This is a genomic window from Aeromicrobium jepli, assembly GCF_047246605.1.
In the GTDB taxonomy this organism is placed as follows: Bacteria; Actinomycetota; Actinomycetes; order Propionibacteriales; family Nocardioidaceae; genus Aeromicrobium.
The window spans coordinates 55,905-110,876 of the sequence record NZ_JBFOKO010000010.1; the positions used below are offsets into that span (position 1 = coordinate 55,905).

60 protein-coding genes, 1 tRNA gene and 1 pseudogene (2 of these 62 running past the window's edge) are annotated in these 54,972 nt (G+C 71.4%); 22 read left to right on the forward strand and 40 right to left on the reverse strand.

The window, feature by feature from the left end; translation table 11 throughout:
- From AB3M81_RS16170 to AB3M81_RS16245, 16 genes are all read right to left on the reverse strand, one after another.
- Positions 1 to 356 carry the start of a protein meaA gene (locus AB3M81_RS16170; protein ID WP_412904956.1) on the reverse strand. 1,639 nt of this gene lie to the left of the window's left edge, so 356 of the gene's 1,995 nt are visible here — the first part of the coding sequence; it begins with the start codon at positions 354 to 356; the stop codon falls past the left edge of the window.
- A gap of 67 nt (positions 357 to 423) precedes the next feature.
- On the reverse strand, positions 424 to 1,005 hold the full coding sequence (locus AB3M81_RS16175; RefSeq protein ID WP_412904957.1) for a cob(I)yrinic acid a,c-diamide adenosyltransferase: 582 nt from the start codon (positions 1,003 to 1,005) through the stop codon (positions 424 to 426).
- 36 nt (positions 1,006 to 1,041) lie between these two features.
- Complete coding sequence (locus AB3M81_RS16180) at positions 1,042 to 1,167, reverse strand: hypothetical protein (RefSeq protein WP_412904958.1); 126 nt, start codon at positions 1,165 to 1,167, stop codon at positions 1,042 to 1,044.
- A gap of 88 nt (positions 1,168 to 1,255) precedes the next feature.
- Positions 1,256 to 1,702 carry a DUF2550 domain-containing protein gene (locus tag AB3M81_RS16185; protein ID WP_412904959.1) on the reverse strand — a complete coding sequence of 149 codons (447 nt, stop codon included), beginning with the start codon at positions 1,700 to 1,702 and terminating at the stop codon, positions 1,256 to 1,258.
- Positions 1,703 to 1,724: 22 nt separating this feature from the next.
- Positions 1,725 to 2,096 carry a F0F1 ATP synthase subunit epsilon gene (locus AB3M81_RS16190; protein WP_412904960.1) on the reverse strand — a complete coding sequence of 124 codons (372 nt, stop codon included), beginning with the start codon at positions 2,094 to 2,096 and terminating at the stop codon, positions 1,725 to 1,727.
- An 11-nt stretch (positions 2,097 to 2,107) separates the two neighbouring features.
- Positions 2,108 to 3,562 (reverse strand): F0F1 ATP synthase subunit beta, encoded by a 1,455-nt coding sequence (gene atpD / locus AB3M81_RS16195; RefSeq protein WP_489671982.1) that lies wholly within the window; start codon positions 3,560 to 3,562, stop codon positions 2,108 to 2,110.
- Positions 3,563 to 3,572: 10 nt separating this feature from the next.
- Entirely contained in the window at positions 3,573 to 4,502 is a 930-nt protein-coding gene (locus tag AB3M81_RS16200) for a F0F1 ATP synthase subunit gamma (RefSeq protein WP_412904961.1), read from the reverse strand.
- 2 nt (positions 4,503 to 4,504) lie between these two features.
- Complete coding sequence (gene atpA, locus AB3M81_RS16205; RefSeq protein ID WP_412904962.1) at positions 4,505 to 6,148, reverse strand: F0F1 ATP synthase subunit alpha; 1,644 nt, start codon at positions 6,146 to 6,148, stop codon at positions 4,505 to 4,507.
- Positions 6,149 to 6,187: 39 nt separating this feature from the next.
- Positions 6,188 to 6,991: a F0F1 ATP synthase subunit delta gene (locus AB3M81_RS16210; RefSeq protein ID WP_412904963.1), complete on the reverse strand. Its 804-nt coding sequence runs from the start codon at positions 6,989 to 6,991 to the stop codon at positions 6,188 to 6,190.
- A complete protein-coding gene (locus AB3M81_RS16215) occupies positions 6,991 to 7,533 on the reverse strand; it encodes a F0F1 ATP synthase subunit B (protein ID WP_412904964.1) in 543 nt (180 codons plus the stop codon). Before AB3M81_RS16215 ends, AB3M81_RS16210 begins: the two co-directional genes overlap by 1 nt.
- Before the next feature lie 19 nt (positions 7,534 to 7,552).
- Positions 7,553 to 7,744, reverse strand: a complete 192-nt coding sequence (gene atpE / locus AB3M81_RS16220; protein WP_412905017.1) for an ATP synthase F0 subunit C — start codon at positions 7,742 to 7,744, stop codon at positions 7,553 to 7,555.
- 97 nt (positions 7,745 to 7,841) lie between these two features.
- The gene (atpB, locus tag AB3M81_RS16225; protein ID WP_412905018.1) at positions 7,842 to 8,648 is read right to left on the reverse strand and encodes a F0F1 ATP synthase subunit A; all 807 of its coding nucleotides are present in this window, start codon (positions 8,646 to 8,648) and stop codon (positions 7,842 to 7,844) included.
- 69 nt (positions 8,649 to 8,717) lie between these two features.
- Complete coding sequence (locus AB3M81_RS16230; protein ID WP_412904965.1) at positions 8,718 to 8,849, reverse strand: hypothetical protein; 132 nt, start codon at positions 8,847 to 8,849, stop codon at positions 8,718 to 8,720.
- A gap of 171 nt (positions 8,850 to 9,020) precedes the next feature.
- The gene (locus AB3M81_RS16235; protein ID WP_412904966.1) at positions 9,021 to 9,446 is read right to left on the reverse strand and encodes a Cg1360 family ATP-synthase-associated protein; all 426 of its coding nucleotides are present in this window, start codon (positions 9,444 to 9,446) and stop codon (positions 9,021 to 9,023) included.
- A complete protein-coding gene (locus AB3M81_RS16240) occupies positions 9,443 to 10,567 on the reverse strand; it encodes an MraY family glycosyltransferase (RefSeq protein ID WP_412904967.1) in 1,125 nt (374 codons plus the stop codon). The genes AB3M81_RS16235 and AB3M81_RS16240 overlap by 4 nt, the downstream gene beginning before the upstream one ends.
- Entirely contained in the window at positions 10,560 to 11,213 is a 654-nt protein-coding gene (locus tag AB3M81_RS16245; RefSeq protein ID WP_412904968.1) for an L-threonylcarbamoyladenylate synthase, read from the reverse strand. Before AB3M81_RS16245 ends, AB3M81_RS16240 begins: the two co-directional genes overlap by 8 nt.
- A gap of 121 nt (positions 11,214 to 11,334) precedes the next feature.
- On the opposite strand from AB3M81_RS16245, the gene AB3M81_RS16250 reads away from it, so the two are divergent.
- Entirely contained in the window at positions 11,335 to 12,201 is an 867-nt protein-coding gene (locus AB3M81_RS16250; RefSeq protein ID WP_412904969.1) for a DMT family transporter, read from the forward strand.
- Positions 12,202 to 12,357: 156 nt separating this feature from the next.
- The gene (locus AB3M81_RS16255) at positions 12,358 to 13,326 is read left to right on the forward strand and encodes a hypothetical protein (protein ID WP_412904970.1); all 969 of its coding nucleotides are present in this window, start codon (positions 12,358 to 12,360) and stop codon (positions 13,324 to 13,326) included.
- A 107-nt stretch (positions 13,327 to 13,433) separates the two neighbouring features.
- Here the strand turns inward: AB3M81_RS16255 and prmC are convergent, their stop codons facing one another.
- From prmC to rpmE, 3 genes are all read right to left on the reverse strand, one after another.
- Positions 13,434 to 14,276: a peptide chain release factor N(5)-glutamine methyltransferase gene (prmC, locus tag AB3M81_RS16260; protein ID WP_412904971.1), complete on the reverse strand. Its 843-nt coding sequence runs from the start codon at positions 14,274 to 14,276 to the stop codon at positions 13,434 to 13,436.
- Positions 14,273 to 15,337, reverse strand: a complete 1,065-nt coding sequence (prfA, locus tag AB3M81_RS16265; RefSeq protein ID WP_412904972.1) for a peptide chain release factor 1 — start codon at positions 15,335 to 15,337, stop codon at positions 14,273 to 14,275. Before prfA ends, prmC begins: the two co-directional genes overlap by 4 nt.
- An 81-nt stretch (positions 15,338 to 15,418) precedes the next feature.
- Positions 15,419 to 15,625 (reverse strand): 50S ribosomal protein L31, encoded by a 207-nt coding sequence (gene rpmE, locus AB3M81_RS16270; protein ID WP_412904973.1) that lies wholly within the window; start codon positions 15,623 to 15,625, stop codon positions 15,419 to 15,421.
- A 156-nt stretch (positions 15,626 to 15,781) separates the two neighbouring features.
- Here rpmE and AB3M81_RS16275 point away from each other — a divergent pair, with 156 nt between their 5' ends.
- Positions 15,782 to 16,102 (forward strand): hypothetical protein, encoded by a 321-nt coding sequence (locus tag AB3M81_RS16275; RefSeq protein WP_412904974.1) that lies wholly within the window; start codon positions 15,782 to 15,784, stop codon positions 16,100 to 16,102.
- Between the two features lie 10 nt (positions 16,103 to 16,112).
- Here the strand turns inward: AB3M81_RS16275 and AB3M81_RS16280 are convergent, their stop codons facing one another.
- The 9 genes from AB3M81_RS16280 to AB3M81_RS16320 all read right to left on the reverse strand — a co-directional run bounded on the left by AB3M81_RS16280 (position 16,113) and on the right by AB3M81_RS16320 (position 27,042).
- The gene (locus tag AB3M81_RS16280) at positions 16,113 to 16,595 is read right to left on the reverse strand and encodes a glutathione peroxidase (protein WP_412904975.1); all 483 of its coding nucleotides are present in this window, start codon (positions 16,593 to 16,595) and stop codon (positions 16,113 to 16,115) included.
- A 74-nt stretch (positions 16,596 to 16,669) separates the two neighbouring features.
- Positions 16,670 to 18,613 (reverse strand): transcription termination factor Rho, encoded by a 1,944-nt coding sequence (gene rho, locus AB3M81_RS16285; protein WP_412904976.1) that lies wholly within the window; start codon positions 18,611 to 18,613, stop codon positions 16,670 to 16,672.
- Positions 18,614 to 18,767: 154 nt separating this feature from the next.
- Entirely contained in the window at positions 18,768 to 19,646 is an 879-nt protein-coding gene (thrB, locus tag AB3M81_RS16290; RefSeq protein WP_412904977.1) for a homoserine kinase, read from the reverse strand.
- The gene (thrC, locus tag AB3M81_RS16295; protein WP_412904978.1) at positions 19,646 to 20,707 is read right to left on the reverse strand and encodes a threonine synthase; all 1,062 of its coding nucleotides are present in this window, start codon (positions 20,705 to 20,707) and stop codon (positions 19,646 to 19,648) included. Before thrC ends, thrB begins: the two co-directional genes overlap by 1 nt.
- The gene (locus AB3M81_RS16300; protein ID WP_412904979.1) at positions 20,707 to 22,029 is read right to left on the reverse strand and encodes a homoserine dehydrogenase; all 1,323 of its coding nucleotides are present in this window, start codon (positions 22,027 to 22,029) and stop codon (positions 20,707 to 20,709) included. Before AB3M81_RS16300 ends, thrC begins: the two co-directional genes overlap by 1 nt.
- An 89-nt stretch (positions 22,030 to 22,118) precedes the next feature.
- Positions 22,119 to 23,462 carry an MFS transporter gene (locus tag AB3M81_RS16305; protein WP_412904980.1) on the reverse strand — a complete coding sequence of 448 codons (1,344 nt, stop codon included), beginning with the start codon at positions 23,460 to 23,462 and terminating at the stop codon, positions 22,119 to 22,121.
- 115 nt (positions 23,463 to 23,577) lie between these two features.
- Positions 23,578 to 24,972: a diaminopimelate decarboxylase gene (gene lysA, locus AB3M81_RS16310; RefSeq protein WP_412904981.1), complete on the reverse strand. Its 1,395-nt coding sequence runs from the start codon at positions 24,970 to 24,972 to the stop codon at positions 23,578 to 23,580.
- A 2-nt stretch (positions 24,973 to 24,974) separates the two neighbouring features.
- Positions 24,975 to 26,639 (reverse strand): arginine--tRNA ligase, encoded by a 1,665-nt coding sequence (argS, locus tag AB3M81_RS16315; protein WP_412904982.1) that lies wholly within the window; start codon positions 26,637 to 26,639, stop codon positions 24,975 to 24,977.
- 22 nt (positions 26,640 to 26,661) lie between these two features.
- Entirely contained in the window at positions 26,662 to 27,042 is a 381-nt protein-coding gene (locus AB3M81_RS16320) for a response regulator (RefSeq protein ID WP_412904983.1), read from the reverse strand.
- 59 nt (positions 27,043 to 27,101) lie between these two features.
- On the opposite strand from AB3M81_RS16320, the gene AB3M81_RS16325 reads away from it, so the two are divergent.
- A tRNA-Arg gene (locus tag AB3M81_RS16325) sits at positions 27,102 to 27,173 on the forward strand.
- A gap of 82 nt (positions 27,174 to 27,255) precedes the next feature.
- The gene (locus AB3M81_RS16330) at positions 27,256 to 27,723 is read left to right on the forward strand and encodes a PPOX class F420-dependent oxidoreductase (RefSeq protein WP_412904984.1); all 468 of its coding nucleotides are present in this window, start codon (positions 27,256 to 27,258) and stop codon (positions 27,721 to 27,723) included.
- Position 27,724: 1 nt separating this feature from the next.
- On the opposite strand, the gene AB3M81_RS16335 is transcribed toward AB3M81_RS16330, so the two are convergent.
- Both AB3M81_RS16335 and AB3M81_RS16340 read right to left on the reverse strand, forming a co-directional pair.
- Positions 27,725 to 28,252, reverse strand: coding sequence for a Clp protease N-terminal domain-containing protein (locus AB3M81_RS16335; RefSeq protein ID WP_412904985.1), 528 nt, complete (start codon positions 28,250 to 28,252; stop codon positions 27,725 to 27,727).
- Positions 28,252 to 28,461, reverse strand: a complete 210-nt coding sequence (locus AB3M81_RS16340) for a helix-turn-helix domain-containing protein (RefSeq protein WP_412904986.1) — start codon at positions 28,459 to 28,461, stop codon at positions 28,252 to 28,254. Before AB3M81_RS16340 ends, AB3M81_RS16335 begins: the two co-directional genes overlap by 1 nt.
- A gap of 205 nt (positions 28,462 to 28,666) precedes the next feature.
- On the opposite strand from AB3M81_RS16340, the gene AB3M81_RS16345 reads away from it, so the two are divergent.
- Entirely contained in the window at positions 28,667 to 29,242 is a 576-nt protein-coding gene (locus AB3M81_RS16345; RefSeq protein WP_412904987.1) for a dihydrofolate reductase family protein, read from the forward strand.
- A 55-nt stretch (positions 29,243 to 29,297) separates the two neighbouring features.
- Positions 29,298 to 30,335 carry a GNAT family N-acetyltransferase gene (locus AB3M81_RS16350; RefSeq protein WP_412904988.1) on the forward strand — a complete coding sequence of 346 codons (1,038 nt, stop codon included), beginning with the start codon at positions 29,298 to 29,300 and terminating at the stop codon, positions 30,333 to 30,335.
- Between the two features lie 74 nt (positions 30,336 to 30,409).
- On the opposite strand, the gene AB3M81_RS16355 is transcribed toward AB3M81_RS16350, so the two are convergent.
- A complete protein-coding gene (locus AB3M81_RS16355; RefSeq protein WP_412904989.1) occupies positions 30,410 to 32,515 on the reverse strand; it encodes a thiamine pyrophosphate-dependent enzyme in 2,106 nt (701 codons plus the stop codon).
- A gap of 106 nt (positions 32,516 to 32,621) precedes the next feature.
- Here AB3M81_RS16355 and AB3M81_RS16360 point away from each other — a divergent pair, with 106 nt between their 5' ends.
- From AB3M81_RS16360 to AB3M81_RS16375, 4 genes are all read left to right on the forward strand, one after another.
- The gene (locus AB3M81_RS16360) at positions 32,622 to 33,068 is read left to right on the forward strand and encodes an OsmC family peroxiredoxin (RefSeq protein WP_412904990.1); all 447 of its coding nucleotides are present in this window, start codon (positions 32,622 to 32,624) and stop codon (positions 33,066 to 33,068) included.
- A gap of 144 nt (positions 33,069 to 33,212) precedes the next feature.
- On the forward strand, positions 33,213 to 37,016 hold the full coding sequence (locus AB3M81_RS16365) for a multifunctional oxoglutarate decarboxylase/oxoglutarate dehydrogenase thiamine pyrophosphate-binding subunit/dihydrolipoyllysine-residue succinyltransferase subunit (protein ID WP_412904991.1): 3,804 nt from the start codon (positions 33,213 to 33,215) through the stop codon (positions 37,014 to 37,016).
- Positions 37,016 to 37,192, forward strand: coding sequence for a DUF6104 family protein (locus AB3M81_RS16370; RefSeq protein ID WP_412904992.1), 177 nt, complete (start codon positions 37,016 to 37,018; stop codon positions 37,190 to 37,192). Before AB3M81_RS16365 ends, AB3M81_RS16370 begins: the two co-directional genes overlap by 1 nt.
- A 182-nt stretch (positions 37,193 to 37,374) precedes the next feature.
- Positions 37,375 to 38,304 (forward strand): type IV toxin-antitoxin system AbiEi family antitoxin domain-containing protein, encoded by a 930-nt coding sequence (locus AB3M81_RS16375; protein ID WP_412904993.1) that lies wholly within the window; start codon positions 37,375 to 37,377, stop codon positions 38,302 to 38,304.
- A 111-nt stretch (positions 38,305 to 38,415) separates the two neighbouring features.
- Here the strand turns inward: AB3M81_RS16375 and AB3M81_RS16380 are convergent, their stop codons facing one another.
- The 3 genes from AB3M81_RS16380 to AB3M81_RS16390 form a co-directional block, all read right to left on the reverse strand.
- Positions 38,416 to 39,384, reverse strand: a complete 969-nt coding sequence (locus AB3M81_RS16380; RefSeq protein ID WP_412904994.1) for a zinc-binding dehydrogenase — start codon at positions 39,382 to 39,384, stop codon at positions 38,416 to 38,418.
- Positions 39,385 to 39,416: 32 nt separating this feature from the next.
- Positions 39,417 to 40,631 carry an NAD(P)-dependent malic enzyme gene (locus AB3M81_RS16385; RefSeq protein ID WP_412904995.1) on the reverse strand — a complete coding sequence of 405 codons (1,215 nt, stop codon included), beginning with the start codon at positions 40,629 to 40,631 and terminating at the stop codon, positions 39,417 to 39,419.
- A gap of 116 nt (positions 40,632 to 40,747) precedes the next feature.
- The gene (locus tag AB3M81_RS16390; protein WP_412904996.1) at positions 40,748 to 41,143 is read right to left on the reverse strand and encodes a hypothetical protein; all 396 of its coding nucleotides are present in this window, start codon (positions 41,141 to 41,143) and stop codon (positions 40,748 to 40,750) included.
- Positions 41,144 to 41,325: 182 nt separating this feature from the next.
- Between AB3M81_RS16390 and AB3M81_RS16395 the strand changes: the two genes are divergently transcribed.
- Positions 41,326 to 41,577 (forward strand): WhiB family transcriptional regulator, encoded by a 252-nt coding sequence (locus AB3M81_RS16395; RefSeq protein ID WP_412904997.1) that lies wholly within the window; start codon positions 41,326 to 41,328, stop codon positions 41,575 to 41,577.
- A 9-nt stretch (positions 41,578 to 41,586) separates the two neighbouring features.
- On the opposite strand, the gene AB3M81_RS16400 is transcribed toward AB3M81_RS16395, so the two are convergent.
- Positions 41,587 to 42,984: a sensor histidine kinase gene (locus AB3M81_RS16400; RefSeq protein WP_412904998.1), complete on the reverse strand. Its 1,398-nt coding sequence runs from the start codon at positions 42,982 to 42,984 to the stop codon at positions 41,587 to 41,589.
- 52 nt (positions 42,985 to 43,036) lie between these two features.
- Here AB3M81_RS16400 and AB3M81_RS16405 point away from each other — a divergent pair, with 52 nt between their 5' ends.
- From AB3M81_RS16405 to AB3M81_RS16415, 3 genes are read left to right on the forward strand one after another with little or no spacing between them, the layout of a single operon-like run.
- Complete coding sequence (locus tag AB3M81_RS16405) at positions 43,037 to 44,713, forward strand: acetolactate synthase (protein WP_412904999.1); 1,677 nt, start codon at positions 43,037 to 43,039, stop codon at positions 44,711 to 44,713.
- Positions 44,713 to 45,075 (forward strand): thioesterase family protein, encoded by a 363-nt coding sequence (locus tag AB3M81_RS16410; protein WP_412905000.1) that lies wholly within the window; start codon positions 44,713 to 44,715, stop codon positions 45,073 to 45,075. The genes AB3M81_RS16405 and AB3M81_RS16410 overlap by 1 nt, the downstream gene beginning before the upstream one ends.
- A gap of 40 nt (positions 45,076 to 45,115) precedes the next feature.
- Entirely contained in the window at positions 45,116 to 45,190 is a 75-nt protein-coding gene (locus tag AB3M81_RS16415) for a 50S ribosomal protein bL37 (protein WP_369797015.1), read from the forward strand.
- Positions 45,191 to 45,251: 61 nt separating this feature from the next.
- Here the strand turns inward: AB3M81_RS16415 and rsrA are convergent, their stop codons facing one another.
- From rsrA to AB3M81_RS16435, 4 genes are all read right to left on the reverse strand, one after another.
- Entirely contained in the window at positions 45,252 to 45,515 is a 264-nt protein-coding gene (gene rsrA / locus AB3M81_RS16420) for a mycothiol system anti-sigma-R factor (RefSeq protein ID WP_412905001.1), read from the reverse strand.
- Complete coding sequence (locus AB3M81_RS16425) at positions 45,512 to 46,126, reverse strand: sigma-70 family RNA polymerase sigma factor (protein WP_412905002.1); 615 nt, start codon at positions 46,124 to 46,126, stop codon at positions 45,512 to 45,514. Before AB3M81_RS16425 ends, rsrA begins: the two co-directional genes overlap by 4 nt.
- Before the next feature lie 88 nt (positions 46,127 to 46,214).
- On the reverse strand, positions 46,215 to 46,922 hold the full coding sequence (locus tag AB3M81_RS16430; protein WP_412905003.1) for an SOS response-associated peptidase: 708 nt from the start codon (positions 46,920 to 46,922) through the stop codon (positions 46,215 to 46,217).
- Positions 46,923 to 46,997: 75 nt separating this feature from the next.
- Positions 46,998 to 47,645, reverse strand: a complete 648-nt coding sequence (locus tag AB3M81_RS16435) for a hypothetical protein (protein WP_412905004.1) — start codon at positions 47,643 to 47,645, stop codon at positions 46,998 to 47,000.
- A gap of 310 nt (positions 47,646 to 47,955) precedes the next feature.
- On the opposite strand from AB3M81_RS16435, the pseudogene AB3M81_RS16440 reads away from it, so the two are divergent.
- A pseudogene (locus AB3M81_RS16440) lies at positions 47,956 to 48,633 on the forward strand (RNA polymerase sigma factor); the annotation flags it as partial.
- 461 nt (positions 48,634 to 49,094) lie between these two features.
- Here the strand turns inward: AB3M81_RS16440 and AB3M81_RS16445 are convergent.
- Positions 49,095 to 50,138 (reverse strand): glycine zipper domain-containing protein, encoded by a 1,044-nt coding sequence (locus AB3M81_RS16445; RefSeq protein ID WP_412905019.1) that lies wholly within the window; start codon positions 50,136 to 50,138, stop codon positions 49,095 to 49,097.
- 53 nt (positions 50,139 to 50,191) lie between these two features.
- On the opposite strand from AB3M81_RS16445, the gene AB3M81_RS16450 reads away from it, so the two are divergent.
- From AB3M81_RS16450 to AB3M81_RS16475, 6 genes are all read left to right on the forward strand, one after another.
- On the forward strand, positions 50,192 to 50,677 hold the full coding sequence (locus AB3M81_RS16450) for a DoxX family protein (RefSeq protein WP_412905005.1): 486 nt from the start codon (positions 50,192 to 50,194) through the stop codon (positions 50,675 to 50,677).
- Entirely contained in the window at positions 50,674 to 51,933 is a 1,260-nt protein-coding gene (gene aroA / locus AB3M81_RS16455) for a 3-phosphoshikimate 1-carboxyvinyltransferase (RefSeq protein WP_412905006.1), read from the forward strand. The genes AB3M81_RS16450 and aroA overlap by 4 nt, the downstream gene beginning before the upstream one ends.
- On the forward strand, positions 51,930 to 52,907 hold the full coding sequence (rsgA, locus tag AB3M81_RS16460; RefSeq protein WP_412905007.1) for a ribosome small subunit-dependent GTPase A: 978 nt from the start codon (positions 51,930 to 51,932) through the stop codon (positions 52,905 to 52,907). Before aroA ends, rsgA begins: the two co-directional genes overlap by 4 nt.
- A 35-nt stretch (positions 52,908 to 52,942) precedes the next feature.
- A complete protein-coding gene (gene hisN / locus AB3M81_RS16465) occupies positions 52,943 to 53,836 on the forward strand; it encodes a histidinol-phosphatase (protein ID WP_412905008.1) in 894 nt (297 codons plus the stop codon).
- Positions 53,837 to 53,902: 66 nt separating this feature from the next.
- Positions 53,903 to 54,331, forward strand: a complete 429-nt coding sequence (locus tag AB3M81_RS16470; protein ID WP_412905009.1) for a CBS domain-containing protein — start codon at positions 53,903 to 53,905, stop codon at positions 54,329 to 54,331.
- A 110-nt stretch (positions 54,332 to 54,441) separates the two neighbouring features.
- Positions 54,442 to 54,972, forward strand: the 5' portion of a protein-coding gene (locus tag AB3M81_RS16475) for a PadR family transcriptional regulator (RefSeq protein WP_412905010.1). It continues 63 nt past the right edge of the window; 531 of the gene's 594 nt are visible here — the first part of the coding sequence; its start codon is at positions 54,442 to 54,444; the stop codon falls past the right edge of the window.

Sequence of the window (54,972 nt, forward strand, 5' to 3'; positions counted from 1 at the left end):
CCGGCCAGCGAGGACGCGTCGGCGCCCTGCTCCTCGGCGGCGACCTGGTACATCGCCAGCAGCCACATCGCGGTCGCGTTGATGGTCATCGAGGTGTTCATCTCCGACAGCGGGATGTCCTCGAAGAGGCGGCGCATCGCGCCCAGGTGCGGGATCGGGACGCCGACCTTGCCGACCTCGCCCCGGGAGAGCTCGTGGTCGGGGTCGTACCCCGTCTGGGTGGGCAGGTCGAACGCGACCGACAGGCCGGTCTGGCCCTTGGCCAGGTTGCGGCGGTAGAGCGCGTTGGACTCGGCTGCGGAGCTGTGGCCGGCGTAGGTGCGCATCACCCACGGGCGATCAGGCTGCACTGACATGCGAGTACAGTACCGCCCGCCGCGGACGCCGCGCGGGCACCCATCCAGCGGGCGAAACGGGGGTTACTCAGGCGCCGGCGCGCTCGCCGCCCGGCACCCACAGCACGTCGCCGCGCTCGCGGTTCGCGTAGCGGCCCAGGATGAACAGCAGGTCGCTCAGGCGGTTGAGGTACTTCGCCACAAGGACGTTCACGGTCTCGCCGTGCTCCTCGATCGCCGCCCACGCGGCACGCTCGGCCCGGCGCACGACCGTCCGGGCGACGTGCAGCTGGGCCGCGGCGGGCGTGCCGCCGGGCAGGATGAACGAGTCCAGCTTCGGCACGGACTCGTTGAAACGATCACACCACTGCTCGAGGCGCTCGACGTAGTCAGGCTCCACGCGCAGTGGTGTGTACTCGGGCTCGGGGACGACGGGGTTGCCGACGTCCGATCCGAGGTCGAACAGGTCGTTCTGGACGTGCATCAACACGGACCGGACGTCGTCGTCCAGCTCGCCGGTCGCCAGCGCGACGCCGATGTGGCTGTTGGCCTCGTCGACGTCGGCGTACACGACCAGACGCGAGTCGTTCTTCGACGTACGGGAGAAGTCGACCAGGTTGGTCGTCCCGTCGTCGCCGGTACGCGTGTAGATCCTCGTCAGGTGAACCATGCGTTCACCCTACGGGGTGAGGTCGGTGACCTCGCATCACATCCAGTCGATGCGGGTGATCTTGAAGGTCGCACCCGAGGTGTCGTCAGCCTGCGCAGGCGAGGCAGCGACGCCGGCAGCGACGGCGAGGGCGAGCAGGGACGCAGCGATGATCTTCTTCATGGAACAAGTGTGAGCGTCCCGCGAAGGATGAGCAAGCGGATCGCCTGTGAAGAAAGTGAAAGATTCGTCTCAGTGGACGACAGTGACCTCACAGGACGTTGTTGACGCCGCGCCCCGGCGGCGAGGACTCGAGCCAGGACAGCAGTCCCGTCAGCGAGTTCGGGGTGAGGGCCAGCTGGCGCACCCCAGCGACGTTCTCGACCCGGACGACGACGTGGCCGTCGTGCAGGGCGTAGGCCTCGGCGCCCTCGGGATCGCGCCGGCCCTCGATCAGGACAGCGCCCCGCTCGAACCGGTGCCGCGGCCGCGGCGAGAAGGAGAACGTGCGGTACCACTCGATCGAGGTGTCGCCGTACACGGCGACGCCGAGCATCCAGCCCTTGGCTGAATGCTCGGCGCCGTGGTTGACGCTCAGCTCGAACGTGACCCCCTTGCGGGCGATCCAGCGTCGACGCGCGACGAGGCCACCCACCAGGAGGATGCCGAGAATGACGATGATCGCGAGGGAGTCGACCAGCCACAGCCACAGCGGCACGGTCAGGACCTCGCGATCACCATCAGGACGCCTTGCCGATCAGGCGCAGCTTCGCCTCGGCACGACGGACGGCCAGCTCGTCGTCCGACGAGCGAGCGTCCTCCAGCTCCGCGTTCGTGGCGGCCTCGTCGACCTCGTCGCGCAGGGCGATGTCCTCGGACAGGATCGACACGCGGTCGGCGGCCACCGAGATGAATCCCTCGCTGACGGCCGCGCGCACGACATCACCCTCGGACGGGTGGATCTCGACGACGCCGGGCACCAGCAGCGACAGCAGCGGCGCGTGGCCGGTGAGGACGCCGATGTCGCCCTCGGCGGTGCGCGCGATGACCTCGCGCGCCTCGCCCGACCACACGACGCGGTCCGCCGCGACGAGCTCGATCTGCAGTGTCATGTCAGCGGACCTCAGGAGTTCTTCTGGATCTCGGCCCACTTCGCGTCGACGTCGTCCAGACCGCCGCACATGAAGAACGCCTGCTCGGCCACGTGGTCGTACTCGCCGTCGCAGATCTTGGTGAACGCGTCGATCGTCTCGTCGAGCGGGACGGTCGAGCCCTCGATGCCGGTGAACTGCTTGGCCACGTACGTGTTCTGCGACAGGAAGCGCTGGATGCGACGCGCGCGGGCGACGATCGTCTTGTCCTCCTCGCTGAGCTCGTCGACACCGAGGATCGCGATGATGTCCTGGAGCTCCTGGTTGCGCTGCAGGATGCCCTTGACGCGGTTCGCGGTGTTGTAGTGGTCCGCCGAGATGTAGCGCGGGTCGAGGATGCGCGACGTGGAGGTCAGCGGATCCACGGCCGGGTAGATGCCCAGCGACGCGATCTCACGGCTCAGCTCGGTCGTGGCGTCCAGGTGCGCGAACGTCGTGGCCGGGGCCGGGTCCGTGTAGTCGTCGGCGGGCACGTAGATCGCCTGCATCGAGGTGATCGAGTGACCGCGCGTCGACGTGATGCGCTCCTGCAGGACGCCCATCTCGTCGGCCAGCGTGGGCTGGTAGCCCACGGCCGAGGGGACGCGACCCAGCAGGGTCGAGACCTCCGAGCCGGCCTGCGTGAACCGGAAGATGTTGTCGATGAACAGCAGCACGTCCTGGTTCTGGACGTCGCGGAAGTACTCGGCCATCGTCAGGGCCGACAGGGCGACGCGCAGGCGCGCTCCCGGCGGCTCGTCCATCTGGCCGAAGACCAGCGCGACCTTGTCGAGGACGCCGGACTCCTCCATCTCGACGATGAGGTCGTTGCCCTCACGCGTGCGCTCGCCGACACCGGCGAACACGGACACGCCGTCGTGGTCCTTCGCGACACGCGCGATCATCTCCTGGATGAGCACGGTCTTGCCGACGCCGGCGCCGCCGAACAGGCCGATCTTGCCGCCGAGCACGTAGGGCGTCAGCAGGTCGATGACCTTGATGCCGGTCTGGAACATCTCGGTCTTGGACTCGAGCTGGTCGAAGGCGGGGGCCTTGCGGTGGATGCCCCAGCGCTCGTTGACCTCCCACGTCTCGCCCTCGGCCAGGTTCATGACCTGACCGGTGGTGTTGAAGACCTTGCCGAGCGTCTGGTCGCCGACGGGCACCGAGATGGGCTCGCCGGTGTCGGTGACCGTGGAGCCGCGGACGACGCCGTCGGTCGGACGCAGGCTGATCGCGCGGACCATGCCGTCACCGATGTGCTGCGCGACCTCGAGGGTCAGCGTCTCCTTGGTGCCGGCCACCTCGGTGTCGACCAGCAGGGCGTTGTAGATGTCCGGCATCTGGTCGGCCGGGAACTCGATGTCGAGCACCGGGCCGATGACCCGGGCGACGCGGCCGGTCACGGCGGCCGAGCCGGTGGTGGTCTCTTCGACGGTTGCAGTCATGGTGTCTTCCTCAATCGGACTGAGCGGCATCGGCGAGGGCGTTCGCGCCACCCACGATCTCGCTGATTTCCTGGGTGATGCCGGCCTGGCGGGCCTGGTTCGCCAGACGGGTGTACTTCTGGATGAGGTCCTCGGCGTTGTCCGTCGCGGACTTCATGGCCTTCTGGCGCGCGGCGAGCTCGGAGGCGGACGCTTGCAGCAGGCAGGAGTAGATGCGGCTGTAGAGGTACTTGGGCAGCACGGCCTCGAGCACCTCGGTCGCGCTCGGCTCGAACTCGTAGAGCGGCAGGACCTCGGACTCCTCGGGAGCCGACTCACCCTCGACGATCTCGAGCGGGAACAGGCGGATCACCGACGGCTCCTGCACGAGCATCGACCGGAAGCGCGTGAAGACGACGTACAGCTCGTCGACGGCGTGCTCCGGATCGATGGCCTCCTCGGCCGTCTCGTGCTGGGCGCCGCGCTTGATCAGCTCGTCGCCGATCGCCCGGGCGTCGTCGTAGCTGGGCTTGTCGGAGAACCCGGTCCAGGACTTCACGTACGGACGCTGGCGGAAGTTGAAGTACGACTCCGCCTTGCGGCCGCTGATGAAGTACGAGACCTCCTTGCCCTCGCCACGCAGGCGCTCGGCGAGCTGCTCGGTCTCCTTCAGCACGCTCGAGGCGTACGCACCGGCGAGGCCGCGGTCGCTGGCGATGACCAGGATCGCCGCACGCTTCGCGTTCGGGTTCTCCGTGGTCAGCACGTGCTCGACGTTCGAGTACGTGGCCAGGGCCGACACCGCACGCGTCAGCTCACGCGCGTACGGTGCGGCCGCGGCGGCCGCCTGCTGGGCCTTGATGATGCGCGACGCGGCGATCAACTCCATCGCACGCGTGATCTTCTTGGTCGACTGCGTCGACCTGATCTTCGCGCGGTACTCGCGGAGTGAGACGGCCATCGTCAGCCTCGCTTCTGCTTGACGATCTGCTCCTGCTCGACCTCGTCGTCAGCGAGCGCGTCGAACTCCTCGTGTCCGGCCTTGATGGACTCGCCATCGCTGGTCTCGAACTGGTCGAGGAAGGAGTCGTACGCACCCTCGAGAGCCTGCGCGCTGGAGTCCTCGAACTTGCCGCTCTCGCGGATCGCGTCCAGGACACCGGCGTGCGAGCGCTTGACGTAGTCCAGGAACTCGCTCTCGAAGCGGTGCACGTCGGAGACGGGGACCGCGTCGAGCTTGCCCGAGGTGGCGGCCCAGATCGAGACGACCTGCTGCTCCATCGGGAACGGGTTGTACTGCGTCTGCTTGAACAGCTCCATGAGGCGCTGGCCACGCGCGAGCTGGGCCTTGGACGCGGCATCGAGGTCGGACGCGAACATCGCGAACGCCTCCATGGCGCGGTACTGGGCCAGCTCGACCTTCAGCGAGCCGGTGACGGCCTTCATCGCCTTGGTCATGGCGGCACCACCGACGCGCGACACCGAGATGCCGACGTCGACGGCGGGGCGCTGGTTGGCGTTGAACAGGTCCGACTGCAGGAAGATCTGGCCGTCGGTGATCGAGATGACGTTGGTCGGGATGTAGGCCGACACGTCGTTGGCCTTCGTCTCGATGATCGGCAGGCCCGTCATCGAGCCGGCGCCGAGGTCGTCGCTGAGCTTGGCGCAGCGCTCGAGCAGCCGCGAGTGCAGGTAGAACACGTCGCCGGGGTACGCCTCGCGGCCCGGCGGGCGGCGCAGCAGCAGCGACACGGCGCGGTAGGCCTCGGCCTGCTTCGACAGGTCGTCGAAGATGATCAGGACGTGCTTACCGGCGTACATCCAGTGCTGGCCGATGGCCGAGCCGGTGTACGGCGCCAGGTACTTGAAGCCCGCCGAGTCCGACGCGGGAGCCGCGACGATCGTCGTGTACTCCAGGGCGCCGGCGGCCTCGAGCGCACCGCGCACGGAGGCGATGGTCGAGCCCTTCTGGCCGATGCCGACGTAGATGCAGCGGACCTGCTTGGACGGATCGCCCGACTCCCAGAACGGCTTCTGGTTGATGATCGTGTCGATCGCGATGGCCGTCTTGCCGGTCTGGCGGTCGCCGATGATCAGCTGGCGCTGGCCGCGGCCGATCGGGGTCAGCGAGTCGATCGCCTTGAGGCCGGTCATGAGGGGCTCGTGGACGCTCTTGCGCTGCATGACGGTGGGCGCCTGCAGCTCGAGGGCGCGACGGCCCTCGATGCCCGTGATCTCGCCCAGGCCGTCGATCGGGTTGCCCAGCGGGTCGATGACGCGACCGAGGTAGCCCTCGCCCACGGGGACCGAGAGGACCTCGCCCGTGCGCTTGACCTTCTGGCCCTCCTCGATGCCCTCGAAGTCACCGAGGACGACGACACCGATCTGGCGGACGTCGAGGTTCAGCGCCAGGCCGAGGGTGCCGTCCTCGAACTCGAGCAGTTCGTTGGCCATGGCCGAGGGAAGACCCTCGACCTGCGCGATGCCGTCAGCCGCCGACGCAACCACGCCGACCTCTTCGGTCTCGCCCTGCGTCGGGGTGTAGTCCGACACGAACTTCTGCAACGCGTCGCGGATCTCCTCCGGACGAATCGAGAGTTCAGTCATGCTGTGTGCCTGCCTTCTTGTGCGAACGATGCGTTCTGGTCAGCCTGCGATGCGCCGGCGGGCGGCCTCGAGGCGGGTGGACATGGTGGCGTCGACGACCTCGTCGCCCACGGAGACGGCGATGCCGCCGATGACGGACGGATCGACCACGGTGTTGAGCTGGATCGACCGGCCGTAGCGCGCCGAGAGCGCCGAGGTGAGGCGCTCGCGCTCGGTCTCGTCGAGCTCGTAGGCGACCCGGGCGACCGCGATGAGGCGGTCCTCGCGCGACGCGACCTGACGGCTGAACGCGTCGAGGACCTTCTCGAACGAGCCGGTCCGCGCCACCGACGCCTGCGTGAGCAGCGCCAGCGTGGCCTCGGAGACCTTGCCGCCGAAGACGTCCCTGATCAGCGTGGCCTTCGCCGCCGCCGGGACCGTGCGGTCCGCGACGACCTGGCGCAGCTCGGCCGACTCGTGGATGACCCGGCCGGCCTCGAAGAGCTCGTTCTCGAGCACGTCGCCCTGGCCGGCGGCGTCGGCGGACCGCGTGAACGCGGCCACACCGGCGATCTCCAGACCGTCCGTCAGGTCACGACCGGCCGCCCAGCGGCCGCTGACCGCGGCGTCGATGACCGACGTCGTGGCCGCGCTGACCTTCCCGCCGAAGATGCCGGCGACGAGCGAGCGCTTGCCACCGGCCTCGATCGACGGGTCGGTGAGCAGGCGCCGTGCCGCGACAGCGGTGTCGAGGGCCTCGACGACGCCGAACAGCTCGGCACCGACCTCGGCCGCCGACGGACCCGGAACAGCGGAGACCGCGTCCAGGGTCGCGTCGAGTGACTTGGCAGACGATCCACGCATCAGTTGGCCGACCCCTCGAGCTCGTCGATGAAGCGCTGGACGCTCCGTCGCTGGGCGTCGGTGTCGGCGAGGGACTCGCCCACGATCCGGCTGGCCAGATCCGTGGCCATGCCGCCGACCTCGGTCTTGAGCTGGGCGATCGCCTGCTGACGCTCAGCGGCGATCTGCGCCTGCGCCGCGGAGATGATGCGGGCGGACTCGGCCTGAGCCTGCTCGCGCATCTCGACGACGATCTGCGCACCCTGCTCGCGGGCCTCCTCGCGGATGGCCGCAGCCTCGTGACGAGCCTCGGCCAGCTGCGCCGTGTACTGCTCGAGCGCGGCCTGGGCCTCCTTCTGGGCCGACTGCGCTTCCTCGATGCCGCCCTCGATGGCAGCCGTCCGCTCGGCGTAGGCCTTCTCGAAGTTCGGAACGATGAACTTGCGCACCAGCCAGTAGAGGATCGCGAAGACAACCAGCGACAGCACGACCTCGGAGAGGATCGGCACCAGCGGGTTGTGCTCCTCGCCCTCGGCAGCCGAGGCGAGAATCGTGGAGTACATCAGTCAGTTCCTGACGTGGTCAGAGGACGAAGGCGAGCGCGATGCCGATGATGGCCAGGGCCTCGGCAAGGGCGAAGCCGAGGATCGCGATCGACTGGAGGCGGCTCTGAGCCTCGGGCTGACGCGCCACGCCGTTGATGTAGGCGGCGAAGATCAGACCGATGCCGATGCCCGGGCCGATGGCGGCCAGGCCGTAGCCGATCATGTTCATGGAGCCGGAGAGGTCCACGGTTTTTCCTTTCGTTGGCGACGCGGGACGCGCCGTCGGTGTGCGAAAACTGAGGGCTATGCAGTTGTGGTCCGACGCATCAGTGCTCGTCGGCGAGTGCCCCACCGATGTACATCGCGGTCAGCAGGGTGAAGACGTAGGCCTGCAGGAACAGGACCAGCAGCTCGAGGAAGCTCACGAGGATGCCCATGATGAAGGACAGCACGCCGACCGGCGCGTACCACGGGTTGCCCGAGTCGAGGATGAGGTAGGCCGCACCGGTCGCGAACAGGATCAGCAGCAGGTGGCCGGCGAACATGTTGGCGAAGAGACGCAGTGCCAGCGTCGCGGGGCGGACGAGGATCGTGGAGAGGAACTCCAGCGGGATGATCAGCAGCAGGATCGGGCCCTTGATGCCGCCGGGGACGGTCACGGCCTTGAGGTAGCCGCCGAAGCCGTGCTTGGCGATGCCGACGCCGTTGTAGATGACCCACACGAGCAGGGCGATCGGCACGACGAAGCCGAAGCGCGAGAACGAGGGGAACTGCAGGAACGGGATGAGGCTGAAGTAGTTGTTCACCAGGACGAACGTGAACAGCGCGAACAGCAGCGGCACGAACCGGAGGTAGTCGTGCGAGCCGATCGAGTCACGCGCGACGCCGTTGCGGACGAAGCCGTAGACGTACTCGCCGGCGAACTGCAGGCGGCCGGGAACGACGGCCTTGTTCTTCGAGGCGGCCCAGAAGAAGCCCACGATGAGCGGCACCGACAGGATCAGCAGCAGCATCGGCTTGGTGACGTCGAGCCCACCGATCGAGAAGACCGGCGGCAGTTCGAAGCTGGCGGGTCCGGGGGCGGCGAAGCCCTCCCCGGAGCCCGAGGCGGCGTTCAGCACGGCGGTCGTCACGGTGGACAATCGTTCACCCTTCTGTGGCGCTGGGCCCTGTCGGCCCGACGTCGGTCGGCAGTTCGCTGGTCAGCTCTCGCGCTGCGCCATGAAGACGGTGTAGATGCCCAGTGCGGCACCGACCACGACTCCGATGGCGACCATGAACGACGTGTCCCACCAGCGATCGAGCAGGAAGCCCGCCCCACCGTAGAAGATCACACCCGCAGTCACTCGCCCGAAGGCGACCCACGGATCCTGCGGTGGGGGTGTGTCGTTCATCGCCCCTTGAATCTATCAGGCCCGCTTGCATCCTCTGCAGGCAGGTCGTGAAACTTTTCACTCGGCCCGGGCGAACGGCCTCGCGCACGCGGGTCGGGGCCGTTTTTCGCGTCAGGAACGGGCCGAATCGCCCTCGTCGTGACGCTCGGGGAGGTCGTAGACGGGGGTGCGCTCACGGGTCGCGTCGAGCACGCGCAGGAACAGCCAGGCGAGCGTCGTGGCGATGACGGTGACCGACACCGACTCGGGGTCGATCGGCCCGGACTCCCCCGCCGAGCGCTGCAGGACGAGAAACAGCGCCAGCAGCGCCACGACCTTGGTGACGAAGAAGATCATCGCGAACAGCAGCGACAGCGTGGGCGTCGCCTTGGCGACGGGGCCGAGCACCGTGGGCGTCGCGCCGAAGAACAGCATCACGACGCCGCCGCCGATGAGCGCGCCCAGCAGGCCCGGTCCCCCGGCGACGAGCGCCGCGACCACGGCACAGACGGCGATCGCCGCGAGAGCGCCCCACGGGGCGAGACGACGACGACTCATGACCAGACCTTCTTCTCGAGACGGGGCAGCAGGAAGATCGCGGCGGCCACGAGCGCGGTCAGCAGCGCGATCGCGACGAACAGCTGCCAGCCGCTGAACAGGCCGATCGCGACGACGCCGAACGCGACGAGCGCGGCTCCGGCGTACATCAGCAGGACCGCGCGACGGTGCGAGTGGCCGATCTCGAGCAGCCGGTGGTGCAGGTGCATCTTGTCCGGGCTGAACGGCGAGCGGCCGGCGCGCGTGCGGCGCAGCACGGCCAGCCCCATGTCCAGGAACGGCACGGTGAGGATCGCGATCGGCAGCACGAGGGGCAGGATCGCCGCGGGCAGCAGGCTGGACTCGGCCCCGCCGATGCCCTCGGACAGGCTCGTGGCCGGGAACTGGCCGGTGAGGCTGATCGACGAGCACGCCAGGACGAAGCCCAGCAGCATCGAGCCGGAGTCGCCGATGAACATGCGGGCCGGGAAGAAGTTGTGCGGCAGGATGCCCAGGCACGCGCCGGCGAGGCTGATCGTGAGGATCGCGGTGGCGACGGCGCGGGTCTCGCCGTTCTCGACGGCCAGCGTGAAGGCGTAGACGAAGAACGCGATCGAGCCGATGGCCGCCATGCCCGCGGCGAGGCCGTCGAGGCCGTCGACGAAGTTCATCGCGTTGGCGGTGGCGACGATGAGGAAGACCGTCAGGATCATCGCCTGCGCCTGGTCCAGGCCGAGGTACGTGTTCGGCAACGGCAGGTAGACGAAGTGCAGGCCCATCGCCACCGTGATGACGCCGGCGAGCACCTGTCCGGCGAACTTGCTGAGCGCGTCGAGCTCGAACAGGTCGTCGATGATGCCGACGAGGCAGATGACCATCCCGCCGACGAGGACGGCGCGCACGTCGGCGTAGAGGGACTCGTCGCCCATCGACAGGAACGGCAGGTGGGTCGCGGTCAGGTACGCCGCGAGGAGCCCGCCGAGCATCGCCGGCCCGCCGAAGTACGGCGTCGGGATCGCGTGGACGTCGCGGTCGCGCACCTTGGCGACGGCGCCGAGCTGCTGGGCGGTCTGGCGAGCGATCGACGACAGCAGGTAGGCCACGCCGATCGCGACGCCGAAGATGACGAGGTACTCACGCACCGGCTCCGCCCCCGGCCGGCTCGATCGTGTTGTTGAACCGATGCAGCGTGGCCAGGTCGACGGCACCCTGGCGCAGCACGCGCGGCACGGGACCGGTGACGTCGAGGATCGTGGAGGGTGTGGAGCCGGCCGAGGGACCACCGTCGAGGTAGACCGCGACGGACTCCCCCAGCATCGCCTCGGCCTCGTCGACGCTCGTGGCGGCGGGTCGGCCGCTGAGGTTGGCGCTGCTGACGGCCGTGGGGCCGGCCTGGCGCAGGACCGCGCGGGCGCGCTCGTCGTCGGGCACGCGGACGGCGACCGTGCCGTGGGTCTCGCCCAGGTCCCAGGTCAGCGAAGGCTGCGCGCGCAGCACCACGGTGAGGGGTCCGGGCCACAGCTCGTCGAGCATCGACTGCAGCCACGACGGCGGGCGCTCGGCGACGAGGGCATCCAGCGTGGCGGGGTCGGCGATGAGCACCGGCGGCGGCATGTCGCGGCCGCGGCCCTTCGCCTCGAGCAGGCGCGCCACCGCGGCCGGGTCGAACGCGTCGGCGCCCACGCCGTAGACCGTGTCCGTCGGCAGCACCACGAGAGCCCCGTCCCGGAGCGCCGCGCTGGCGGCGTCGACGGCGGCGTCCAGATCCGTGGAGCAGTCGAACCTCATACGCCCAAGATTAGGGGGCGCCGACCTCACCCATGCGTGCGGTCGCTTGGTGCCCCGCGGATACGATCGTGCTGATGTGCTCTCCTGAAGCGGTGGTCGCGGGCCCGGCGGCTCGCCGGCCATGACCCCCTCCCCCGCCCTCGCGGCCACCCTCGCGCTCTGCTCGGCGCTGGGCTTCGCCTTCTCGACCTCGTTCCAGCACCTGGCCGCCGGGCGCGTGCAGCTGACGGTGACGCATCCGCTGCTGGTCCTGCTGCAGCTGCTGCGCAGTCCGCGCTGGCTGGCGGGAAGCTCGATCGGGCTCGTCGCCTGGCTGCTGCACGCCGTCGCGCTGAACCTCGGAACGCTGTCGCTCGTGCAGCCGATCATCCTGCTGGGCGTCGTGCTCGCCGTCGTGGTGCGCTCCGTGCTGGACCGCCGCCTGCCCGAGGCGCGCGAGATCATCGGGGTCGTCGTCACGATCGCGTCGCTCATCGCCGTCGTGTCCGTGGCGGACCGGAGCCACGACGGGCGTGACGCGCCCACCGCATGGATGCTCACGGTCGCCGGCACCGGCGTCGTCATCGCGCTCGTCGTCACCCGCTTCGGGAACCAGCTGCCCCGGCGCGGTGTCGCGGCGTTCGTCCTCGGCATGACCGCGGGCATGCTCTTCGGCATCACGGCCTGCCTCATGAAGGTCGTCGGCACGGCGATCTCCGACCACGGCATCGTCGGGTTCCTGGCCACGTGGTCGCCGTGGGTGCTGCTGGGCTGTGCGCTGTTGGCGATGTCGCTCAACCAGCGCGCCTACCAGCTGTCCCGCCTCTCGCACTCGATGCCCGTCCTGAACGTGACGTCGGTGCTGCTGTCGATCCTGCTGGGCGCCCTGCTGTTCGACGAGACCCTGCCGACCAACCCGCTCGCGCTCACCGTCCAGGCCGTCGGCCTCGTCGGCATCGCCTGGGGCCTGTTCCGCATCGCCGACTCCGGCCGCGCCCGCGTCGCCTGACCTGCCGCGCCCCTGTTCACGCGAGTGGCGCAAAAGTGCCCGCCACTCGTCGAGTGGCGGGCGTTTCCGCGCCACTCGCGACCCCCGTTAGCGCCACTCGGCGACACCTGTGGATCAGCAGTCGACGCCGGCCCGTCGAGCCTCGAGGCTGGCGCGATGGAGCCCATCCTGCACCGAGCCGCCGCCGAGCACGGACTGACCGTCAAGCAGCTGCGGAGCCGGTCCTTCGCCCATCCCGTCAACGGCGTCGCGACGGCGGCCAGCGCGACGGACCTGCGCACCCGCACGCTCGCCGCGCTGCGCGTCATGCCGCGCGACGCCGTCGCCACCCACGTGACCGCGGCGGCGCTGCGCGGCTGGGCACTCCCACGCGGCCTCGACGTCCCCGTCATCGTCTGCACCGACGGTAATGCTCCGCACCTCGACCGCCGTGGCGTCTACGTCCGCCGGTGCGCCATCCCGCCTCGCCACCGGACCTCGCTGGACGGGGTCACGATCGCGTCGGCGGAGTGGACGGTCGTCGAGCTCGCCGAGACGCTGAGCCTGCTGGACCTCGTCACGGTCATCGACTCCGCCCTGGCCGCCGGGGACACGACGCTGCCGCACCTGCGCGAGGCCCTGGTTCCGGGTCGCCGCGGTGTCCGGACGCTTCGCCGGGCGCTGCTGTACAGCGACGGACGCAGCGAATCGGCCGGTGAGTCCGCGCTGCGCCTGGTGCACACCCTCAGCGGCATCGACGTCGACAGCCAGGTCGAGCTGCGTGACCGTGACGGAACCCTCGTCCTGCGGCTCGACCTTCGCGTGCGCGGGACGTCCTACGCGCCCGAGTTCGACGGAGCCGACCACCGCGACCCGCGGACCCACCGCAGAGACCTGCGGCGCGAGCGTTCACTGCACGGGTGGGGCATCCAGCGCGCGGGCTGGACGTTCGTCGAGATCTGCCGGCAGCCCGAGGAGATCGTGCGGATGGCCTCCGAGGCGCTGGGTCGTCCTGGTGCGTTCAACGCGGCGGACGCCCGCGCTGCCGTCTCGGCGTCGAGCCTGACGGCGGACGGGATGCGTGCCTTGGAACGGCGGATGGCGCGATTCGTCCGGTCGTCACCACCGAGGTCGCGGCGGTCCTGACCCTCCAGTGGCGCACACCGGGGTCGCGAGTGGCGCAAAGATGCCCGCCACTCGTCGAGTGGCGGGCGAATTTGCGCCACTCGCGCTTCAGGAGGGCGAACGTCGGGTCAGGGACGGCGGGCGGTGACGTAGCGGGGGCGGTCGGCGAGGTCGCGGTGGTCGCGGACCTCGGCCCAGCGGGGCGTGAAGACGGCCGGGGCGGACTCGCCCTGGGCGTCGGCGTGCTCGGCGCCCACCACGCCGCCCGGCCGGAGCAGGCGCCACGCGACCTGCTCGACGACCCGCATCGCGTCCAGGCCGTCGTCGCCGGACCACAGCGCCAGGTCGGGGTCGTGGTCGCGCGCCTCGGGCGCGACGGACTCCCAGGCGTCGAGCGGGATGTACGGCGGGTTGACGACCACGACGTCCACCTCGCCGTCGAGGTCGGTGAACGCGTCGGCCATGTCGCCGCGGCGCAGGTCCACCCCCGTGCCGTCGAGGTTGCGCACTGCCCAGCCGTAGGCGGACTCGTCGAGCTCGACCGCGTGCACGCGGGCCTCGGGCACCTCGTGCACGACCGAGAGCGAGATCGCGCCGGAGCCGGCGCACAGCTCGACCACCACGGGCTGGCGACCCTGTGCCAGGACCTCGCGCGCCGAGTCGATCGCCCAGCCCGCGAGCAGCTCGGTCTCGGGCCTCGGGACGAAGACGCCCGGGCCGACCTCGAGGTCGACGTGGCGGAACGCGGCCGAGCCCGTGATGTGCTGCAGCGGCACTCGGCGGGCCCGGGCGGCGATCATCTCGAGGTACGTGCGGCGCTGCGCATCGTCCACGCGCGCGGTCAGCGTGAGCAGCGCGCGAGGCATGCCCGTGACGTGGCTCAGCAGCACCTCGGCGTCGTGGCGCGGCGAGGCGACGCCGGCGTCCTCCAGCGTGGCCGCGGACTCCTCGAGCAGCCGGCGCGTGCTCACGCGCCCTCCTCCAGCGCCGCGAGCCGCTCGGCGAGGTCCGCCTCGACGAGCGAGCCGATGACGTCGTCGAGCGCCCCGTCCATGACCTGGTCGAGGTTGTAGGCCTTGAAGCCCGTGCGGTGGTCCGAGATCCGGTTCTCGGGGAAGTTGTAGGTGCGGACGCGCTCGGAGCGGTCCACCGTGCGCACCTGCGAGCGGCGGGCGTCGGAGGCCTGCGCGTCGGCCTCGGCCTGCGCCGCGTCGAGCAGGCGCGAGCGCAGGATCCGCAGCGCCTGCTCCTTGTTCTGCAGCTGCGACTTCTCGTTCTGGCAGCTCACCACGATGCCGGTGGGCAGGTGGGTGATCCGCACGGCCGAGTCGGTCGTGTTGACGCTCTGGCCGCCGGGACCGGACGAGCGGAAGACGTCGATGCGCAGGTCGTTGTCGTTGATCTGGACGTCGACGTCCTCGGCCTCGGGCAGGACGAGCACGCCGGCCGCGGACGTGTGGATGCGGCCCTGCGACTCGGTCACCGGGACCCGCTGGACGCGGTGCACGCCGCCCTCGAACTTGAGCATCGCGTACGGGGCCTCCCCCGGCTCGGGCGTGCCCTTGGCCTTCACGGCGGCGGTCACGGACTTGTAGCCGCCCAGCGCCGTGTCGGTGGCGTCGAGGATCTCGACCTTCCAGCCGTGCTGCTCGGCGAAGCGCGAGTACATGCGCAGCAGGTCGCCGGCGAACAGAGCGGACTCCTCGCCGCCCTCGCCGCCCTTGATCTCGAGGATGACGTCCTTGTCGTCGGCTGGGTCGCGCGGCACAAGCATGCGCTCGAGGCGGGCGGCCAGCTCGGGGACGCGGCGCTCGAGCTCAGCGGCCTCGTCCTCCATGTGCAACTCCTGCGCCGCGACGAGGTCCTCGGCGGCCTCGCGCCACTCGCGGTACGTGCGCACGATCGCCGTCAGCTGTGCGTACCGCCGGCCGAGGTCGCGCGCGAGCCTCGGATCGGCGTGCACGGCGGGATCGGCCATGCGCTGCTCGAGGCGGCCGTGCTCCTCGATCAGGGTCTCCACGGCTTCGAACATGACCTCACCTGCCTCGACTGTCTCCGGACACGACAACGGCGCCGACCTCTCCGTGACGGAGAAGCCGGCGCCGGAGAAGCCTTACTTCTTGCCGTAGCGCTTCTCGAACCGGGCCACGCGGCCGCCGGTGTCGAGGATCTTCTGCTTGCCCGTGTAGAACGGGTGGCACGCCGAGCACACGTCGGCGCGCACGACGCCGTCGGCGGCGGTGCTGCGGGTCGTGAACGAGTTGCCACAGGTGCAGGTGACCTGGGTCTCCACGTAGGTGGGGTGGATGTCCTTCTTCATGATGTCCTCTCGTGCGGCCGCCGGGTCAGGACGCGGGCGCGTCCCGTGAACCGGAACCAGGGATCGATTCTGCCATTCGGCACTGGCATAACCCAAATCGGGTCCGATCTGTTCCCGCTGGTCGGCACGGTGCCGGCGGGGCTTACTATGACGACCATGAACTCCGGCCGCCTCAAGACCATCGCCATCTCGCTGGTGCTGCTCGTCGTGGTCGGAGCCGCGAGCATGTACATCGCCACCGAGTACGGCACGAGCCGCGCGATCACGGTGCTCGTCGCCGTCGCGCTCGTCGCCGGGCTGACGTGGCTCGTCCTCATGATCGTGTCGATCCTGACCGCCACGAGCGCACGCCGCGAGCGGGCCGACGACGCGTGGAAGGAGAAGGACGAGCAGCTGCGCCCCATCGAGCGCCGCACGATCATCCTGCCGGAGGAGCGCCGCAACCCCGGCCGCCGGCGCAAGAACCCCGAGGCCTGACGCCCGCCGGTCAGGCCGGCAGCAGCGCCTCGATGTCCTTCGCGATGTCCTGCGGCTTCGTCGTGGAGCCGTAGCGCTTGACCACGTTGCCCTCGGGGTCGACCAGGAACTTGGTGAAGTTCCACTTGATGGCGCCGCCCAGCACGCCCGACTTCTCGGACTTGAGCCACTGGTAGAGCGGGTGGGCGTCCTTGCCGTTGACGTCGACCTTGGCGAACATCGGGAACCTGACGCCGAACTGCGACTCGCAGAACGTGGAGATCTCGTCCTCGGTGCCCGGCTCCTGGTGGCCGAACTGGTCGCACGGGAAGCCCAGCACGACGAAACCGCGCGAGGCGTACTGGTCGTACAGGTCCTGCAACGGGCCGTACTGCGGCGTGAAGCCGCACTGCGAGGCCGTGTTGACGACCAGCGCGACCTTGCCGCGGTAGTCGGCGAGCTGCTGCTCGATCCCGTCGATGGTGGTGGCGCTGAAGTCCCAAGCGGTGGTCATGCGGCGAGCCTAGCGACGAAGGCCCGGCCCCTCACGGGGACCGGGCCTTCGTGCTGCGGCGTGAGCCGGGACGATCAGTTGCCGTCGTTGGTGGCGCCGGGCATCGTCTTGTTGAGCTCCATGAGGAACTCGACGTTGTTCTGCGTCTTCTTGAGCTTGCCCAGGATGAGCTCGAGGCCCTGCTGGCCCTCGAGGCCCGAGAGCAGGCGGCGCAGCTTCCACACGATGGCGAGCTCGTCGCGGGCCATGAGCAGCTCCTCACGGCGCGTGCTGGAGGCCTCGACGTCGATCGCCGGGAAGATGCGCTTGTCGGCGAACTCGCGGCGCAGGCGCAGCTCCCAGTTGCCGGTGCCCTTGAACTCCTCGAAGATCACCTCGTCCATGCGCGAGCCGGTCTCGATGAGCGCGGTCGCCAGGATGGTCAGCGAGCCGCCGTCCTCGATGTTGCGCGCCGCACCGAAGAACTTCTTCGGCGGGTACAGCGCCGAGGAGTCGACGCCACCGGACATGATGCGGCCCGACGCGGGCGCGGCCAGGTTGTAGGCGCGGCCCAGGCGGGTGATGCCGTCGAGCAGCACGACCACGTCGTGACCGAGCTCGACGAGGCGCTTCGCGCGCTCGATGGCCAGCTCGGCGACCGTCGTGTGGTCGGCGGCGGGACGGTCGAACGTCGAGGCGATGACCTCGCCCTTGACGGTGCGCTGGAAGTCGGTGACCTCCTCGGGACGCTCGTCGACGAGGACGATCATCAGGTGGCACTCGGGGTTGTTCTCGGTGATCGCGTTGGCGACCTGCTGCATGACCATCGTCTTGCCCGCCTTGGGCGGCGAGACGATCAGGCCACGCTGGCCCTTGCCGATCGGCGACACGAGGTCGATGACCCGACCGGTCAGGCCACCGGCCTGGCTCTCGAGGCGCAGGCGCTCGGAGGGGTAGAGCGGCGTGAGCTTGGAGAAGTCGACGCGGCGCTTGGCCTCGTCGGCGTCCATCCCGTTGACCGAGTCGACCTTGACCATCGGGTTGAACTTCTCCTTGCGCTCGCCCTCGCGGGGCTGGCGCACCTGGCCGGTGATCGCGTCACCGCGGCGCAGGCCGAGCTTGCGCACGAGCGACATCGAGACGTAGACGTCGTTCTCGCTGGGCAGGTAGCCCGTGGTGCGCACGAACGCGTAGTTGTCGTGGATGTCGAGGATGCCCGCGGCGGGGACGAGCACGTCGTCCTCGGTGTAGGTCGGGTTGTCGTCGAGGGTGCGGCTGCCGCCCCGGTTGCGACCGCGACGGTTGCGGCGACGGCCGCCCTCGTCGTCCTGGTTGCGGTCGTTGCGGTCGTTGCGGTCGTTCCGCTCGTTGCGGTTCCGGTTGCCCTGGCCGCGGTCGCCCTGCTCGCCGCCCTGGCGGTTGCGGTCGCCCTGCTCGCCGCCCTGGCGGTTGCGGTCGCCCTCGCCGCGGTTGCGGTCCTGGCCCTCGCCGCGGTTGCGGTCGCGGTTGCGCTCGCCGCCCTGGCGGCCCTCGCGCTTGTCGCCCTGCTCGTCCGACTTCTCGGCCTTCTCGGGCTTGTCCTGCTTCTCGGACCGGCCGGACGTGGCGTCCGCCGTGTCCGGCGTGTCCTGCTGGTCGGCCTTGGGGGCCTTCTCCGGCCGCTCGCCCTGGTCGGCGCGCTCGGCCTGCGGCTGCTCGGCCGGCTTCTCCTGCGTCTCGGCGACCGGCTCGGCCTTCGCGGCCTTGGGGGCACGGCCGCGGCGCGTGGCCTTCGGCTCGGGCGCCACGTCGGGGAGGGTGTCCTGGCTGGCGCGCGGCGCCTCGGCCGGCTTGGCGTCACCGCGGGCGGCCTTGATGGCGTCGATCAGCTGGCCCTTGCGCATCTTGGCGGCACCTTCGATGCCGAGGCCGGCGGCGATCTCCTGGAGCTCGGCGATCACCTTGCCGCCGAGCGCACCCCCGGTCTTGCGGGGGGCCTTCGCGGGAGCCTTCTCGGCACCGTCCGCGGGAGTGGGATCGACCGTGGTTGATTCCGTCACACGTTGTCCTTATCGGGAGGCCACGGTCCTGTCTCGGCGCTCAGTCAGGAGGACTGACGTCGCGTACAGGAGCGCCCGTATCCGACGGGCTCAGAAGTGGCATGGTGTCGGGGAGAGGAACTCGAACTCCGACATTTCCCACTCTAACACGGGGTCAGGACACCACGTGTGCGCCGTGCGGCGACACGCCCAGCTCCCTGCGCTCCCATCCTTCCGGGGTCCAGTCCTCGAGTCCCTGGGCGAACGCGAGCACCGTCGGGCCCGCGCCGGAGATGACCGCCGGGACGCCCTCGACGCGCAGCTGGCGCACGAGCTTGTAGGAGTCGGGCATGGCCTCGGCGCGATAGGTCTGGTGCAGCCGGTCCTCGGTGGCCGAGATGAGCCGCTCGGGCGCCGACGTCAGCGCGGCGACCAGCAGCGCGGCGCGGCCGGCCGAGAACGCGGCGTCGCCGTGCGGCACCGTCTCGGGCAGCAGCCCGCGCGCGAGCTCGGTGGAGACGGGCGCCGGCGGCACGAACACCGTGATCGGCACGTCGACGTCGAGGCGCAGGACCTCGGGCGCCGCGCCCTCGATCCACGAGATCGTGAAGCCGCCGCGCAGGGCGGGGGCGACGTTGTCGGGGTGGCCCTCGAGGTCGGTGGCCAGGCCGAAGAGCGTCGTGTCGTCGACGCGGTCCTCTCCCCCGACGACGAGCGCGCGCGCCAGCAGCACGCCTGCCGCGATCGCGGCCGCCGAGGACCCGAGGCCGCGGCCGTGCGGGATCGTGTTGCGGCACGTCAGGTGCAGTCCGTCCGGCTTCTCCGAGAGCAGGTCGAACGCCGCGTCCATCGCGCGGTACAGCAGGTGCGACTCGTCGCGGGGCACCTCGTCGGCGCCCTCGCCCTCGATGTCGAACGTCAGGCCGGCACCGGTGGCCTCGGCCGTGACCTCGTCGAACCACGTGAGCGCGAGTCCCAGGGAGTCGAAGCCCGGGCCCAGGTTGGCGCTCGTGGCGGGCACCCGGACGGTGACCGGCCCGTCGACGAACGGCATCAGAGCCCGGCCGCCTCGGCCGCGGCGTGCACGTCCGCGTCGACGACGGTGTCGACGACCGAGCCGATCTCGGCCAGCGGCGTGTCGATGTCCTTGAGGCCGTGGCCCGTGACGGTGATCGTGATCGTGAGGCCCTCGGGCACCTCGCCCTTCGCCGCGGCGGCCAGCAGGCCGGCGACGCCGGCGGCGGAGGCCGGCTCGACGAAGATGCCCTCGTGACGGCCCAGCTCGCGCTGCGCCTGCAGGATCTGCTCGTCGGTGACGGCGTCGATGCGGCCGCCGCTCTGGTCGCGGGCGTCCTCCGCGAGGGTCCACGAGGCCGGGTTGCCGATGCGGATCGCGGTGGCGACGGTCTCGGGCTCGGTGACGACCTGCCCACGCACGATGGGCGCGGCGCCGGCGGCCTGGAAGCCCCACATCTGCGGGCGCGAGGAGGCGTCGCCGGACTCGTGGTACTCCACGAAGCCCTTCCAGTACGCGCTGATGTTGCCCGCGTTGCCGACGGGGAGCACGTGGATGTCGGGCGCCTTGCCCAGAACGTCGACGATCTCGAAGGCGGCGGTCTTCTGGCCCTCGAGGCGCATCGGGTTGACCGAGTTGACCAGCGCGACCGGGTACTCCTTGGCGAGGCCGCGCGACATGTTGAGGCAGTCGTCGAAGTTGCCGCGGACCTGGATGATGTCGCCGCCGTGCATGACGGCCTGGGCCATCTTGCCCGCGGCGATCTTGCCCTGCGGGACGAGCACGATGGGGGTCAGGCCCGCGCGCGCCGCGTACGCCGTCATCGACGCCGAGGTGTTGCCGGTGGAGGCGCACACGACGGCCTTCGCTCCGTCGGCCAGCGCGGCCGTGATGGCGGTCGTCATGCCGCGGTCCTTGAAGGAGCCCGTGGGGTTGTCGCCCTCGACCTTGACGAAGACGTCACCGCGGACGACGCCGGACAGCCACGGCGAGTGGATGAGCGGCGTGCCGCCCTCGCCGAGCGACACGACCGTCGCGCCGGCGTCCAGCGGGATCCGGTCCCGGTACTCCTCGATGACTCCACGCCACGGGCTGGCCATCACGACACTCCTTCGACTCGCATGACCGACGACACCCCGCGCACCATCTCGAGCTCGCGGATCTGTCCGACGGTGGCGGCCAGGGCCGCATCGTCTGCTTCGTGGGTGACGACGACCAGCTGGGCGTCGTCGCCGCGGCCCTCCTGGCGGACCGTCTTGATCGAGACGTCGTGGACCGCGAACGCCTGCGCGACCGCGGCGAGCACGCCCGGACGGTCGTCGACGTCGATCGAGACGTGGTAGCGGGTGCGGGCGCGGCCGATGTCGAGGACCTCGACCTGCGCGTGGGCGGTCTCGCCGGGGCCGAAGACGCCCTCGACCCGGTGGCGCGCGACCGTGACGACGTCGCCCAGGACCGCGCTGGCCGTGGGGGCGCCGCCGGCGCCGGGGCCGTAGAACATGAGCTGGCCCGCGGCCTCGCTCTCGACGAACACGGCGTTGTAGGCGCCGCGCACGCTGGCGAGCGGGTGCGTGCTCGGGATCATCGCCGGGTGCACGCGGGCCGAGACGGCCGTGCCGTCCTCGTTGATCTCGCAGATCGCGAGCAGCTTGACGACGCCGCCCATCTCGCCGGCCGAGCGGACGTCGGCGGCGGTGACCTCGGTGATGCCCTCGCGGTGCACGTCGCCGATCGTGACGCGGGTGTGGAACGCCAGCCCGGCGAGGATCGCGGCCTTCGCGGCGGCGTCGAAGCCCTCGACGTCGGCCGTGGGATCGGCCTCGGCGAACCCGAGGCGCTGGGCCTCCTCGAGCGCCTCGTCGAAGCCGGCGCCGGTCGACGTCATGGCGTCGAGGATGAAGTTGGTGGTGCCGTTGACGATGCCCAGCACGCGCTCGACGCGGTCGCCGGCGAGGGACTCGCGCAGCGGGCGCACGATCGGGATGGCACCGGCGACGGCGGCCTCGTAGTACAGGTCGCGCTCGGCCTTCACGGCCGCCTCGTAGAGGGTGTCGCCGTCCTCGGCGAGCAGCGCCTTGTTGGCCGTGACGACCGACGCGCCGTTCTCGAGGGCGGCGAGGATCAGCTCGCGGGCCGGCTCGATGCCGCCGATGACCTCGATGACGACGTCGAGGTCGCCGCGCGTCACGAGCCCGTGGGCGTCGGTGGTGAACAGCTCGGCCGGCAGGTCGAGGTCGCGCGTGCGCTCGAGGCGGCGGACGGCGATGCCGACCAGCTCGACGGGGGCGCCGACGCGACGGCCCAGCTCCTCGGCGTCGCGCACGAGGAAGCGGGCCACCTCCGTGCCGACGACACCGCAGCCGAGCATCGCGATGCGGATCGGGCGGGCTCCGAGGGGAGCCTCGGGCGAGGTCGTGGTCACCGGGTCAGCCTATCGGCCGCCGACCGCCCCCGGACCCGGGGCGCGGAGGTCGAGACGTGCGGGCGCCCCCGCCCGCCCGCACGCCCGGCTCACCGCTCGCGCAGGCGGCCGCTCAGCACGAGCGCGCCGAGGGCCACGACCGGCGAGGCCCCGAGCACGACGGCGAACGCCGCCTCGCCCGAGTGCGCGAGCAGCGCGGCGAACACGGCGCTGCCCACGGCGAGGCCGAGCGCCTGCACGACGGCGTCGTTCGTCTGCATCGCGGCGCTCGCGGCACCGTGCTCGCCGGCGGGCGCCGTCTCCAGCAGCAGCACCGACAGCGTGGAGGTCGCCATCCCCATGCCCAGCCCCGCGAGCGGCCACAGCAGGACGAGCGCCGCCAGGGGCACCGCCTCGACCAGCACGAGGCCGCCCGCGACACTGCCGACGGCCACGAGCGCGACGCCGAGGCGGACGCGCTGGTGCTTGTCCGCCAGCGCCGGGACGTTCGCCGCGAGCCAGGACCCGCCGAACCACAGCACCGCTCCCCCGGTCAGGACCATCCCGCCCTGCGTCGGCGTCAGGCCGCGGTGCTCCACCAGGGCGAGCGGGAGGTACGCCTCGACGCCGAAGAACGCCAGCGACACGACACCGCGCGTGGCGATCACCGCAGGCAGCCCGCGCCGGCCCGTCCAGGTGCCCGAGGGCAGCAGTCGCGGCACCGCCAGGACGGCGGCGAGCAGGCCGGCGGCCACGAGCGCCCACCAGCCGGCGAAGCCGCGCTGGCCTCCGACGCTGACGGCCAGCACGGACAGGGCCGCGGCCGTCGCGAGGCCGAGCCGCCGAGGGCTCAGCCGCACGTGCCCGTGGGCGCCGGGCATGCCGAGCGCCGGCGAGAGCAGCGCGGCGGCGAGCAGCGCGGGGACGATCGCGCCGAGGACCGCCCACCGCCAGCCGACGGTCTCGGCGATCCACCCGGCGATCGGCGGGCCGACCAGCGCGGGCAGCACCCATGCGGAGGTGACGATGACGAAGACGCGCGGCCGGACGTGCTCGTCGAAGGCCTGCCCGATGAGGACGTAGAGCGCCACGAGCGTCAGTCCCTGGCCGAGGCCCTGGACGGCGCGGCCCAGCACGAAGACCTCCATCGCGGGCGCCGTGCCGGCGATGACGAGCCCCGCGATGAAGCCGGCGACGCCGGTCAGCAGCGGGACGGTCGGGCCCTCGCGATCGCACCACGGGGCGGACACGGTCATCGTGACGACCGACGCGGCCAGCATGATCGCGAACGAGACACCGACGAGGGGCAGCCCGTCGAGGTCGTCGGCCACGAGCGGCAGCGCCGTCGCGATCGCGTACGCCTCGAAGGCGAAGAGGAAGGCGGTCGAGAAGACGCCGGCGACGACGGCGGCCTGCGGCCCCGTCCAGAGCCGCTCGCGCTCGATGATGCTCACGCGCGGCTCTCCTCGGGGACGTGCTGGCACAGGACTGGCATGGGTTCTCCTTCAGTGGACTCCCCGCCAGCAGACAACCTCAACCTCAGTTGAGGTCAAGCCAGGGCGACCGAGGTCACTCCACGTCGAGGCGGAGCAGGTCCTCCTCGGTCTCGCGGCGCAGGATCAGCCGGGCCTCGCCGTCGCGCACCGCCACCACCGCGGCCCGCGGGACGTGGTTGTAGTTGCTGGCCAGCGAGCGGCAGTAGGCGCCCGTGCCGGGCACCGCGAGCAGGTCGCCGGCCGCGATGTCGGACGGCAGGAACTCGGACTTCACGACGATGTCACCGGACTCGCAGTGCTTGCCGACGACGCGCGCCAGCGCGGGTCGCGCCTCGGACTCGCGCGACGCGAGGGTGCACGAGTAGTCGGCCCCGTAGAGCGCGGGACGGATGTTGTCGCTCATGCCGCCGTCGACCGAGACGTACAGGCGCGAGCCGCCGCCGTCGAGGCCGACGGCCTTCGTCGTGCCGACCTCGTAGAGCGTGAACGTGGACGGGCCGGCGATGGCGCGGCCCGGCTCGATCGACAGCTGGGGCACCTCGACGCCGAGCGCGGCGCACTCGTCGGTGACGATCTTGACGATCTCGCGGCCGAGGTCCTCGGGCGCGCGCGGATCGTCCTGGGTCGTGTAGGCGATGCCGAACCCGCCGCCGAGGTCGAGCTCGGGCGCGGTGACGCCGAGCTCGCGGGCGATCTGGTCGTGCAGGCGCAGCACGCGTCGCGCGGCGACCTCGAAGCCGTCGGTGACGAAGATCTGCGAGCCGATGTGCGAGTGCAGGCCCAGGAAGTCCAGCCCCTCCGTCGCGAGGACGCGGCGCACGGCGTCGAGGGCGGCGCCGTCGGAGATCGAGAAGCCGAACTTCTGGTCCTCGTGCGACGTGGAGATGTACTCGTGGGTGTGCGCCTCGACGCCCGCCGTGACGCGGACCATGACGGGCGCGCGCACGCCGAGCTCGGCCGTCAGCGCGCCGAGCCGCTCGATCTCCTCGAAGGAGTCGATCACGATGCGGCCCACGCCGACCTCGAGGCAACGGCGCAGCTCGGCCACCGACTTGTTGTTGCCGTGGTGGCCGATGCGCTCGGGCGGGAACTCCGCGCGCAGCGCGACCGCGAGCTCGCCGCCCGTGCACACGTCGAGGTTGAGGCCCTCCTCGGCGATCCAGCGCGCCGTCGCGACGCACAGGAACGCCTTGCCGGCGTAGTAGACGTCCGCCGTCGGGAACGCCGCCTTGAAGGCGCGCGCCCGTCCGCGAAAGTCGTCCTCGTCGACGACGTAGAGCGGCGTGCCGAACTCCTGCGCGAGCTCGGTGGCGGTCTCGCCGGCCACCGTCAGGACGCCGTCGACCTTGCTGACATTGGCGGACCACAGGTGCGGGACGAGCTGGTTGGCGTCGTCGGGCTCGCGCAGCCACTCGGGGCCGCGCGTGCCCGCCTGGCCGTGCAGGGCACCGGCCTCGTGCGATCGCATCGTCACATCCGTTCCGGCGCCGAGACGCCCAGCAGGCCCAGGCCGTTCGCGACGACCTGGCGGGTGGCCGCGACCAGCACGAGGCGGGCGCGGTGGGTGTCGGTGGGCTCCTCGTCGCCCTGGGGCAGCACGCGGCACTCGTCGTAGAACTTGTGGAACGTGGAGGCCGTGTCCTCGAGGTACCGCGCGATGCGGTGCGGCTCGCGCAGCTCGGCGGCGCGCTGGACGACGCGCGGGAACTCGGCCAGAGCGCGCAGCAGGTCGCCGGCGCGCTCCTCGACCAGCAGCGACGGGTCGAACGCGGCCAGGTCGGCCTCGAGGCCCAGGTCGCGGCCGTTGCGCAGGATCGACGAGAGCCGCGCGTGGGCGTACTGGACGTAGTACACGGGGTTGTCGTTGCTGGCGCTCGCCCACAGGTCGAGGTCGAGGTCGATCGTGGAGTCGGTCGAGTACCGCGCCAGCGCGTACCGCGCCGCGTCCACGCCGATCGCGTCGACGAGGTCCTCGAGCGTGATGACGGTCCCGGCGCGCTTGCTCATGCGCAGCGGCTGGCCGTCGCGGAGCAGGTTGACCATCTGGCCGATGAGGATCTCGAGGTTGACGCCCGGGGTGTCGCCGAACGCCGCGCACATCGCCATCATGCGGGCCACGTAGCCGTGGTGGTCCGCGCCGAGCATGATGATCGACCGGTCGAAGCCGCGCTCGCGCTTGTCGAGGTAGTACGCCAGGTCGCCGGAGATGTAGGCCGGCTGCCCGTCGGACTTGATGACGACGCGGTCCTTGTCGTCGCCGTAGTCGGACGTGCGCAGCCACTGCGCGCCGTCGGACTCGTACATCTTGCCCAGCTCGGTCAGCCGCGCGATGGCGCGCTCGACGGCACCGGACTCGTGCAGGTCGTTCTCGTGGAAGTACACGTCGAAGTCGACGCCGAAGTCGTGCAGGCTCGCCTTGATCTCGGCGAACATCAGCGCGACGCCCTCGGCGCGGAACAGCTCGTGCGCCTCGTCGTCGGGCAGCGTGGCCGCATCGGGATGCTTGGCCGTGATCGTGGCGGCGATGTCGTGGATGTACTGGCCGCCGTAGCCGTCCTCGGGGGTCGCCTCGCCGCGCGCCGACGCCAGCAGCGACCGCGCGAAGCGGTCGATCTGGGCGCCGTGGTCGTTGAAGTAGTACTCGCGGGTGACGTCGCCGCCGCTGAACTCGAGCAGCCGGCCCAGCGAGTCGCCCACGGCCGCCCAGCGGACGCCGCCGATGTGGATCGGGCCGGTCGGGTTGGCGCTGACGAACTCGAGGTTGATCCGCTCGCCGGCGTACGTGTCGTTGCGGCCGTAGCCCCGGCCCGCCTCGAGGACGTGTCGGGCGATCTCGCCCTGGGCGCCCGCGGCGACGCGGATGTTGAGGAAGCCGGGACCGGCGACCTCGGCCCCGGCGATGCCGTCCGTGGCGCCGAGCTCGGCCGCCAGCAGGTCGGCGAACTCACGGGGGTTCATGCCGGCCTTCTTGCCCAGCTGCAGCGCGATGTTGGTGGCGTAGTCGCCGTGCTCCTTGACCTTCGGTCGCTCGACGCGCACCGCCGTGGGAAGCGCGTCGGGAAGGGTCACGCGGCCCGCGTCCACGAGGGACGTCAGGGCGCGGACGATGGTGTCGGAGAGCTGCTCGGGGGTCACCGGTCAAGCCTATCGGCCTGCGCTACCGCCGAGATTCGTGGACCCGGCGCACCGCCTCGACGAGCACGTCGGGGTCGAACGGCTTGATGACGTACTCGTCGACGCCGGCCGCGGCGGCGCGGTTCATGTCGATCTGCTGGCTCTGCGTAGACACCATGACCAGGCCGATCCCGGCGTAGTCCGGGTTGGCCCGGATGCGGGTGATGGCCGTGACGCCGTCCATGCGGGGCATGACCATGTCCATCGTGACGACGTCCGGGAGCGTCTCGGCGGCCGCCAGGATGTCGAGGCAGTCCTGCCCGTCGGAGGCCTCGGTCACCTCGAAGCCGGCCAGCTCGAGATTGGTGCGGATGAGGAACCGGATCGACGGGGTGTCGTCGACGACCAGCACGGTGGGGGGCACGAGGACAACGCTACTCGTGCGCTACCGTTGACTGTCGCGTTGTCCACGCGACACGACGGGCCCCCGTAGCTCAGGGGATAGAGCACCGCCCTCCGGAGGCGGGAGCGCAGGTTCGAATCCTGCCGGGGGCACCGCGACGAGGGTCCGTCCTGAGGGGCGGGCCCTTCTTCGTTGCGGTCGCCGCGGCGGCCCCTTCGTACCAAGATGCGTCCCATGGCCCGATCCATCGCCACGAACACCCCCGTCGACCGCGACGAGATGCTCGACTTCGTCCGTCCCCGGCACCGCTTCGTCCTCCTCACGCGTCGCCGCGACGGCGCTCCGCAGGCCTCCCCCGTCACCGGCGGCGTCGACGACTCCGGCCGCCTCGTCGTCTCGACCTATCCCGAGCGAGCGAAGGTCCACAACGCACGCCGCGACGAGCGCGTCAGCGTCGTGGTCCTGTCGGACGAGTGGGACGGGCCGTGGATCCAGGTGGACGGCACGTGCGAGGTGCTGGACGTGCCCGAGGCCGTCGAGCCGCTCGTGGAGTACTTCCGCAACATCGCCGGCGAGCACTCGGACTGGGACGAGTACCGCCGGGCGATGGTGGAGCAGGGCAAGTCCCTGCTGCGGATCACGCCGACGCGCTGGGGCCCGATCGCGACGGGCGGGTTCCCCGCGCGCCTCGCGGACTCCTGAGTCAGGCCGCGGACCGGCCCTCGACGGCGGCCCGCAGGTCGTCGACGTCGACGCCGGCCCGCACGAGCGCGTCGCGTCCCGGGCACGACGCGCGCAGCACGCCGAGCAGCAGGTGCCCGCCGTCGATCCTGCGGTCGCGCTGCCGCAGCGCCTCGCGCAACGCCAACTCGAGGGCCTTCCGCGCGTCCTTGCCGAACCCCTGGCGCCTCGTCGATCGACGGCGGGCGCGGTCGAGCGCGCCGGCGCCGAACGTGCGGTCGGCCGCGGAGCGGACGGCCTCGAGGTCGATGCCGAGGCCGGCCAGGGCGTCGGCGTCGAGCCCGTCGCCGCTCAGCTCGCGCGCCAGGTCCTCGGCGATGCGGCGGGGATCGACGCCGACCGCCGCCAGCGCGTCGCGCGCCGGGCCCGCCCGGTCCGCGAGCACCAGCGCGAGGTGGCGCGTGTCGATCGTGCGGGTGCCGGTCTCGCGGGCGACGTCCTGCGTGGCGATGACCGCCTCGCGGGCCTCGTGCGTGAATCGTTCGAACATCATGTCCTCCTGCCGTGCTTCTGGTGCACCGCCTGCTTCGTGACGCCGAGGGCCTCGGCGATCTCCTGCCACGACCAGCCCAGCTCGCGGGCGCGCGTCACCTGCAGCGCCTCGAGCCGGTCCGCCAGCTCGCGCAGCGACCGCACGGCCCGCAGGCCGCGCTCCGGGTCGTCCCCTGCGGCCGCGTCCGTCCAGTCCTTGGCTGCCATGCCGTCAACGTTAGTTGACGCCGTGCGGATCGTCAACATCTCTTGACGCACGCGGCCCTTTCCACCCCGGTCCCGCTGCCACTACCGTCGGATCACTGAGACGACGTGATGGCTCGGGCCTCATGCGACACGGGCGGCTCACCCCGCGGACCGCTCCCCGGCCCCCGGCCACCCCGCCCCCGCCACCTGGGAAGGCACCGTCATCGTGACCACCTACACGTTCGACGTCTTCATGAGCCTCGACGGCTACGGCTCGTACGGTCCGGGTGGCGACTGGGGCGGGTACTGGGGCAAGCAGGGGCCCGAGCTGCTGGAGCACCGGCTCGCGCAGTTCGGGCACCGGCAGCGCATGGTCTTCGGCGCCACCACGATGCGCGAGTTCGCCGAGATGTCGGCGAGCAACGAGTACCCCGAGGTGCAGGACTCGTGGGTCGCGCGCATGAGGAGCATGCCGACCACGGTCGTCTCCTCGTCCTGGCAGGGCCCGGTCGACTGGCCTGACGCGACCGTCGAGCGCGGGGACGCCGTGGACGTCGTGCAGCGGCTCAAGCAGGAGTCGGACGTGCCGCTGCGGTCGCACGGGAGCCTCGCGATGAACTGGTCACTGCTGGCCGCCGGGCTCGTCGACGTGGTGCAGGTGACGGTCTTCCCGGTGCTCACCGGCCTCACCGGGACGAGCCCGGTCTTCGCGGGCGTGGGCGATTTCGACCTCGAGCTGCTGGAGAGCCGCACGCTGGACGGACGCACCCTGCAGCTGGCGTACCGGCCGACGCGGCACTGATCACACTTCCCGTCCCGAGCGTGCACGCGCCGCACATCCGGCCACAATGGTCCCGATGCCCGACACGACGAACGACGCCAGGACCGCCCTTCCCGACCTGCCGAGCCCGTGGCGCGCCCGCGTTCCCGGCTACGCCGACATCGCCGCCCTCGTCGAGCTGAGGCGGCTGGACGAGCTCCAAGGCACCGGCGAGGCCCACGTGGATCCCGCCGGGATCGAGTCCGAGGTCGCCGGACAGGCCTCGTGGACGCGGCGCCAGATCGTCGCGGTGGGCGACGACGACGTGCCCCGCGCGTGGATCACCGTGCACGACCGCGCCGCCGGCCGAGCGCTGATCTGGGGCTACTTCGACCGCGACGTGCCCGAGGTCGACCAGCTCGCGGAGGCCTTCTACCGCTGGGCCGAGGAGGTCGCGGTCGCGATGGCGCGCTTCCGCGGCGTGCAGGCCACCCGGCTCGACGAGAGCCCGTTCGCCGGCGACACCCGCCAGCAGCGCTGGCTGGAGCGCGCGGGCTACGTCAAGCGCCGCACGTGGCTGCACATGGAGCGGCCCATCACCGAGGCGGACGCCGCGCTCGAGCCGCGGGCGGGCGTCATCGTCCGTCCCGTCGAGCGGCACGAGAACGGGATGCCCGTGGCGGCCGACCTGCAGATCGTGCACGAGATGCTCGAGAAGTCCTTCGAGGACCACTTCAACTCGTATCGCGAGAGCTTCTCGGAGTTCGTCCAGCGCCTGCGCGAGGAGCCCGGCCACAGCTGGGACCACTGGTGGCTCGCGTACGTCGACACCGAGGACGGGCGGCGCGTCCCGGCGGGCAGTGTCGTGTGCACGCGGCTGTCCGCGCCCGAGGGCGGCCGGCCCGGCTCGTACGTCGAGTACATCGGCGTGAATCGCGCCGCCCGAGGTCGTGGCGTGGCGAAGTCGCTGCTGGCCACCGTCATCGCCGACGCCGCGCGCAGCGGCCGCGACCGCGTGGGACTCGAGGTCGACGCCGACTCCCCCACGAACGCCGACTCGCTCTACCGGTCGCTGGGCTGGGAGACGGACTACGTCACCGAGTCCTGGTTCAAGGACATCGACCTCACCGGCTGAGCTGGACCCGCCTCTCCCGCTGAGTTGCACGTTCGGCCGCCGACACGCCGCGACTGGCCGGCGAAACGTGCAACTCAGCGGTGGAGGACGGCGGCGACGATCTCGTCCTCGCCGAGCAGGACCGTCTCGGCGGCGGGTCCGAGCGGGATGTAGCTGTCGGCGCTCGCGACGCGCGTGATGCGGCCGGGATGCCCGGCGGCCACGAGCGCGCTGACGATCCCCTCCCCCACGCCGCCGGAGTGCCGCGTCTCGTCGACCACCACGACGTGCTCGAAGCCCTCGCACGCGCGGACGATCCCGGCCTCGGGCAGCGGGGCCAGCCAGCGCAGGTCCACGACCGTGACCTCGACGCCCTGCCGGCGCAGCGTCTCGGCGGCCCGCAGGCTCAAGTACGTGCCGTTGCCGAACGTGAGCAGCACGGCGTCGCGGCCCTCGCCGTGCACACCGAGCTCGCCCGGAGCGATGACCCGCTCGGCCTCGGGCGGCGCCGTCCACAGCCCGTCGCCGTCCTGGTGCAGGTCGCGCGAGTGGTACCTCGCGATCGGCTCGAGGTAGACGCACACCCGGCCCTGCCGTGCCAGCTCGTGGCACGCGCGCAGCAGGCCGGGCGCGTCCGCCGGGTGGCTCGGCACCGCGAGGACGAGCCCGGGCACGTCGCGCAGCACGGCGACGGAGTTGTCGTTGTGGAAGTGCCCGCCGAAGCCGCGCTGGTACGCCAGTCCGGCGATCCGCACGACCATGCCGTTGCGGTACTGCTCGTTCGAGAAGAACGCCAGCGACGCCGCCTCCCCGCGCAGCTGGTCCTCGGCGTTGTGCAGGTAGGCCAGGTACTGGATCTCGGGGATCGGCACGAACCCGGCGAGCGCCGTCCCGAGCGCCGTGCCCAGGACCGTCTGCTCGTCGAGCAGCGTGTCGAACACGCGCAGCCCGCCGAACTGCTTGCGCAGGCCGCGCGTGACGCCGTAGACGCCGCCCTTCACCCCCACGTCCTCGCCGAACACGAGCGTCTCGGGGTGCTCCTCGAGCAGCTCGGCGAGCGTCGCGTTGATGGCTTGGCCCAGCGTGCGGCGCGGCCCGTCCGCGGCGCGGCCCGGCTCGCTCGCCACCTGCGGCACCGCGAGCGGCGCGACGACCGCCGCGCGGCTCTCGAGCTGCGGCTCGGCCAGGACGGCGGCCGCCTCGTCCATGACCCGAGAGCGCGTCCGCTCGTACAGCGCCAGCGCCTCGGCACCGGTCAGCGCACCGGCGTCGACCAGCGCCTGGGCGGTCGCGACGATCGGGTCCTGCTCGTAGTCGGCCTCGATCTGGCGCTGGGTCCGGTACGCGATCTCGGCGTCGGACCCGGCGTGGCCGAGGAAGCGCACGGTGCTCAGGTGCAGCACGCCGGGACGCCGGGTCGAGCGGACCTCGTCGAGCGCCGCCTGCGTCTGGTCCAGCAGGCCGACGGGGTCGTCCCCGTCCGCCGCCCGGTACGTCACGCCCGGCAGCGCCGAGAGCATCGCGCCCGGCCAGCCCGCCGGCGACGCCGTGCTGATGCCGATGCGGTTGTCCTCGCACACGAACAGCACGGGGCACGGCAGTCCCCGGTGCGCCAGGTAGGCCGAGGCGTTGAGCGCCCCGACCGCCGTCGAGTGGTTCGCCGACGCGTCGCCGAACGAGCAGATCACGACGGCGTCGTCCGGCCAGGCGGTGTGCCGGCCGAGCCGTCGCGCGAAGCCCAGGCCGAGGGCGAGGCCGACCGCCCGCGGCAGGTGCGAGGCGATCGTCGATGTCTGCGGGATGATGCTGAGCGCCGGATGCCCGAACACCTTGTGCCGGCCGCCCGACATCGGGTCGCTGCGGGCGCTCACGAGGCTCAGCAGGACCGCGCGGACGCCGTCGTCGCGGCCCGCCCTGGCCGACCTCGCCGCGTACAGCCCGCCCGAGCGGTAGTGCAGCAGCGCCGGGTCGCTCACGCGCGACAGCAGGCCGATCGCGGCGTTTCCCTCGTGGCCCGCGGAGCCGATCGTGTAGTAGCCGCGGCCCTGGCCCTGGAGCCACCGGGCGGCGAAATCGAGGTGACGGCTCTGGACCTGCGCCTCGAGCAGCGCACGCAGCTGCCCGACGTCGCCGCGGGGGCGATCGGCTCGCGGCTCGAGGGTCGGCAGCACTCGCGCGACGTACGCGTCGATCGTCTCCACCCGTCGAACCTAGGAGCCGCGCACGCACCTGTCCACGGAACGTGCGCATGTCGGCGAACGTGGCTAGCGTCGAAGAGGAACGCCCACCGAACCCTCAGGAGGCACCATGCCCACTCGCACCGCACGCACTGCCTGGGACGGCGGCTTCGACGACGGCTCCGGCCAGGTCGAGCTCACGTCGTCCGGTCTCGGCACGTTCGAGATGTCGTTCCCGAAGCGCTCGTCCGAGGACGGGGGCGGCGCCACGAACCCCGAGGAGCTCATCGCCGCGGCGCACTCCTCCTGCTACACGATGCAGCTGACGGCCCTGCTCGGGAAGGCCGGCGCCACCGTGAACGCGGTCGAGACGAGCGCCGACGTCACCCTGGGCCCGGACCCCGACGGGGGCTTCCGCATCACGCGCATCGCGCTGACCGTGCGGGCCGAGGCCGAGGGCGTCAGCGACGCCGACTTCCAGGAGATCGCCGAGGAGGCGAAGGAGACCTGCCCCGTGAGCAAGGCCCTCGACGGCGTCGACGACATGACGCTGGACGCCACGCTCGAGACGGCCTAGCCGCTCGTCGAGCACTGACCTCCGGTTACCGACGGGTTGCGCGACCTGCCTGCACCGTGTCGTGCGTGCGCGTTACCCTGTACAACAGTCCAGCACCCCCTGCGCGATCACGCGAGCAACTTCCCGGAAGAGGCGATTCTGGCCGTGGCCGAGTCCTCCCCCAGCGCGTCGGCGACCGACGCATCACACCCCGACTTCGGCGCCAACGAGTGGCTCGTCGAAGAGATGTACGACCAGTTCACCGCCGACCCGTCCTCGGTGGACGCGGCGTGGGCCGACTTCTTCCGCAAGGGAGGGTACGGATCGGCCTCCGGCAACGGCTCCTCGGCGGCGACGAGCGGCTCCAACGGCAGTGCGCCGAAGAGCAGCTCGTCGAGCAACCCGTCTGAGCTGAACACCAAGGAGCCGGCGAACGAGCCGTCGGCGCAGCAGCCGAGCAAGCCGGCCACCCCCGCCAAGCCGGCGCCCGACCGGGCGGCCGAGGAGAAGAACCCGCCGGCCCCGGCCGCGGCGCCGACCTCCCCTGCCGTGCAGAAGCCGAAGTCGCCGACGCCCAAGCCCCAGCCGACCCCGCAGCCCGAGGCCACCGGCCCCGGCGAGGTCGAGAAGGTCGTGCTCAAGGGCGCGGCCGCCCGCACGGCGACCAACATGGACGCCAGCCTCGCGGTGCCCACCGCCACGAGCGTCCGCTCGGTGCCGGTGAAGCTGCTGTTCGACCAGCGCGTCGTCATCAACAACCACCTCGCGCGCGCCCGCGGCGGCAAGGTCTCCTTCACGCACCTGATCGGCTTCGCCGTCGTCCAGGCGCTCAAGGCGATGCCCGAGATGAACACCGGCTTCGAGTACAACGAGAAGGGCAAGCCGGTCCAGCTCAACCCCGAGCAGGTCAACTTCGGCCTGGCCATCGACGTGCAGAAGTCCGACGGCTCGCGTCAGCTCATGGTGCCCAACATCAAGGGCGCCGAGAAGATGGACTTCGCCCAGTTCTGGCGCGGCTACGAGACGATCGTGCGCAAGGCGCGCGACAACAAGCTCGAGGTCAGCGACTTCCAGGGCACGACGGTCAGCCTGACCAACCCCGGCGGCATCGGCACCAACCACTCGGTGCCGCGCCTCATGGCCGGCCAGGGCGTCATCATCGGCGTCGGCTCCATGGAGTATCCCGCCGAGTTCCAGGGCGCGTCCGAGGACACCATCGCGCAGATGGCCGTCTCGAAGATGATGACCCTCACCTCGACGTACGACCACCGCGTCATCCAGGGCGCGCAGTCGGGCGAGTTCCTGCGCCGCATCCACCAGCTGCTGCTGGGCGCGGACGGCTTCTACGACGACATCTTCCGCTCGCTGCGCATCCCCTACGAGCCCATCCGCTGGGCCCAGGACATCTCGGTGCGCCACGACGACGACGTCGACCGCCAGGCGCGCGTGCTCGAGCTCATCCACTCGTTCCGGGTCCGTGGCCACCTCATGGCCGACACGAACCCGCTCGAGTACCGCCAGCGCACGCACCCCGACCTCGACATCGCGTCGCACGGCCTCACCCTGTGGGACCTCGACCGCGAGTTCCCCGTCGGCTCGTTCGGCAAGGCCTCGGGCAAGCGCTTCATGAAGCTGCGCGAGATCCTGGGCATCCTGCGCGACTCGTACGTGCGCACGATGGCCGTCGAGTACATGCACATCCAGGAGCCCGAGGAGCGGTCCTGGTTCCAGGAGCGCCTCGAGCGCCCGCACGTCAAGGAGCCCCGCGAGGAGCAGCTGCGCATCCTGCAGAAGCTCAACCAGGCCGAGGCCTTCGAGACGTTCCTGCAGACGAAGTTCGTCGGCCAGAAGCGCTTCAGCCTCGAGGGCGGCGAGACGATGGTCCCGCTGCTCGACGAGATCTGCGAGGGCGCCGCCGCCGACGGCCTCGAGGAGGTCTGCATCGGCATGGCCCACCGCGGCCGCCTCAACGTGCTGGTCAACATCGCCGGCAAGGACCCGGCCCAGGTGTTCCGCGAGTTCGAGGGCAACATCGACCCGCGCACCGTCCAGGGCTCCGGCGACGTCAAGTACCACCTGGGCGTCGACGGCGAGTTCACCTCGGTCCACGGCGACAAGATCAAGGTCTCGGTCGCGGCGAACCCGTCGCACCTCGAGGTCGTCGACCCGGTGCTCGAGGGCATCGCGCGCGCCAAGCAGGACGTGCTCAACCGCGGCGAGGAGTTCCCGGTGCTCCCGGTCCTCGTGCACGGTGACGCGGCGTTCGCCGGCCAAGGTGTCGTCGCCGAGACGCTCAACCTGTCCCAGCTGCGCGGCTACCGCACGGGTGGCACGGTCCACGTGATCGTCAACAACCAGGTCGGCTTCACCACGAGCCCGTCCTCGTCGCGCTCGTCCACGTACTGCACCGACGTCGCCCGCATGATCCAGGCGCCGGTCTTCCACGTGAACGGCGACGACCCCGAGGCGTGCATCCGCGCGGCCCAGCTGGCGTACGAGTACCGCCGCACGTTCCACAAGGACGTCGTGATCGACCTCGTCTGCTACCGCCGCCGCGGCCACAACGAGGGCGACGATCCCAGCTTCACCCAGCCGCTGATGTACGACACGATCGAGAACAAGAAGTCGGTGCGCAAGCTGTACACCGAGGCGCTCGTCGGTCGTGGCGACATCACGCTGGAGGAGGCCGAGGAGGCGCTCAAGGAGTACCAGAAGCTCCTCGAGTCGAACTTCCAGCGCGTCAAGCAGGCCGAGCACGACCCGGCCTACACGCGCACGCCGGACTACCCCGAGAAGCCCTTCGACGACGACCTCGTCACGTCGGTCACGCCCGACGTGCTCAAGGCGGTCTCGGACGCGTACACCAACGTGCCCGACGGCTTCACGGTCCACCCGAAGGTGCTGCCCCAGCTGCAGCGCCGTGCCGCGTCGATCACGGCCGGTCCCATCGACTGGGGCACGGGCGAGATCATCGCGATGGGCTCGCTGCTGCTCGACGGCCGTCCCGTCCGCCTCGTCGGCCAGGACTCGCGCCGCGGCACCTTCACGACGCGCTTCGCGACGATCATCGACCGCCAGTCCGGCGACGAGTGGACGCCGCTGCAGCACGTCGGCGAGGACCAGGCCTCGTTCTACGTCTACGACTCGCTGCTGAGCGAGTACGCCGCGCTCGGCTTCGAGTACGGCTACTCGGTCGCGCGTCCCGAGGCGCTGACGATGTGGGAGGCCCAGTTCGGCGACTTCGTCAACGGCGCCCAGTCGGTCATCGACGAGTACATCAGCTCGGGCGAGACCAAGTGGGGCCAGAAGTCCGGCGTCGTGCTGCTGCTGCCGCACGGCTACGAGGGCCAGGGCCCCGACCACTCGTCCGGCCGCATCGAGCGCTTCCTGACGCTCGCCGCGAACGACGAGATGACGATCGCCCAGCCGTCGACGCCCGCGTCGTACTTCCACCTGCTGCGTCGCCAGAACCTGCAGGCCGAGCACCGTCCGCTCATCGTCTTCACGCCGAAGTCGATGCTGCGCAACAAGCAGGCCACGAGCCAGCCCGAGGACTTCACGTCCGGCACGTTCCGCCCGGTCATCGGCGACGAGACCGTCGACGCGGCCAAGGTCGAGCGCGTCATCCTGTGCTCGGGCAAGGTCACGTGGGACCTGATGACCGAGCGCAAGAAGCGCGAGGGCGACTCGCCGCGCACGGCGATCCTGCGCCTCGAGCAGCTGTACCCGCGCCCGGTCGAGGAGATCAAGGCCGAGCTCGCGAAGTTCACGAACGCGCGTGAGCTGCGCTGGGTCCAGGACGAGCCCGAGAACCAGGGCCCGTGGCCGCACGTGGCGCTGCACCTGAAGGACGCGTTCGACCTGCCGATGACGCAGGTCACGCGCCCGGAGTCGTCCGCGCCCTCGGCCGGCTCGCACGCGGTGCACGTCACGGAGGCCAAGGACCTCATGGACCGCGCGTTCGCCTGATGTACTTCACCGATCGTGGGATCGAGGAGCTCTCGGCCCGCCGCGGGGAGGAGGAGGTCTCCTTCGCGTGGCTGGCCGAGCAGCTCTCGCTCTTCGTGGACCTGAACCCCGAGTTCGAGGTCCCCGTGGAGCGGCTGGCCACCTGGCTGGCCCGCCTCGACGACGACGAGGAGTAGCCCTCCGCCTCCGGCGGACGAGATGTGTAGCGCTGCCCACCCGATTTCGGCCTTTCCGGCCGGATTGGGGTGGGCATTGCTACACATCGGGGTGAGGACGGGCCCTGGGGACACCGGTCGCCCCGTCCACAGGGGTCGTCCCACGCCTTCTCCCTCAGACGCGCGGCTGCCAGCGTCGGGGCATGCACGAGGTTCCCGCCGAGCTCAAGGACCGCCCGTTCACCGTGGCCGAGGCCCGGTCGGTCGGGGTGACTCCGCGCCAGCTCGAGCACGCGCGCTTCCGCCGTCTGTTCCGCGGCGTCTACATCGGCGCCGACCGCGAGGTCACCTTCGGGGACTGGCTGCGCGCAGCCGTCCTGGCTGGACCCAGCGATGCGATCGTCAGCCACCGCAGCGCACAGCAGCTGTACGGACCCGAGCTCACGTGGAACGACGACCGCATCCACCTCTCGACGCGCCGCAACGCGGTCTGTCGCGAGGATCGGATCCGAGTGCATCGCCGCAAGCACGCGATCTCGTCCCGCGTCGTCAACGGACTCCCGGTCACGAGCCCGGCGCGGACGTTCGTGGACTGCGCCCTGCGTCTGACCTTCGTCCAGCTCGTCGTCTTCGGGGATTGGCTCATCCAGCGCGGACTGGTGACCTTCGACGAGCTGCTCGCGTACTGCCACGACCGTCACCTCGACGGCGTCGTCGCGGCACGACACGCCATGCGATACCTCGTCGCAGACTCACGCTCCCCCATGGAGACCCTGGTCCGCCTCATCCTGGTGTTGGCCGGGTTGCCGGAGCCCGCAGTGAACTCCGTCGTCTTCGACGAAGTCGGCCGCAAGGTCGCCACCGTGGACCTGCTGTACGTGCGGTTCCGGGTCGCCATCGAGTACGACGGTCGCTGGCACGAGCTGTCGCCCGACGAGCGACGATGGCTGCGCGACCGGCGTGAACGGCTCGAGCGCCTCGGGTGGACCGTCATCACGGTGTTCGACACCGACCTGCCGAAGCCGACGGTGCTCGTGGCGCGCGTCCATGACGCACTGACCCGAGGCGGCTATCGCGGGCCCCGGCCCCAGTTCACGCGGCAGTGGCGCGCGATGGTCCACTCACGCCTGTGACGGACCTGCGGTCCGCGAGATGTGTAGCGGCAACCACGTGGGAACGGCCGATCAGGGTCGAAATCCGTGGATACCGCTACACATCTCGTCCGCCGGAGGCGGAGGGTGGGCTCAGCGGGTCAGGACGATCTTGCCGAAGACGTCGCCGTCGATGACGCGCTGCAGGCCGTCGGCGGCGTCCTCCATGGGGATCTCGGCGTCGATGAGCGGCTTGGTGCCGGTGACGGCCATGAATTCCGCGAGACGGCGCAGCTCGTCGCGCGTGCCCATCGTGGAGCCGTGGACGCGCATCTGCTGGAAGAAGATGCGGGTCAGCTCGGCGTGCGACGGGGCATCGCCGGAGGTGGCGCCGGCGATCACGAGCGTGCCGCCGGGACGCATGGACTTGATCGAGTGCGACCACGTGGCCGCGCCGACCGTCTCGATGACCGCGTCGACCTTGACGGGCAGGCGCTCACCGGAGTCGAACACCTCGTGCGCGCCGATCTCGAGCGCGCGGCGGCGCTTCTCCTCGTCACGGCTGGTGGCGAAGACGCGGAAGCCCGCTGCCCGCGCCAGCGTGATCGCGGCGGTGGCCACGCCACCGCCGGCGCCCTGCACGAGCACGGCGTCGCCGGGGTTGAGGTCGGCCTGCGTGAAGAGCATGCGGTACGCCGTCAGCCACGCCGTGGGCAGGCACGCGGCCTCGGCGAACGACAGGCGGTCGGGCTTGGGGATGACGTTGCGGCGCGGCACGGCGACCTTGTCGGCGAACGTGCCCTGGTACCGCTCGGACAGCAGGGAGCGCTTCGGGTCGAGGGTCTCGTCGCCGACCCAGTCGGGCTGGCTGATGACGGCGTGGACGAGGACCTCGTTGCCGTCCTCGTCGTAGCCGGCGGCGTCGCAGCCCAGGATCATCGGCAGCGACTCGTCGCGCAGGCCGACCCCGCGCAGGCTCCACACGTCGTGGTGGTTGATCGAGGCGGCCTTGACGGTCACCGTCGTCCAGCCGTCGGGCACCTCGGGGTCAGGGCGCTCCCCCACCACGAGACCCTTCATCGGGTCCTTCGGATCCATCGACTCGGCGTAGACGGCGAACACGGGCGACCTCCTGGGTGGTGGGCTACGGAAACTCAGTAGGGGCGGCGGGCCAGCCCGTCGCGGCGCGCCGTGTCGGTCACGGCACGCGCCACGGCCTGCGAGACGCGCGGGTCGAACGGCGACGGGATGATGTGCGACTCGGTCAGCTCGTCGTCGTCCACGAGATCCGCGATGGCGCGGGCCGCGGCGAGCTTCATTGACTCACTGATCTCGGTGGCGCGCACGTCGAGTGCCCCGCGGAAGATGCCGGGGAACACGAGCACGTTGTTGAGCTGGTTCGGGAAGTCCGAGCGGCCCGTCGCCACGATGCGCGCGTACCGGTGCGCCACGTCCGGGTGCACCTCGGGGTTCGGGTTGGCGAGCGCGAAGATGATCGCGTCGGGCGCCATGCGCGCGACGGCCTCCTCGGGCACCGTGCCGCCGGAGACGCCGATGAACACGTCGGCGCCCTCGAGGGCGTCGGCGATCGTGCCGGGACGCGCCCAGCCGGCGGTCTCGTCCGCGAGGAACTGCTTGACCTCGTTGAGGTCATCGCGCTCGGGGGTGATGACGCCCGCGCGGTCGCACACGCTGATCTTGCGGACGCCGGCCGAGCGCAGGATCTTGGTGATCGCGACGCCCGCGGCGCCGGCGCCGGACATGACGACCTTGATCTCGTCGGGCTCACGCTCGGTGAGGCGCAGCGCGTTGTAGAGGCCGGCCAGGACGACGACGGCGGTGCCGTGCTGGTCGTCGTGGAAGACCGGGATGTCGAGGGCCTCGACGAGGCGGCGCTCGATCTCGAAGCAGCGAGGGCTGGAGATGTCCTCCAGGTTGATGCCGCCGAACGTCGGGGCGAGGCGCACGACGGTCTCGACGATCTCGTCGGTGTCGGTGGTGTCCAGCGCAACGGGGATCGCGTCGACGCCGCCGAACTGCTTGAACAAGATGGCCTTGCCCTCCATGACCGGCATGGCGGCCGAGGGGCCGATGTCGCCCAGGCCCAGCACGGCGGTGCCGTCGGTGATGACCGCGACCGTGTTCGACACCCACGTGTAGTCGTGAGCGGCCTCGGGATCGGCCGCGATCGCCTCGCAGACACGGGCGACGCCCGGCGTGTAGGCCAGCGACAGGTCGTCCGCGTTCGCCACGGGTACCGTCGAGGCCACCTCCATCTTTCCGCCGCGGTGCAGGGAGAAGACAGGGTCGTCGAGGTCGTTCAGCGTCATGGGCAGGTCAGCGTCGATCTGGTGGAGGGAGGTGGACATTTTTCCTCGCGCAGCGTGAAAGTCAGGGTGCGAACGGCGCCGATCCGGCGTCCGGGTGCGGGATGGTGGCCGCAGGGAGGAGGGGTTGTGCCCCAGCGTCCAGTGTCGCACACGTCTCATTCCTCCCGGTCGTCGGCCAGCGCGCGACGGGCCGGGCCGGTGGCCAGGCAGGCCAGCACCACGATCGCCGAGACCGCGATGGCGATGCCCACGGCGCGGTTGTCGCCGGTGTTCTGGTCGGGGTTGCGCAGCGACCAAGCCAGGCCGAGCCCGATCAGCTGGGCCACGACGACGGGCCCGCGCGCGCCGTGCCACGCATGGAGCAGTCCCCACGCGGCGGCCAGCAGTCCCACGCCGATCAGCATGAGCACGAGGCCGATCCCGATCCCGACGCCCTCACGCCCGGGCACGAGGCCGCCCAGGTCCAGCACGGCCAGCACGACGAAGACGAGGGCCTGACCGGCGACGACGAGGGCGGCGACGATGAGCGGAAGTCGCGAGGCGAGAGGCACCCTCTCAGGCTAGCGAAGCGGAATTTCAAGCATTTCCGGCCCGACACCTTTGTGACATTTCCGACAAAACCCACATCGCACAACTGTTGTCATGTGTTGGAAACCTTGGGAAACTCGTGTGAGGTAGCGCGCCGTTGACGTGCGCGCTCGTTCCCCATCTCGGAATCGAAGGAGACATCTGTATGGATTGGCGTCATCGTTCGGCGTGTCTGGACGAAGATCCTGAGCTCTTCTTCCCGATCGGGAACACGGGCCCGGCCATCCTCCAGGTCGAGGAGGCCAAGATGGTCTGCCGTCGCTGCGACGTGCGTGACCAGTGCCTGCAGTGGGCCCTCGAGTCCGGCCAGGACCACGGCGTCTGGGGCGGCATGAGCGAGGACGAGCGCCGCGCGCTCAAGCGTCGCAACGCGCGCGCCCGCATCAAGACGGCCTGATCGCCCGGGCTACAGCCCGAAGGCGATCGCCACGGTCGTCCCGCCCCCCGTGGGCGATTCGTACTCCAGCTCCCCCTTCAGCTCGCCTCGCACGAGCGTCGACACGATCGACAGCCCGAGGCTGAGCGTCGGGTCGAAGTCGTCCGGCAGACCCCGCCCGTCGTCACTGACCCGCAGCCGCACTCGGCCCCGGATCCGGTTGACCGCCAGCACCACGCGGCCCCCTTCGGGGCCGAAGGCGTGCTCGGCCGCGTTCTGCACGAGCTCGGTGAGCACCATCGCCAGCGGGGTGGCGATCTCGCCGGGCACGAGCCCGAACGAGCCGACGCGCTCGGCCTTGACCGCTCCTCCCCCGACGTCGAGGACGGTGCGCAGGAGCGTGTCGGCGATGAGGTCGAACTCGACCGTCTCGTCGAACGACTGGCTCAGGGTCTCGTGCACGAGCGCGATCGAGCCGACGCGGCGCTCGGCCTCCTTGAGCGCCTCGCGGGCGGCCGGGATCTCCATGCGCCGGCTCTGCAGCCGCAGCAGGGCGGCCACCGTCTGCAGGTTGTTCTTCACGCGGTGGTGGATCTCGCGGATCGTGGCGTCCTTCGACACCAGCTCGCGCTCGCGCAGGCGCAGCTCGGTCACGTCGCGCAGCAGGATGAGCGAGCCGAGCGGTCCGCTGTCGCCGCGCAGCGGCATGATCCGCAGCAGCATCGACGCGCCGGCGTTCTCGATCTCGGCCTCGGTGTCGCCCGCCCCGAACAGCGCGCTGAACTGCCGGTCGCTGCCCTCGGCGCCGATGAGCGCCGTCGTCACCTCGATGAGGTCGCTGCCGCGCAGGTCGCCCGTCAGGCCGAGGCGCCGGTACGCCGAGAGCGCGTTCGGGCTCGCGTAGGAGACCCGCCCGTCGGCCTCGGTGCGGATGAAGCCGTCGCCGACGCGCAGCGAGTCCGCCAGCTCGGACGGCACGCCCGGCAACGGGAACTCGCCGCGCCGGATCATCTCGAACAGGTCGTCGCTCGTGCGCTGGTACGCCGACTCCAGCGCGCCGGCCGAGCGGCGGTCCGCGGTGGGCCGGCGGCGCACGATGACGCCCAGGCGGCGTCCCGCCCACGTGACCGGCACGGCGGCCTGCGTGATCTCGGTGCCGTCGGGCAGCACCTCGTCGCCCACCGCGGTGAGGTCGCGGGGCACGAACGTGCCCACGACGTCCTCCAGGAGCGTCGTCGGTCCGGTGGTCGGGCGGATCTGCGCGGCGGCCCACATGCCCTTGCTCTCGGCGTCGTCGACCCACAGCACGAGGTCGCTGAACGACAGGTCCGCGACGATCTGCCAGTCGGTGATGAGCGCCTGCAGCCGGTCCACCTGCGGGGTGGTGAGCGCTGTCTGCGCATCGGCGATGTCGTCGAGGGAGGGCACGACCCGAGCCTAGTGCCGCCGCCGGAACCGACTCGCGGGTAACCTGCGTCACATGACGGACGACCAGCAGCTTCCCGAGCCCACCGGACCGCACGGCGGACACCACGCCCTCGACGTCGCGCGGGCGCACGGGGCCGAGGCGATGTTCACCCTCTCGGGGGCGCACATCTTCCCCATGTACGACGCGGCCGTGAAGTCGGACGAGCCCATGCCCATCATCGACGTCCGCCACGAGCCGTCGGCCGTGTTCGCCGCCGAGGCGATCGGCAAGCTCACCCGCACGCCCGGCCTCGCGGTCCTGACGGCGGGCCCCGGCGTGACGAACGGCGTCAGCCCCGTCGCGCAGGCCTACTTCTCGGGCGCCCCGCTCGTCGTCGTCGGCGGTCGCGCGGCCGCCTCGACGTGGGGCACGGGCACCCTGCAGGAGCTCGACCACCCGCCGATCTTCGAGACGATCACCAAGAAGGCCACGACCGCCGCCACGCTCGCCGACATCGCGCCCGTGGTCGACGAGGCCTTCACGCTGGCCGGCTCGTCACACCGCGGCCCCACGTTCGTCGACATCCCGATGGACGAGTTCTTCAACTCCGGCCCGGTCGAGCACACCTCCACCGGCCCGTCGACCGAGCGGCTCGAGCCGGATCCCGAGGGCATCTCCTCGATCGCCCGGCTGCTGGCGTCAGCCAAGCGCCCCGTGCTGATCGTGGGCACCGACGTGTGGGCCGACCACGCCGAGGAGGCCGCGCTGCGCTTCGTCGAGGAGACGGGGATGCCGGCGATCGCCAACGGCATGGGCCGCGGCATCGTGCCCGGCGGTCACGCCAACCTCGTCACGAAGGCCCGCTCCCGCGCGCTGGGCGTCGCCGACGTCGTCGTGGTGGTCGGCACCCCGCTGGACTTCCGCCTCGGCTTCGGCCGCTTCGGCGGCAAGGAGGGCGGCGAGCCCGCCACCACGGTGCACATCGCCGACTCCCCCGGCCAGCTCTCGCAGCACGCGTCGCTCGGCGCCTCGGTCGCGGGCGACCTCACGATGGTCTTCGACGGCCTGCTGGACGCCCTGCAGTCCGGTCCCACGCGTCCGGACTGGGCGCCGTGGCTGTCCGACCTGCGCCAGGTCGTGGCGGCGTCCGTCGAGCGCGACTCGGCGCTGCTGACCGCCGAGGCCGATCCGATCCATCCGGCCCGCATCTACGGCGAGCTCCTCCCCCGCCTCGCCGACGACGCGGTCGTGATCGGCGACGGCGGCGACTTCGTGTCGTTCGCCGGCAAGTTCGTCGAGCCGCAGCGGCCCGGCGGCTGGCTCGATCCCGGCCCGTACGGCTGCCTCGGCGCCGGCCTCGGGGCCGCCATGGCCGCCCGCATCGCGCGTCCCAGCAGCCAGGTCGTCCTGCTGCTCGGCGACGGCGCGGCCGGCATGTCGATCATCGACGTCGACACGCTCGTGCGGCACAACCTGCCGGTCGTGATGATCGTCGGCAACAACTCGGCGTGGGGACTGGAGAAGCCCCCGATGCAGATGCTCTACGGCTACGACGTGGCGGCCGACCTCGCGCCGAACACGCGCTACGACCAGGTCGTGCAGGCGCTCGGCGGCGGCGGCGAGTTCGTCACGGACCCGCGCGAGATCGGTCCCGCGATCGACCGCGCGTTCACGTCGGGCGTGCCGTACCTGGTCAACGTCGCCACCGACGTGAACGCGCTCTACCCGCGCAACACGATGGGCGTCTGATGGCCGAGATCGTCCACACCGTCGCGGCCGAGCACACCGCGCGGGCGGTCGGCAGCGGCGACCTCGAGGTCCTCGGCACGCCCGTCCTGCTGGCGTGGCTCGAGGAGGCGACGTGCGCCGAGCTCGACCTCGACCCCTCGCAGACCAGCGTCGGGACGCGCGTCGAGGTCCAGCACCTCGGCCCGAGCGCGGTCGGCTCGACCATCACGACGCGGGCGACCGTGACGCAGCGGGACGGCCGCATGGTGATCTTCGACGTCTCGGCGCACGACCAGCGCGGGACGCTCGTCGGCAGCGGCCAGGTGCGCCGTGTCGTGGTCGACCGCGAGCGCTTCCTGTCCCGTGTGCCCGCCGTGGAGTGAATGTGGGAGACTAGAGGGTCAGCGTTCTGAGGAGGAGACCATGGGTAAGACCGGTCGCAAGCGTCGGGCGCGCCGCAAGAAGGGCGCCAACCACGGCAAGCGCCCCAACGCGTGAACCGTGACGTGAAAGCACGAAACCCCATCCATCCGGATGGGGTTTCGTCGTTCTGGGGGCGTCAGCCCTGCTCGGAGCGGATCTCGACCTGGACCGAGCGGATGCGGAACAGCACCTTCTCGCGCAGCGGCGGCGGAGCCACCTCGGAGCACGAGCGGCCCACGAGCGACTTCACGATCTGCTCGAGCTGGAACTCGGTGAGGCACTCGGAGCAGTCGTCCAGGTGCGCCTGGATCTCCTCGCAGCTGGCGTTGTCGATCTCGTGATCGATGAAGACGTAGAGGTTCTCGAGCGCCTTCTCGCAATCGGGTCCGTCACAGCTCACTTGGACTCACCTCCCGCGGGGACCTTCATCCCGCGATCGCGCGCGTAGTCGGCCAGCAGCTCGCGCAGCTGGCGCCGACCGCGGTGCAGGCGCGACATCACGGTGCCGATCGGCGTGTCCATGATCTCCGCGATCTCCTTGTAGGGGAAGCCCTCGACGTCGGCGAGGTACACCGCGTAGCGGAAGTCCTCGGGCAGCTGCTGCAGGGCGTCCTTGACGTCCGAGTCGGGCAGGCGCTCGAGCGCCTCCATCTCGGCCGACTTCAGGCCCGAGGACGTGTGCGCCGCGGCGGCGGCGATCTGCCAGTCCTCGATCTCGTCGGTCACCTGCTGCGGCTGGCGCTGCTTCTTGCGGTAGCCGTTGATGTAGGTGTTGGTCAGGATGCGGTACAGCCACGCCTTGAGGTTGGTGCCCGGCTTGAACTGGTGGAACGCGCTGAACGCCTTGGCGTACGTCTCCTGGACGACGTCCTCGGCGTCCGCGGGGTTGCGGGTCATGCGCAGCGCGGCGGAGTACAACTGGTCGAGGAACGGCAGGGCGTCGGCCTCGAATCGGGCCTGACGCTCCTCGGGGGTCTCGGTCGCCAGGTCCACGACGGTGTCGTCAGTCATCACCGTCCAGCCTACTGCGGTCGGCCTGGGTGGGCATGCGAGCATACGGAACCTCCTTCTGGGAGGGTCAACGGGACGGCCGGGGCCGCTATTCCCCCTCGAGCGGGATCGGCTCGACCAGCTCGGGTCCGTTGTTGCGCACGCTGTTGACGGCGGTCGAGACGGGCCAGGCGTCGAGCACGCCCGGCGTCGCCGCGACGAGGTGGTCCAGCGCGTCGGGCCACGGCTCGGCCGCGAGCCAGTGCTCGGCGACGTCCTCGCCCACGATGAGCGGGGCGCGGTCGTGGATCCGCCCGTCCTCGCCCTCGGCGGACGTCGTGAGGATCGTGTACGTGAGCAGCCACTGACCCTCGGGGTCCTTCCAGAACTCGTAGAGCCCCGCGAGTCCCAGCCCGCCCTTCGCGCTCATGAAGAACGGCTGCTTCGGCGGTCGCTTGCCGCCCTTGGGGGCCTCGGGCTGGTACCACTCGTAGAACCCGTCGGCCGGGACGATGGCCCGCCGCTTGGCGAACGCCGTGCGGAACGAGGGCTTCTCGGCGACGGTCTCGCTGCGGGCGTTGATGAGCCGGTTCCCGATCGAGGGGTCCTTCGCCCACGACGGGACGAGTCCCCACTTCGCGGTGACGAGCTCGCGCCGCGACGTGCCCTCGTCCGTGCGGGCCACGACGAGCGGAGCCAGCTTGGTCGGAGCGAGGTTGTAGTCGGCGCCGGTGTCCTCGAACAGGTCCCCCAGGCGCGCCTCGAAGTCGCTCTCGAGGGTCGCGGGGGTCCTGGACGTGGCATAGCGGCCGCACATGCGGCCCATCGTAGGTCGGCTCCCGCCGATCCGGCGGGTTCCGCCACACCCGAGACGGTGGCGGATCCCGCCGGCTCAGCCGGTGAGTGCGTCCAGCACCCAGGTCACGTCCTGCGCGTCGGGCGGCAGCAGCTCGAGCCAGACCCGCGGGGGCGGGGACTCGAACGTCCGGCGCAACAGGACCGTGACGAGATTGAGCGTCGGCTGGTCGAGGCGGTCGCGCTCGGCCAGGACGCAGAAGCGGCGGGGACTGAGCTGCGCGATGACCTCGTCGCCGGGGAAGGCGGTGCGCAGGGCCACACTGACGTCGACCGCGTGGAGGGTCGACTCGAGTGCGTTCTGCTCGCGTCGTGGCAGCTCGACCACGACGAGGCCATGGCGGTCCGCGACCGTGGTGTCGTCCCTGACCGCACCGCGGTACAGCCCGTCGAGGGTGCTGCGCAGGTGCGGCAGGGACGACAGCTGGGTCAGCGGATCCTCGCAGGACGTCTCCAACTGCAGCGCTCGGGACGTCTCAGCCCATGCCACGGCGACACCACGCACCATCGCGAACGACGGTTCGAGGCCGTCGAAGGACCGTTCCACGCGGTCGAGGACCTCGTGGAGGGGAACTCCGAGGGCCGCTGCACTCGCTCCCACCTCGTGTGCAACGTCCACTGCGTCCACCCGGCCGGCACGGACGGCCGAGTCGAGCTCGACATAGGTCGCGTCGAACGGGTCCATTCCGTGCCTCCTCTCGCGATTCCGGGCGCAGTCGCCGTGTTACATCGATGGGACGGGGCGGCGCGCGGAACGTGACGCGACTTCGGCGGGGAAAGTTCGGCCCGCCGTCGCGGCCCGGCTCGGACCGCCGGACCGGCATTTCGCAACTGCGAGTTCATCGCGGACTTCCGCGCCGAAATGGGCCGTAGGGACTACGCGAATCTGGTCCCCCGAAGAAGGGACACGAGCGCATCGGCGGACCTAGACTGAGCACGTGGCCCCCACGGGCCACACCACGTCGTGCACGCCAGCCACCGGGGAGGAGCGGATCGTGACGATCGACGCACACTCCTCCCCTCCCGTCGACGAGCGCAGCGACGCCGAGCTGATCTCGGCGGTCCGCGCCGGCGACTCCGCCTCCTACGGCGAGCTCTACGCCCGCCACCACGTCGCCGCCGAGCGGCTCGCGCGCCAGCTCATGCGCGGCCCCGACGCCGACGACCTCGTCGCCGAGGCGTTCACCAAGGTCCTCGTCACGCTGCAGAAGGGCAACGGCCCGCAGGAGTCGTTCCGCGCCTACCTGCTCACCGCCGTGCGCCGCCTGCACGTCGACCGCATCCGCGCCGTCACGCGCGAGCGCCCCACCGAGGACGACCACGAGCTCGACGGGCGTGTGGACTTCGTCGACACCGCCGAGCTCGGCTTCGAGCGCACCACCACGGCCGAGGCGTTCGCGTCACTGCCCGAGCGCTGGCAGATGGTGCTGTGGCACCTCGACGTGGAGGGCCAGAAGCCCGGCGAGATCGCTCCGCTGCTCGGCATGAGCGCCAACAGCGTGTCGGCGCTGGCGTACCGCGCCCGCGAGGGCCTGCGCCAGGCGTACCTGCAGAAGCACCTCGCGCCGGCCACGTCGGCGACGTGCCAGTTCACGATCGGCAACCTCGGCGCGTTCGTGCGGGGCGGCCTGTCGCGGCGCGACTCCGGCAAGGTGCAGCGCCACCTCGACGAGTGCCGCGCCTGCATGGGCCTGTACGTCGAGCTGCAGGAGTTCAACTCCGGCATGGCCGGCATCCTGGCCCCCGTCGTCCTCGGCACGGCCGCCGCGGGCTACCTGCAGGGCACGGGCCTGGCCGGCGGCGGCGCGATGGCCGGCGCCGGCGGCCTCGTGCGCGGCGGCCAGGGCGGCGGCGCGGCCGGATCGGGCGGCGCCGGTGTCGTCGGCGGCTCCACGCAGGGACTCGTCGGTGCGCTCGGCACGATCGGTCCCGCGGGCATCGCCGCGGGTGCGGCCGCGAGCGTCGTGGTCATCGCGGGCGCCGCGGCTCTCGTGACGGTCGACCGTCCGCCGAGCGTGCAGGAGACGACGCGCGCCGACGTGCCCAACCGCGTCCTCAATCCGTACGGGTCCGACGAGGTCCCGCCGGGCGGCACCCCGCCGTGGGCCACGCCGACCGTGGGCCCCGACCTGCTCTACGACGACGACGTCCTGGAGGATCCGTTCCCGCCCGACGTGCTGCCCACCGAGGACACGCCTGCGGATCCGATCGCCCCCGAGCCGCTGCCGACCGACCCCGCCCCGATCGACCCGCTCCCGCCGCTGCCCGAGCCGACCACCGACCCGACCAGCGAGCCCACTCCCGAGCCGACCACCGAGCCGACGCCCACCGCCGAGCCGACCACCGACGCAACCGCCGAGCCGAGCCCCGAGCCGACCACCGAGCCCACCGTCGAGCCGAGCCCCGAGCCGACCACCGAGCCCACGACCGAGCCGAGCCCCGAGCCGACCACGGAGCCCACGACCGAGCCGACCACGGAGCCCACGACCGAGCCGACCACGGAGCCCACGACCGAGCCCACCGGCGGCGAGCCCACGACGTCCCCCACGTCCGAGCCGACCACGGAGCCCACCACGGAACCGACCGGCGGCGAGCCCACGACGTCCCCCACGTCCGAGCCGACCACGGAACCGACCGGCGGCGAGCCCACCACCTCCCCCACGACGGAGCCGACGACCGAGCCGACCACGGAGCCCACCACGGAACCGACCGGCGGCGAGCCCACCACCTCCCCCACCTCGGAGCCGACGACCGAGCCGACGACCGAGCCCACCACCGATCCGACACCGGATCCGACCACGGCGCCCACCACCGTGCCGACGACGATCCCCACGACGACGCCGACGCAGACGCCCGGTGACACGACGGTGGCGCCGCGCCCGTCCGTGGGCCTGTTCAGCGTGAGCGTCGCGTTCACGGTGGGACGGGACACGCCCGTCGGCCAGCCCGTGACGTTCGCCGTCACGTTCTCCGGCGGCCTGCTGGAGGAGCACGAGCTGACCCTGCCGCTCGGCACCGAGTGGACCTGCACGCGCGCCAACCAGTTCAGCAACACGGTCGTGTGCACGTCGGCGGTCCGCGCCGACCGCACCCTCCCCCGCCTGACGATCCTCACGTCGACCTGGTCGCCCAAGGGCACGTGGTCGCTGACCGCCGGACTGCAGACCAGCCACGGCACGTTCGGCTGAGCAGGCCTGCGCCGGGGGCGCCCACCTGCGGCATGATGAGGGCATGACTCTCCTGCGTGCGGTCGCCCGTCCGATGCTCGCCACGATGTTCGTCACCGGTGGCGCCATGGCCCTGCGCAAGCCCGACGCGCTCGCGGCGAAGGCGCAGCCCGTCGCGGACGCGCTGCGCCGGATCGCGCCCGGCGCCCGGCTGACGCCGACCAACGTCGTGCGCCTCAACGCCGCCGTGCACATCGCCGCCGGCACGGCGCTGGCCACGGGCCACCTGCCCCGCACGTCCGCGCTCGTGCTCGCGGCCACGATGCCCGCCACGACGGTCTCGGGCCACCCGTTCTGGAACGAGACCGACCCGGTCGCGCGCCGCAACCAGCGCACGCACTTCCTCAAGAACGTCTCGCTCACCGGCGGCCTGCTGCTGTCGACCCTCGATCCCGAGCCGAGCAAGCCCTGGCTGGGCCGCCGTGCCGCGCGCACCGCCGTCGCCGCGAAGGACGGCATCGCCGGCCGGCTCGAGGGCCTGCGCGGATGAGCGACTGGTCGGCTCCCCACGCCGCGGCACCGGTCGACGCGACCGTCCTGCTGCCCGGCTCGAAGTCCCAGACCAACCGCGCGCTCGTGCTGGCGGCGATCGCCGACGGCGACTCCACGATCCACCTGCCGCTCGTCGCGCGCGACACCGAGCTCATGGCGTCCGCGCTCGAGTCGCTCGGCGCCCGCATCGAGCGTGGCGATGACACGTGGTCCGTGGGCCCGATCCGCTCCACGGCCGACGCCGAGGTCGACTGCGGGCTCGCCGGCACCGTCATGCGGTTCCTCCCGCCCGTCGCGGCCCTGGGCGGCAGCGCGGTCCGGTTCGACGGCGACCCGCGGGCCCGCGAGCGGCCGATGGGCACCACGATCTCGAGCCTGCGCGACCTCGGAGTCCGCATCGACGACGACGGCCGGGCCAGCCTGCCCTTCACGGTGCACGGCGCCGGCGAGGTGCGCGGCGGCGCGCTGACGGTGGACGCGTCCGCCTCCAGCCAGTTCGTGTCGGCGCTCCTGCTCGTCGCGCCGCGGTTCGCCGAGGGCCTTGATCTGCGCCACGAGGGCGGCACGCTGCCGTCGCTGCCGCACGTCGCGATGACGGTCACCGAGCTGCGCCGCCGGGGCGTCGTCGTGGACGAGTCCCCCGCCCGCTGGCACGTCCATCCCGGTCCCGTGAAGGCCCTCGACGTCACGATCGAGCCCGACCTGTCCAACGCCGGCCCGTTCGTGGCCGCGGCCCTGGCGACGGGCGGTCGCGTCCGCGTCCGCCACTGGCCCGAGCGCACGGACCAGGCGGGCGACGCCTGGCGCGGACTGTCCGAGGCCTTCGGCGGTCGTGCCGAGCGCGACGGCGAGGACCTCGTCGTGACGGGACCCGAGCAGCTGCGCGGCGTCGACCTCGACCTGCACGACGTCGGCGAGCTGACGCCCGTCGTCGCGGCCCTCGCCGCGCTGGCCACCGGGCCCAGCACGCTCACCGGCATCGCCCACCTGCGCGGCCACGAGACCGATCGCCTCGCGGCGCTCGCGACCGAGATCAACCGCCTCGGCGGGAACGTCGAGGAGCGGCCCGACGGCCTCGTCGTCTCGCCCGCGCCCCTGCACGGTGGCTCGTTCGCCACGTACGAGGACCACCGGATGGCCCACGCGGCGGCCGTCATCGGCCTGCGGGTCGAGGGCGTCGTCGTGCAGGACATCGGCACCACGGCGAAGACCTATCCCGGCTTCGCCCAGGACTGGGAGCACCTGCTGCCGTGAGGGACGAGCACGCGCAGTACGAGCGCCCGCGTCGCCGCACCCGGCCCCGCACGAAGGACCGGCCGGACTACTCCGACGCCGCCGTCGCCGTCGTCACCACGGTCGACCGCGGGCGGTACACCCTCGCGATGGAGGACGGCAGCGTCGTCACGGCGATGAAGTCGCGCCCGCTCGGGCGGCAGGGCGTCGTCGTTGGGGACGAGGTGCGCGTCGTCGGCGACATCTCCGGTGCCGAGGGCTCTCTCGCGCGGATCGTCGAGGTGCTCGAGCGCCGCACCGTCCTGCGCCGCTCGGCCGACGACGACGACCCCATCGAGCGCGTCGTCGTCGCGAACGCCGACCAGCTCGTGATCGTGACCGCGCTGGCCGACCCGCCACCGCGGCCGGGCCTCATCGACCGGTGCCTCGTCGCCGCCTACGACGCGGGCATGGACCCGGCCGTGTGCCTGACCAAGGCCGACCTCGCCCCCGCGGACGAGATCCTCGCCCAGCTCGACCCGCTCGGCGTGCGCGTCGTGACCACCTCGATCGGCGGTGAGCTCGACCACGTCCGCGAGCTGCTGCGCGACCGCACGAGCGTGCTGATCGGCCACAGCGGCGTGGGCAAGTCCACGCTCGTCAACGCGCTCGTCCCCGACGCCGACCGGGCCACGAGCCATGTCAACGAGGTCACCGGACGCGGGCGGCACACGTCGACCTCGGCGATGATCCTGGAGCTGCCGTTCGGCGGCCGGATCGTCGACACGCCGGGCTTTCGCTCGTTCGGCCTGGCGCACGTCGACCCCGACCGGATCCTGCGCGCGTTCGCCGACCTCGACGACGCGTCGCGCGACTGCCCGCGCGGCTGCACGCACCTGGCCGAGGAGCCCGAGTGCGCGCTCGACACGGCCGCCGCCGCCGGTGAGATCGACCCCGCCCGGGTGCACTCCTTCCGGCGGATCATGGCCAGCCGGGCGCTCGTCGACGAGTACTGACCGGCCGCCGTACGCGAGACCGTAGGCTGTGCCCCATGGCCAACCCGTACCTCGACGACCTGCGTCTGGCCCACGTCCTGGCCGACACCGCGGACAACCTGAGCATGGACCGCTTCGGTGCCCTCGACCTCGAGGTCTCGACGAAGCCGGACATGACCTACGTGACGGAGTCCGACCGCGCCGTCGAGGACGCCATCCGCCGCACGCTCAAGACGTCGCGCGGGCGCGACATCGTCCTGGGCGAGGAGTCCGGCGAGATCGAGGGAACGGCCGAGAACGCCGAGCGGCGCTGGATCGTCGACCCGATCGACGGCACCTCGAACTTCGTGCGCGGCGTGCCGGTGTGGGCCACGCTGATCGCGCTCGAGGAGGCGGGCGAGGTCGTGGTGGGCTGCGTGTCGGCGCCCGCGCTCGGCCGCCGCTGGTGGGCCATGAAGGGCGACGGCGCGCACACCGGCAAGTCGTTCCGCCAGACCCGGCCGATCCACGTCTCGGCCGTGCGCGAGCTGACGGCCGCCTCGATGTCCTACTCCTCGGCGCCCAGCTGGGACCAGATCGGCCGCCAGGGCGAGTTCGACGCCCTCCTGCGCCAGTGCTGGCGCACGCGCGCGTACGGCGACTTCTGGTCGTACATGATGGTCGCCGAGGGCGCGGTCGACATCGCCGCCGAGCCCGAGCTGAACCTGTGGGACATGGCCGCGCTCGACATCATCGTCCGCGAGGCCGGCGGCACCTTCACGAGCCTGGCCGGCGAGCCAGGGCCGTGGGGCGCCAACGCCGTCGCCACCAACGGGCGCCTGCACGACGCCGTCATGGCGTACCTGGGCCACTTCCCCGACGACGACGCCGCGTCGTACGACGAGGGCGCCCCCGGCGACGAGCCGCTGGGCGACAACGTCACGCGCCTGCGCTTCACGCGCGACGACTGAGCGCGCGCGAGCCTGCCCGTGGACTGTGATCGGCGTTACACTGCCGACCAAGTCCGAGGAGGCCCCATGCGCGTACGCGACGTTCTCACGGCGAAGGGCAGTGCCGCCGTGTTCACCATCTCTCCCGATGCCACCGTCGACGAGCTGCTCGACGCGTTGAGCGAACACAACATCGGCGCCCTGGTGGTGAGTCCCGACGGCCGCGCCATGGCCGGGATCGTCTCCGAGCGCGACATCGTCCGCAAGCTGCGCGGTCTCGACAGCCCGCGCTCGGCGACGGTCGCGCAGATCATGACGACAGACGTGCAGGTGTGCCGGCCCGAGGACTCGTTCGGGTCGCTCATGGCCACGATGACCGAGCACCGCGTGCGCCACGTGCCCGTCCTGGAGAACGACGAGGTCGTCGGTGTGCTCAGCATCGGCGACGCCGTGAAGTTCCGCATGGACCAGCTCGAGTTCGAGCGCGACCAGCTCTCGAACTACGTCCAGGGCTGACGCTCCCGCACCCCGACCCCTTCCGTGTCTTGACGTCGACACATAACCGATATATCGTTGACGCATCGACGACAGAACGCAGGTCGTCATGAGAAGGAAGGGGAACGATCATGGATCGCACCCATCACATGCACGCCGGGCAGCCCCGGCACCCCCGCCGCTCACGTCGCGGCGGACCCCGTGACTTCGACTGGGAGTTCGGTCCCGGTCGCTCTGCCCGCCCGGGCGGACCGCGTGGCCCGCGCCGCGGCCGCAAGGGCGGCGACGTCCGCGCCGCCGCGCTGCTGCTCCTCGACGAGGCGCCCGCGCACGGCTACCACCTCATTCAGCAGATCGCCGCGCGCAGCGAGGGCGCCTGGTCGCCCAGCCCCGGCTCGATCTACCCGGTCCTGCAGCAGCTGGAGGACGAGGGACTCATCGAGTTCGAGCGCGTGGACGGCCGCAAGACCGCCACGCTCACGCAGGCGGGCAAGGACTACGTCGAGGAGCACCGCGAGGCACTCGGCGAGCCGTGGGACCCCGAGCAGCTCGGACGCGGCATCCCCGCCGAGTCCGCGGCGCTCAACACGGCGCTGAAGTCGCTCATGTCCGCGGCGCGACAGGTCATGTCCGACGGCACCCCGGCCCACCAGGCCAAGGCC

Coding starts and splice junctions, on each gene's coding strand:
- AB3M81_RS16245 (WP_412904968.1), bottom strand. CDS start 11,213: ATGAGGTTCGACTGCTCCACGGATCTGGACGCCGCCGTCGACGCCGCC.
- AB3M81_RS16340 (WP_412904986.1), bottom strand. CDS start 28,461: ATGGCAGCCAAGGACTGGACGGACGCGGCCGCAGGGGACGACCCGGAG.
- AB3M81_RS16215 (WP_412904964.1), bottom strand. CDS start 7,533: ATGTACTCCACGATTCTCGCCTCGGCTGCCGAGGGCGAGGAGCACAAC.
- AB3M81_RS16385 (WP_412904995.1), bottom strand. CDS start 40,631: ATGTCCACCTCCCTCCACCAGATCGACGCTGACCTGCCCATGACGCTG.
- AB3M81_RS16405 (WP_412904999.1), top strand. CDS start 43,037: ATGACGGACGACCAGCAGCTTCCCGAGCCCACCGGACCGCACGGCGGA.
- thrC (WP_412904978.1), bottom strand. CDS start 20,707: ATGGCCAGCCCGTGGCGTGGAGTCATCGAGGAGTACCGGGACCGGATC.
- AB3M81_RS16425 (WP_412905002.1), bottom strand. CDS start 46,126: ATGACTGACGACACCGTCGTGGACCTGGCGACCGAGACCCCCGAGGAG.
- thrB (WP_412904977.1), bottom strand. CDS start 19,646: ATGCCGTTCGTCGACGGGCCGGTCACCGTCCGGGTGCCCGCCACGAGC.
- AB3M81_RS16435 (WP_412905004.1), bottom strand. CDS start 47,645: ATGGACCCGTTCGACGCGACCTATGTCGAGCTCGACTCGGCCGTCCGT.
- atpE (WP_412905017.1), bottom strand. CDS start 7,744: ATGAACATGATCGGCTACGGCCTGGCCGCCATCGGCCCGGGCATCGGC.
- AB3M81_RS16200 (WP_412904961.1), bottom strand. CDS start 4,502: ATGGCCGTCTCACTCCGCGAGTACCGCGCGAAGATCAGGTCGACGCAG.
- lysA (WP_412904981.1), bottom strand. CDS start 24,972: ATGCGATCGCACGAGGCCGGTGCCCTGCACGGCCAGGCGGGCACGCGC.
- AB3M81_RS16450 (WP_412905005.1), top strand. CDS start 50,192: ATGACTCTCCTGCGTGCGGTCGCCCGTCCGATGCTCGCCACGATGTTC.
- atpD (WP_489671982.1), bottom strand. CDS start 3,562: ATGACTGCAACCGTCGAAGAGACCACCACCGGCTCGGCCGCCGTGACC.
- AB3M81_RS16190 (WP_412904960.1), bottom strand. CDS start 2,096: ATGACACTGCAGATCGAGCTCGTCGCGGCGGACCGCGTCGTGTGGTCG.
- AB3M81_RS16335 (WP_412904985.1), bottom strand. CDS start 28,252: ATGTTCGAACGATTCACGCACGAGGCCCGCGAGGCGGTCATCGCCACG.
- AB3M81_RS16330 (WP_412904984.1), top strand. CDS start 27,256: ATGGCCCGATCCATCGCCACGAACACCCCCGTCGACCGCGACGAGATG.
- AB3M81_RS16360 (WP_412904990.1), top strand. CDS start 32,622: ATGCCCACTCGCACCGCACGCACTGCCTGGGACGGCGGCTTCGACGAC.
- prfA (WP_412904972.1), bottom strand. CDS start 15,337: ATGTTCGAAGCCGTGGAGACCCTGATCGAGGAGCACGGCCGCCTCGAG.
- hisN (WP_412905008.1), top strand. CDS start 52,943: ATGGCCAACCCGTACCTCGACGACCTGCGTCTGGCCCACGTCCTGGCC.
- AB3M81_RS16280 (WP_412904975.1), bottom strand. CDS start 16,595: ATGACCACCGCTTGGGACTTCAGCGCCACCACCATCGACGGGATCGAG.
- AB3M81_RS16175 (WP_412904957.1), bottom strand. CDS start 1,005: ATGGTTCACCTGACGAGGATCTACACGCGTACCGGCGACGACGGGACG.
- aroA (WP_412905006.1), top strand. CDS start 50,674: ATGAGCGACTGGTCGGCTCCCCACGCCGCGGCACCGGTCGACGCGACC.
- AB3M81_RS16370 (WP_412904992.1), top strand. CDS start 37,016: ATGTACTTCACCGATCGTGGGATCGAGGAGCTCTCGGCCCGCCGCGGG.
- AB3M81_RS16430 (WP_412905003.1), bottom strand. CDS start 46,922: ATGTGCGGCCGCTATGCCACGTCCAGGACCCCCGCGACCCTCGAGAGC.
- atpA (WP_412904962.1), bottom strand. CDS start 6,148: ATGACTGAACTCTCGATTCGTCCGGAGGAGATCCGCGACGCGTTGCAG.
- rpmE (WP_412904973.1), bottom strand. CDS start 15,625: ATGAAGAAGGACATCCACCCCACCTACGTGGAGACCCAGGTCACCTGC.
- AB3M81_RS16210 (WP_412904963.1), bottom strand. CDS start 6,991: ATGCGTGGATCGTCTGCCAAGTCACTCGACGCGACCCTGGACGCGGTC.
- AB3M81_RS16180 (WP_412904958.1), bottom strand. CDS start 1,167: ATGAAGAAGATCATCGCTGCGTCCCTGCTCGCCCTCGCCGTCGCTGCC.
- AB3M81_RS16250 (WP_412904969.1), top strand. CDS start 11,335: ATGACCCCCTCCCCCGCCCTCGCGGCCACCCTCGCGCTCTGCTCGGCG.
- AB3M81_RS16255 (WP_412904970.1), top strand. CDS start 12,358: ATGGAGCCCATCCTGCACCGAGCCGCCGCCGAGCACGGACTGACCGTC.
- AB3M81_RS16275 (WP_412904974.1), top strand. CDS start 15,782: ATGAACTCCGGCCGCCTCAAGACCATCGCCATCTCGCTGGTGCTGCTC.
- AB3M81_RS16350 (WP_412904988.1), top strand. CDS start 29,298: ATGCCCGACACGACGAACGACGCCAGGACCGCCCTTCCCGACCTGCCG.
- AB3M81_RS16235 (WP_412904966.1), bottom strand. CDS start 9,446: ATGAGTCGTCGTCGTCTCGCCCCGTGGGGCGCTCTCGCGGCGATCGCC.
- AB3M81_RS16375 (WP_412904993.1), top strand. CDS start 37,375: ATGCACGAGGTTCCCGCCGAGCTCAAGGACCGCCCGTTCACCGTGGCC.
- AB3M81_RS16470 (WP_412905009.1), top strand. CDS start 53,903: ATGCGCGTACGCGACGTTCTCACGGCGAAGGGCAGTGCCGCCGTGTTC.
- AB3M81_RS16395 (WP_412904997.1), top strand. CDS start 41,326: ATGGATTGGCGTCATCGTTCGGCGTGTCTGGACGAAGATCCTGAGCTC.
- AB3M81_RS16410 (WP_412905000.1), top strand. CDS start 44,713: ATGGCCGAGATCGTCCACACCGTCGCGGCCGAGCACACCGCGCGGGCG.